The sequence below is a fragment of the Streptomyces sp. NEAU-YJ-81 genome, from assembly GCF_017592595.1.
GTDB lineage: Bacteria > Actinomycetota > Actinomycetes > Streptomycetales > Streptomycetaceae > Streptomyces > Streptomyces hygroscopicus_B.
This window is the reverse complement of record NZ_JAGFNO010000010.1, coordinates 1-55,528: the sequence shown is the minus strand read 5'-3', so window position 1 is coordinate 55,528 and position 55,528 is coordinate 1. Positions and strand designations below refer to the sequence as shown.

The window sequence follows — 55,528 nt, the reverse complement described above, 5'->3', positions numbered from 1 at the left end:
TTCCGTACCGCGCTGTTCGGCGGCGCGCCGGTGGCCGGGGTCGGAGCACTCGCGAGCAGCCTCCGGAGCGCGGCCGTCTGGACGCCGTTCTTCGCCGTGGCGGACGCGGACGCCACCGCGGCACGGATCCATGAGCGGGGCGGCACCGTCGGCGTCGGCCCGCTCCCCTTCGGCCCGGGCCGCCGCGCCGCGCTGGCCGCCGACCGCGACGGCGCCGTCTTCGGCTTCTGGGCGGGGGAGGCGCTGCCCGGCTGGCCGTCGGGTCCGGACGGCGCCCCGGCCTGGCTGGAGCTGCGGACCCGTGACGCGTTCGCGGCCGCACTCTTCTATGGCGAGGTCTTCGGCTGGGCGTCCCCGGCGGGCAACTGCTCGATCGAGTACGAGAACGACGAGGTGATTGTGCGCGAGGCGGGGCGCAAGCTGGCGGTGGTCCACGGCGGCGCCGTCGAGCAGGCCCCCGACCCGGAGGTCCGGCCGCGCTGGTACGTCCACTTCCGCGTCCCCGATGTGACGGCCGCGGTGGCGGCGGCCCGCGCAGCCGGAGGCACCGTCGCCCTCGCGCCGACCGCCTCCCCCACGGGCCGTCAGGCGATCCTGCGCGACCCCGACGGCGGGCTGTTCACCGTCACCGCCGCCTGACGGACGGCCCGCGCCGGTTCGCCCGGCTCGGCTGAGCCCGCCCCGCCCCGCCCCGCCCCGGCTCGGCTCGGCTGAGCCCACGCCACCCCGCCCCGGCTCGGCGTATGGCGGAAAGACGGCGCGGACCGGTGACGAAGCCGGTCCGGCCGGGAAGCCGTGGTGGCGACGGGCGCGCGGGAACACCCTGCCGTCAGGACTGTCGTCAGGACGGAGAGCGGTGATGGCCACCACGACGGAGGAAACCCGAGCCGGTCTGCCCACGCCGCGGACCATCCGGCTGCCGGGGATCGTGCTGGGCGTGGGGCTCGGCGGATTCCTCGACGGGATCCTGCTCCACCAGTTGCTGCAGTGGCACCACATGCTCAGCAGCACCAACCACGACCGCATCGGGGTCAGGTACTACAACCCGCACACCGTCTCCGGGATGGAGATGAACACCGTGTGGGACGGGATCTTCCACGCCGTGTGCTGGATCGCGGTCCTGCTGGGGCTGGCCCTGCTCTACGCCCGGGTCACCCACGACCGCCGCCGGGTGTGGGGCTCGCGCGTCCTGTGGGGCTGGATCCTGGTCGGCTGGGGCCTGTTCAACCTGGTCGAGGGGGTGCTGGACCACCAGATCCTCGGCATCCACCATGTCCACAGCGGCCCGGAACAGCCGTGGTGGGACGCCGGTTTCCTGATCCTGGGCGCCCTTCTGGTGGCAGGCGGCCATCTGCTGCAGCGTGGCGGCGCGCCCTCCGGCCCCGAGGCGCCCCGCGCCACCGGGCACAGGTGATGGATGGCGGCGCGGCGCATCCCTCCCATGGACACGGCGGGGGCGGCGTGGGCGCCGGGGGCGGCGGCCCCTTGGACGTATGGCTTCCGGCCCTCCCCCTGCTGGTGTGTGCCGCCGCCTACGCGCTGGCGGTCCGCCGCGCCCGTCGCCGCAACCCCGCCCAGGGCTGGCCGCCCACGCGGTCGTTGAGCTTCGCGGCCGGGCTCGTCCTCCTCGCCGTGACGCTGCTGCCTCCGCTCGCGCCGTTCGCCCATCAGGACTTCCGCGGCCATATGGCCCAGCATCTGCTGCTCGGGATGTACGCACCCCTCGCGCTGGTGCTCGCGGCCCCGGTCACCCTGCTGCTGCGCGCCCTGCCCCCAGGCCGCGGCCGACGGCTGACCGCCGTGCTGCGCTCCCGCCCCGCGCGGCTGCTCGCCCACCCCGTCACCGCTCTGCTGCTGACCACCGGCGGGCTGGTGCTGCTGTACTTCACCCCCCTCTACGACACCGTCATGGGCCGGCCCGGGTGGCACTGGCTGACGCACGCCCATTTCCTGCTCTCGGGCTGGCTGTTCGCGTATGTCATCGCCGGTCCCGACCCGGCTCCGGCCCGGCCCGGTGTGCCGGCCCGGCTGGTGGTCCTCGGCGTCGCCATCGCGGCCCACGCCGCCATCGCCCAGTTGATGTACGGGGGCTTCTGGGTCGAGGTCCACGCCCCGATCGCCGAGGTCCAGGGCGGCGCGGAGATCATGTACTACGGCGGCGACGTCGCCGAGCTCCTGCTGGCCGCGGCCCTCGTCGCCACCTGGCGCCCGGTACGGACCCCTCGGAGTGCGTACGGGACACGGCTACGCTCGGTGCGGCGCCCGACCGGGCGGCGCGAGGAGGGGATGCGTGATGGCGGGCCGTGAGGACCAAGACGGAGTGGTGGTGTACTGGCGGCCGCTGTGCCCGTTCTGCATGCACCTGCGTACGCGGCTGCGCCTCGCCCGGCTGCGGCACACCGAGGTGAACATCTGGCGGGATCCGGAGGCGGCCGCGTTCGTCCGGTTGGTCGCGGACGGGAACGAGACCGTGCCGACCGTGACGGTGGCCGGCCGGCCCATGGTGAACCCGTCAATGGGCGAGCTGATGGAGGCGGTCCGGACCCACGCCCCGCACGTCCTGTCCAAGGACGGATGAGGGTGTCGTACCGGGCGGGCCGGGGTACCCGCCCCGCAAGCCGTCGGCGTACCCCCGGGGGAATTCGGTGGCCAGGCCCTTCCGGTCCAGACCACGGGCCGGAAGAGCCGTTCGGCTGACGCGTCGGCTCCGGCCGATGCGTCAGCCGTCGATGCCGCCGCTCTCGCAGATCTGCCGGGCGAGGTCGCGCAGCTTGACGTTCCGCTCCTGGGACACCCGCCGCATCAGCGCGAAGGCGTCATCCTCGGTGATCTTCAGGCGTTCGATGAGGATGCCCATGGCCTCCCCGATGGTGTGCCGGGTCTCGATCGCCTGCTGGAGCTGGTCGGCGGTGCGGGCGCTGGAGAAGGCGACCGCGGCGTGCGAGGCGAGCAGCCAGCCGGCCGTCTCGCTGGCCTTGGTGAAGGCGGCGGGGCGCGCCGAGTAGAGGTTCAGGGCGCCGAGGTTCTCCTGCTCGGTGTAGAGCAGGAATCCCATCATGCTGCCGATGCCGAGGTCGCGGGCCTGGCTGACGAACGCCGGCCAGCGCTCCTCGGGCTGGGTGAAGTCCCTGATCCGGAACACCCGCTCACCGCCCAGCCGACGGGCGGCGTCGAAGCAGGGCCCCTCGCCGAGCCGCTCCTGCAACCGGTCGGAGCGGACCACCAGGCTGTCGGTGGGGGCGAGGGACTCCACCCGCTTGCCGTGGAGCATCAGGATGCCGGCCGCCTCGCAGCCGTCCACGATGTCCACCGCGCACTCGGAGATCCGCTCGAGAGTGGCCTCCACGGATGCCTGCGCCAGCAGGTCCCGCGCCAGGGTGGCCATGCGCTCGGCGAAAGCTTCCCAGTCCATGACCACCATCCGATCACATCGAGCTACTCGCCGCCTCTGAGCGCTTCCCGGTACTGCTTGGCCCGGTCCGCGTACACCTGGGCGTTCAGCTTGATGCCTTCCCGTTCCTCGTCGGTGAGGGGGCGCTTCACCTTCGCCGGTACCCCGGCCACCAGTGAGCCGGGCGGTATCTCCATCCCCTGCGGCACCAGCGCCTGGGCGGCGACCAGCGATCCGGCACCGACCCGGGCGCCGTTGAGGACCGTGGCCCCCATGCCGATCAGCACATCGTCCTCGACCGTGCAGCCGTGCACGACCGCGTTGTGCCCGACGGAGACCCGCTCGCCGATCGAGACCGGGAATCCGGGGTCGACGTGCACCGTGCAATTGTCCTGGATGTTGCTGTCCGCGCCGAGGACGATGGGGCCGCCGTCGCCTCGTAGCACCGCCTGGAACCAGATGCTCGATCCGGCGGCCAGCACGACCTCGCCGATCACCACCGACGTGGGGGCCACGAACGCCTCGGGGGCGATCTGTGGCTCCTTACCGCCGATTCCGAAGATCAAGGCGTCGTGCACCGTTACTCCCACCTGGTCGTCCCCTTCACGTTCCTCGCCCTGGCCGGTCCCATCGCTTCGACCGGCGGGGCCGTCCTAGTCGCCGGCCGGGACCGGCTGCGGCTCGGCCGTCTCGGAATCGGCCGCCGTGACCGCGGCGGGCTTGGCCTTCTTGGAGCGCCACTTCATGACGAGCATCGAGCCGAGGCCGAAGAGCAGGGCCAGCACGAGGCCGAGCCAGGAGAAGCGCTTGAGCCAGTCCTCGGCGACCTTGCCCAGGGAGTAGATGACCGCGGTGGTGCCACCGGCCCAGACGATGCCGCCGAGCACATTGGCGATGAGGAACTTCCAGTACGGCATCTGCAGCACACCGGCGAGCGGACCCGCGAAGATACGCAGCAGCGCGATGAAACGGCCGACGAAGACCGCCCACATGCCCCACTTCTGGAAGGAGCGCTCGGCGGTCGCCACATGTTCGGCGCTGAAATGCTTGGGGAATTTACGGCCCAGCCAGGTGAGGAGTGGCTGTCCGCCCTTGCGGCCGATGAGATAGCCGATGGAGTCGCCGATCACCGCGCCCGCGATGGCGCTGCCCCCGAGGATGTAGGGGTTGATGTGGTCCTGCGAGGCCGCCAGCAGCGTCGCGCTGACGAGGACGATCTCACCGGGAAGCGGGATTCCCAGGCTCTCCAGGCCGATGACGAGACCCACCAGCAGATATACGCTGACCGCGGGTACGGTCTCGAGCCATTCCTCGATATGCAACGCCGGTTCCTCCCCATGTGGCGATCGCTTCCCGGCGTACGCCGGACGGGAGCGCGGCGCACCCCGGGAAGACTACTCAATCGGCGCGCGGTCGCCATCATCCCCAGGTCGTGGTCCCGCGCGCGTCGACTCCGGCGAAGGGATGACCGCTCAGGACTGGGGACGCAGGGTCCATACGATGGACATCTCGCCCGTGACCGCGCCGTCCTCCCGGGTGATCGCGATGTTCACCGGGAATTCGGGACGCTCCCCCGCGTCCAGCTCGGCGACCACCTCGGCGGCGGTCCGGCCGAGGGTGGCGGTCGCGGTGACGGGCCCCTTGGCGAGCTTCTTGTAGCCGATCTCGGCGCGCACGGCCAGCGGTACGGCACGGCCGAGCTGATCGCCGAACGCCGCCAGCACGACCGCGCCGCTCGCGGACTCGGCCAGGGTGAACATCGCGCCCGCGTGGGGGCCGCCGACGTGGTTGTGGAAGTCGGGCTGGTCGGGCAGGCGCAGCACCGCGCGCTCGGGCGACGCCTCGATGAACTCCAGGTTCAGGGTGCGCACCATGGGCACGGTGGCGGCGAGCATCTCACCGACGGAGGGCAGGGTTTCTGACATGCCCCGGAAGTTACCATCCAGTAGCAAACGGGGGAAGGGGCGGTTCGCGGGGCAGGCGTAGCAGCCGTCGTCGGCCCCCTCTATCGTTACTCGCCATGTGGCCAGGACAGCAGCCGCCCGGGGGCGAGCAGAACAACCCGCAAGGTCAGAACCCCTACCAGCAGCCGGGGTACCAGCAGCCGGGATACGACCAGTCCAACCCGTATCAGCAGCCGGGATACCAGCAGCCGAATCCCTATCAGCAGCCTCCCCAGCAGCAGCCGGGACAGCCCGGCCAGCCGGGGCAGCCGGGACAGCCGGAGTACGGCCAGCAGCCGGGTTACGGCCAGCCGCAGCAGCCCGATTACGGCCCGCCACAGGGTCCGCCGCAGCCGACCGGCCAGCAGTGGGGCGCTCCATCCGGCCCGCCCGGCCCGCCGCAGCCGCCGCGCGACAACAAGAAGCGGACGACGACCATCGCCATCGTCGCGGCGATCGCGGTCGTCGCGGCCGCCGCCATCACCGGTGTGCTGGTCCTGGGCAAGGACGACAGCGACGGCGGTGACCAGTCCAAGGGGAAGGACAAGACGCCCACCGCCCCCTCGTCCGCTCCGGCCTCCGACAAGCCGACCGAGGACCCGGCCGGCGGCGGTGCGGACAACCCGCGCGCCGGCGGTGACGCCACCGACGTCAAGGCGGTCATACCCGGCTGGACGCCGGTGGTCAGCCCCAAGCGGCACAACGCCTTCGACGTCCCCCCGGAGTGGACGGTCGAATCGCCGGGGCTGAGCACCGGTTTCGAGGACGACAAGGGCAAGCCGCTCGTTGTCATGTCCGCTCCGGCCAGGTACAAGAAGGACTACTGCTCGGTCAAGGACAAGGACGGCTACGTCAACAAGAGTCACGCCGCCGGAGCGGGCTCGAAGGGTGCGCAGGGCGCCAAGAACGAGGCGTCGGCCGCCGAGGTCGAGGCCGAGAACTGGGTCTTCGCCGCCTTCGACCAGGACCAGACCGGGACCCGCAAGGTCACCGAAGCCAAGAAGTTCACCAGCGCCCACGGCCTCAAGGGCTACACCGCGTCGGCCACCGTCACCGGGGTGAAGAAGACCGACAAGTGCTCCACCGACGGCAAGTCCGTCACGGTGACCTACACGGACACCAACGGTGACTTCGCGACGTGGGTCCTGTACTCCGTCAAGGGCACCAAGGAAGAGGTCCCGGACTCCACCATCAAGAAGATCATGAGCTCGCTGCGGCCGGTGAAGTCGGAGGTCTCCTGACCACCAACTGACCGCCCGCTGACGGCGGCCGGAATCCGGTTGGACGCCGGGGCCCGCCCCCAGGGATAGTCCCGATGTGACGACTCCTCCGGCCCCGCGCCTCCGACCGCGCCGCCCCGCGTGGGCCGGCCGCAACTACACACTGCTGACCACCGCCGCCGTGGTGACGGGCCTCGGGAACGCCGGAGCCCTCATCGCGGCGGCGTTCGCGGTGCTGGAGGCCGGCGGGGACGGCGGCGACGTCGGGCTCGTGGCGGCGGCCCGCACGCTTCCGCTGGTCGTCTTCCTGCTGATCGGCGGCGCGCTGGCGGACCGGCTGCCCCGCCACCGGGTGATGGTCGCCGCCAACAGCCTCAACTGCGCCTCGCAGGCGGTCTTCGCCGTGCTCGTCCTGTCCGGCGAGGCGCGGCTGTGGCAGATGGCCGTGCTCTCCGCGCTCGGCGGCACCGGGCAGGCGTTCTTCTCCCCCGCCGCCGAGGGCATGCTGCTCTCCAGCGTCACCGGCGAACAGGCCGCCCGCGCCTTCGCGCTGTTCCGGATGGGCATGAACGGTGCGCAGATCGGCGGGGCGGCGGTCGGCGGCGCGCTGATCGCGGTGGTCGGCCCCGGCTGGATGCTGGCCGTCGACGCCGCCGCGTTCGCGATCGCGGGTGCCCTGCGCGCCCTGCTCGACGTCAGCGCCGTGGCCCGGCGGAAACCCGGGGGCGGCATGCTGCGGGATCTGCGCGAAGGCTGGCACGAAGTCATCTCCCGGCCCTGGCTGTGGTCCATCATCGTGCAGTTCGCCGTCGTCAACGCGGTGGTGGGAGCGGCCGAGTCGGTGTTCGGCCCGCTGGTCGCCGAGGACCATCTGGGCGGCGCGCGCCCCTGGGGGTTCGCGCTCGCGGCGTTCGGTGCGGGCACCGTCCTGGGCGGTCTGCTGATGATGCGCTGGCGGCCACGGCGGCTGCTGCTCGCGGGCTCCTTGAGCATCCTGCCGCTCGCCCTGCCGGCTGCCGCGCTGGCCGTCCCGGTGGCGATTCCGGCGCTGGTGGTGGTGATGTTCCTGGTCGGGGTCTCGGTCGAGGTGTTCGGGGTGTCCTGGATGACCGCGCTGCACCAGGAGATCCCCGAGGACAAGCTGTCGCGGGTCTCGGCGTACGACTGGTTCGGCTCCGTCGCCATGGTGCCGGTCGCCACGGCGCTCGCGGGCCCGGCCGAGGAGGCGTTCGGCCGGTCGGCCTCGCTGTGGGGCTGTTCGGCGCTGATCCTGGCGCTGACGCTGGCGGTGCTGACGGTTCCGGACGTACGGCGGCTGCGCCGGCGCGAGACCACGCCCGTCATCGAGGGCGGACCGGCCGCCGCGGACGCCGCTCCGGAGCCGGTCAGCCCACGCTGAACGCCCCGTCCGGCGGCTCGGGCGACGGTGTGGCGTCCGCGTCCCGTACCGGCGCCGCGCCGCCCATGAAGCGCTCCAGCGCCGCCCCGTACTCGACCCTGGCCGGGAAGGCGTCGGCCGCCGTGCGGCGGGCCAGCACGGCGACCGGCGGTTCGGACTGGGAGGCCACCAGCACGGCGTTGCCGAACCGGCGGCCACGCAGCACGGACGGCTCCGCGATCAGGGCGAGATGCGCGAACGCCGTGCGGTAGGTGGCCAGTTGGGAGCGGAGGAAGGCGAACGGCGCCCCGTCGGCCAGATTCGCGACGTACCACCCGCCCGGCCGCAGCGCCCGGGCCGCGGCGCGGGCGTACTCGACGGAGGTCAGATGCGCGGGCACCCGCGAACCGCCGAAGACATCGGCCACGATGACATCGGCGGACGCCTCGGGCGCGGTCTCCAGCGCCGTCCGGGCGTCCCGCGGCCGCACCGTGATGCCCGCCCCGGGCGGCAGCGGAAGATGCTCGGCGACCAGCTCCAGCAGCCCCCGGTCGGCCTCGATCACCACCTGGTGCGAGCCGGGGCGGGTGGCGGTCAGATAGCGGGGCAGCATCAGCGCGCCGCCGCCCAGGTGCAGAGCGTCGAGCGGGGCGCCGGGGTCGGCGGCGGCGTCCAGGACATGGGCGATCCGCCGCGCGTACTCGAATTCGAGATGGACCGGATCGTCCAGGTCGACATACGACTGCGGGGCGCCGTTCACCGTGAGCAGCCAGGCGTGCGGGCGGTCCAGGTCCGGCATCAGCTTGGCGGTGCCGCCGTCCACGGCGCGGCTTACGGGTATCGGCTCGTTCACCGTCTCATTGTGCCGTCACGGGGCTCGCGCCTCGTGCCGCCAGGGGGCTTCGCGGCCTCGCTCGCCCACCTCCTGCCGGGGAGGCGGGCGAGCGGTGCCGGTCGTCGTTACGGCTGGTCGAGCACGGTGGTCACGGTGCCCGCGCCCACCGTGCGGCCGCCCTCCCGGATCGCGAAGCCGAGGCCCGGCTCCAGCGGTACGGCGCGGCCGAGCTCGACCGTCATGGTGACGGTGTCCCCGGGGCGCGCCACCGCGACGGGCCCGAGGTCCACGGCGCCGACCACATCGGCCGTGCGGAGATAGAACTGCGGGCGGTAGCCGGTGGTCACCGGTGTCCGCCGGCCGCCCTCGGCCGCCGACAGGACGTACACCCGCGCGGTGAAGCGCCGCCCCGGCACGAGGCTGCCGGGCGCGGCCACCACATCGCCGCGGCGCACCGTGTCCCGCGCCACCCCGCGCAGCAGCAGCGCGACATTGTCGCCCGCCTCGGCCGCCACCATGGACTTGCCGAAGGTCTCCACACCGGTGACCACCGTGGCCACCTCGGTGCCGGGCATCTCGACACGGTCGCCGACCCGTACCGTGCCGCGCTCGATGGCGCCGGTGACGACCGTGCCGCGGCCGGTGATGGTCAGCACGTTCTCCACCGGTAGCAGGAACGGGGCCTGGGTGTGGCGCACGGGCGTCGGCACATAGATGTCCACGGCGTCCAGCAGCGCCTCGATCGCCCCGGTCCACCGCGGGTCGCCGTCCAGCGCCCGCAGCCCGGAGACCCGTACGACGGGCGTGGTGTCGCCGGGATAGCCGTGCGCGGAGAGCAGTTCGCGCACCTCGAGCTCGACGAGGTCGGTGAGCTCGGGGTCGCCCGCGTCGGCCTTGTTGAGGGCCACCACGATGTGGTCGACCCCGACCTGACGGGCCAGCAGCACATGCTCGGCGGTCTGCGGCATCACGCCGTCGAGTGCGGAGACGACGAGGATCGCCCCGTCGATCTGGGCGGCGCCGGTCACCATGTTCTTGATGAAGTCGGCGTGGCCGGGCATGTCGACATGCGCGTAGTGGCGGGTGTCGGTCTCGTACTCGACATGCGCGATGTTGATGGTGATGCCGCGCGCGGCCTCCTCCGGCGCCCGGTCGATGCGGTCCGCCGGTACGTAGGTGCCGCCGGTGCCGCGCTCGCTCAGCACCTTGGTGATGGCGGCGGTCAGCGTGGTCTTGCCGTGGTCGACATGGCCCATGGTGCCGATGTTCAGATGCGGCTTGGTGCGCACATAGGTCTGCTTGGACATGCGACGGTCTCTCCTCGTCAGCGGGGGTGGGAAGCGCGGACCCCAGAACCTCGCCGACCCTCCCCCTGGGGGATCCGTCGGAGTTGTCCGAGGAGGGTCAGCTTCGGGCGCCGTGGAGGCAGACGGCGGGAACGGCGGCGGGCGGGTCCGTGGTGAGGGCGGCGACCGCGGCCGGAGCGAGAGAGGGGACGGCAGCCTTCGGCGCGTCCGCGACCGCGGACGTCGGCGTGAGGAAGGCGAGCCGGAACATGCTGTGATCTTCGCGCATTGTACGGTCCGCGTCGAATGGTTTTCGGTGCGTGCGGGGCCGGTGGGACCGGTGGTCCGGGAGCGAACGCCCGGTGGCACAGGGGTGGTTGGCCAGCCGCCCGGCCTGCTCGTTTCCGGTGTCCGGCCCGGGCCCGGCGACTGGTTTTCAACCGCCTGCCGACTGGTTTCGGACCGTCCGCCGACTGGATTGAGACGGTCCGCCGACCCCCTGTCGACGGTCTGCCGACAATCGGACGACAACGCGACGACATCACGGCGTCCGCCCGGCTTGGTCGGTTACGCTCCACCGATGCTCGATGTCGCCGCACCGCCCGCGAAACCGGCCACGCGCCGCGCCCGCGCCGTGCTCCTCTCGCCGTGGTCGCGGCTGGGGCTGCTCGCCGCGCTGCTCACGGGTTCCGCGATCGCGGTCTTGCTGTGGCAGCCGCAGCGGCTGCTGACCCACGGCTGGCCGGAGCTGTCGGGCGCGACGGCCGTGGTGCTGTTCACGGCCGCGTACGGGGTGGGGACCGCCGCGCTGGTGCCCCGGCCGCTGCTGAACCTGGCGGCCGGTGCGCTCTTCGGCATCCAGGCCGGGCTGGTCACGGCCGTCGGCGGCACGGTGATCGGCGCCGGGATCGCCTTCGGTCTTGGCCGGCTGCTGGGGCAGGACGCGCTGCGTCCGCTGCTGCGGGGCCGCTGGCTCACGGCGGCGGACCGGCAGCTTAGCCACCACGGGTTCCGGTCCATGCTGGCGATCCGGCTGTTCCCCGGCGTACCGTTCGCCGCCGCCAACTACTGCGCTGCCGTCTCACGGATGGGCTGGCCGTCGTTCCTGCTGGCCACGGGGCTGGGCAGTGTGCCGAACACCGCCGCGTACGTGGTCGCGGGCAGCCGCGCCACCACCCCCACCTCGCCCGTCTTCCTCCTCGCGATGGCCTTCATCACGGTGCCCGCCGTCGCGGGGGCGCTGGTGGCCTGGCGCAAGCGTGGCCGACTGCGGCCCGCGGGCCCCGGGGAGCGCCTCGGCCAGGACGCGACTGCGAGCGAGACCCCGCCGTCGGCGTGACGGGCGGGCCCGCGGCGGCCGCTGGGGTCCGTCAGCCGCCGGCCGGTCCGTGGGCGGAGGCGGAAGCAGCCGCCGCGCGGGCGGACAGCGGCTCGGCGATGTCCTCGAGCGGGCGCTGTTCCGCCGGGATGGCGAGGAAGGCGGCGACGAGCCCGGCGGCGACCATGAGCGCCGCCCCGATGGAGAAGGCCAGCGCGGTGTCGGCGAGGACTCCGCTCTGCGTCAGATCCGAGAAGATCAGCGGACCGGTGATGCCTCCGGCCGCCGTGCCGATGGCGTAGAAGAAGGCTATGGCCAGGGCGCGCGTCTCCATCGGGAAGACCTCGCTGACCGTCAGATACGCGGAGCTCGCACCGGCCGAGGCGAAGAAGAGGACCACGCACCAGCAGGCCGTCATCGTGGTCGCGCTGAGCCAGCCGTTGCCGAACATCCAGGCGGTGATGAAGAGCAGCACACCGGAGAGGATGTACGTCCCCGAGATCATCAGACGGCGGCCGACCGTGTCGAAGAACCTGCTCAGCAGGGCCGGCCCGAGGAAGTTGCCGAAGGCGATGACCGCGAAGTAGTAGCCGGTGTCGCCGGTGGGCACATCGAAGAACCGCACCAGGATCGAGCCGAAGCCGAAGGTGATGGCGTTGTAGAGGAACGCCTGCCCGATGAAGAGGGCCAGCCCCAGGACCGCGCGCCGGGGATACGCCCGGAAGAGCGTCCGGGCGATCTCGATGAAGCCGGTGCTCTTCCGCGTCTTGATGGTGATGGCCTTGTCCGGCTCGGGGAGGCGCCGCCCGGTCTCGTCCTCGATCCGCCGTTCGGCCGCCGCGACCAGCTCCCCGGCGCCCTCCACCCGGCCGTGGATGAACATCCAGCGCGGGCTCTCCGGGACGTTCCGGCGCACCAGCAGGATGACCAGGCCGAGGACGACACCGAGGGCGAAGGTGAGCCGCCAGCCGACGTTGAGCGGGAAGAAGTCCGTGTTGAGCATGAGCACGGAGAGCAGCGAGCCGCCCATCGCGCCGAGCCAGAAGCTCCCGTTGATGACCAGATCGACGCGGCCCCGGTACCTGCTGGGGATCAGCTCGTCGATCGCGGAGTTGATGGCCGCGTACTCCCCGCCGATGCCGAAGCCGGTGAGGAAGCGGAAGAGGAAGAACCACCAGGCGGAGAAGGCGATGGCGGTGAGCGCGGTGGCGGCCAGATAGACCCCGAGCGTGATGAGGAAGAGCTTCTTGCGGCCGTAGCGATCGGTGAGCCAGCCGAAGACCAGCGCCCCGGTGCAGGCCCCGGCCACATAGAGGGCCGCCGCGACCCCGGTGACCTGCGCGTCGGTGATGGGCAGCCCGCTGCCGGGCTCGGAGAGGCGGCTGGCGATATTGCCGACGACGGTCACTTCGAGACCGTCCAGGATCCATACGGTGCCGAGGCCGATCGCGATCATCCAGTGCCAGCGCGACCAGGGCAGCCGGTCCAGCCGTGCCGGGACCTTGGTGGTGATCGTCCCGCCGGGCCCGTCCCCTCGGCCTCCCTGTCCTCCGTCGCGCCCGATCGCGGTCATACGGTTCGGCTCCTCGGCTGTCCAGGCCGTCCACGGCCGTCCACGGCCGTCCACGGCTGTCCGCGGCTGATCCTCACCAGGGCGCCCGCGGCCGGGCGGCCGAGCGCCGAGTACCCGAGGTCAAAGCGATGAACCGATGGTCCGACCAGGCCCTTGATGGGCCGCGCACCCGGGGACGCTACGCTGCCCACACCCGGCAGTTGATCCTCGACCGCCGGCTTCCCACCGACCACCCCGCCTGAATCGGTCACGCCTGGCCATCTCTGGCCAGAAATCGATCAGCGCACGATCAGCCTCTGGATAGCGAAGACTCAATGTCGTGGTTTGAATCATTCATCCTCGGGCTGGTCCAGGGGTTGACTGAGTTTCTTCCGATCTCCTCCAGCGCCCATCTGCGGCTCACGGCCGCGTTCGCCGGCTGGAGCGACCCTGGGCCCGCGTTCACCGCGATCACCCAGATCGGCACGGAGCTCGCGGTGCTCATCTACTTCCGCAAGGACATCGTCAACATCGTGTCGGCCTGGTTCCGCTCGCTCTTCAGCAAGGAGTGGCGGGGCAACCACGACGCCCAGATGGGCTGGCTGGTGATCGTCGGCTCGCTGCCCATCGGTGTACTCGGGCTCACCCTGCAGGACGCGATCGAGGGTCCGTTCCGCGATCTGCGCCTCATAGCCACGACCCTCGTGGTCATGGGCCTCGTCCTGGGCTTCGCGGACCGGCGTGCGTCGCGCGATGAGTCGGGCGGCCGGCATCGCGTCGCCAACCAGCGCAAGACGCTGAAGGAGCTGAGCATCCGGGACGGCCTCATATTCGGCGTCTGCCAGGCGATGGCGCTGGTGCCGGGCGTCTCCCGGTCCGGCGCGACGATCAGCGGCGGACTGCTCATGGGCTACACCCGCGAGGCGGCGGCCCGCTACTCCTTCCTTCTCGCGGTCCCGGCGGTGCTGGCCTCGGGTGCCTTCGAGCTGAAGGACGCGTCCGAAGGGCATACGGAGTGGGGCCCGACGATCTTCGCGACCGTCATCGCCTTCTTTGTCGGCTATGTCGTCATCGCGTGGTTCATGAAGTTCATTTCCAGCAAGAGCTTCATGCCGTTTGTGATCTACCGGATTCTGCTGGGCATCGTGCTCTTCGCGCTGGTGGGCTTCGGTGTGCTGAGCGCCCACGCGGCCGAGTCGGCGGGCTGACGCTTCTCCGCACAGGACAGGGAGATGGGCCGCCGGCCGAGGAGGGAGGAGTCCGGCGGCCCCTTCGCTCAGGTCTGGCGCCCCCTGAGCGGCATGGGACGAGTCAATCGCCATGCGGGGCGCCCGGGAAGGGTGTGCGGTAGATATATGCAAGCACTCGCGTCACACCGGGTGTGAATTCCTCACCCAGCGCACGCCCCTGCCCTGAGTCGGCAGGGCACGGGGACGATCACACCGACGGTTGGGCGACGATCTCCACCAGCTCACTCAACGAGTCGATCCGCCAGTCCGCCATCGCCGCGTCGGCCGTATCGGCCGTATCGGCCCTATCGGCCCACAGATACGCCCACGGCCCCCGGCGGATATGCGCGGCCCGCAGCCCGGCGGCCTTCGCCGGCCGGATGTCGAAGGCCGGATAGTCACCCACGTACAGCGTGTCCCCCGGCGCGGCGCCGCCGAGCTCCAGCACCCGCCGGAAGAACTCCGGATCGGGCTTGGCGACCCCCCACTCACTGGACGTCGCCACGGCGTCGACCGGCAGCCCCAACTCCCGCAGCAGCTCACCCGCCCGCAGCGACTGATTCCCGGCCAGGACCACCCGCAGCCCCGACTCCCGCAGCCCGCCGAGCGCGGACCGTACATCGGGGTACACGTCCGGCTCGTCCAGCCACTCCCCCCGCCCCGCCGCCTCCCGCGCCCGCCACTCGGCGTCGATGTCCACGCCCGGCCGCACCAGACGGATCGCGTCCTTGTCGTCCCGCCCCTGCGCGACGACGGCCCCCACCAGCGCGGACAGGGTGTGCCGCGGCACCCCGAGCCAGTCGGCCCAATCGCCCCAGTAGCGGTCCTCACGGACGAGGGTCGAGCCGATGTCGAACACGACGCTCTCGATCACCGCGGCCCCTTCCTCCGGCCTCTGGCCCTCACACCTTCTCGGGCCCCTGACCCTCCCAGTCCGCGTAACGGATCCGGGCCAGATCCAGCACCTCACCGACCGTGCCCCACTCGTTCTTCCCCAGCCGGGACAGCGGCCGCAGCCGGGTGATCTCCGCATGCCCGTCGACCATCACCGCATCGTCGATCGCGGCATGCACCACCCGCCCGAAGACCACCGTCGAATTCCCGAGCCCCATCGTGCTGTGCACCACGCACTCCAACGCCACCGGCGACCCCGCCACCCGAGGCGGCTTCACCCGCGCACTCGCCTCCTGCGCCACCCCCACCGCCTCGAACTCGCTCACCCCGTGCGGAAAGTCCGTCGCGGTCGCGTTGACCTGCTCGAACAGCCCCTCCGGCGCGAGGTTCACCACGAACTCCCCGGTGTCCTCGACGTTCCGCAGCGAGTCCTTACGCCCCACGGAGGTGAACTGCACGATCGGCGGAGCCACGGCCGCGACGGTGAAGAACGAGTGCGGGGCGAGATTCGCGGAGCCATCCCGGCCCACCGTCGACACCCAGGCAATCGGCCGAGGCACGATCACCGAGGTCAGCAGCTTGTAGAAGGGAGTCGGACCCATGGCCTCGGGCTCGAAGTCAATACGCATACGGCCCAGTATCCGCTGGCGCGGCGGCGCACCCTAACGACGTTCCGCCGAGGCCATTCTCGCCCTGCCGGTTCGGCCTTGCCTCATACACCGTCTTGAACGAGCGGGGGTGTGCTCTCGGGAAGGCGGCGGTGCTGGGTGGCCTGCTCCAGGGCATAGCCCAGGCGGAACAGCGACGCTTCGTCGTAAGGCAGTGTCACAAGCTCCAGTCCGACCGGAACACCTTCGTCGCTGAATCCAGCAGGGATGCTGATGGCGGGCATCCACGTCTGAGAAGCGATCAGGGTGTTGGTCGGGAAGGTGAGTGTCGTCCACTTGCCGGTCTGCAGCTCCTTTCGGGTAGGCGGCAGGAGTTGTACATCCGGGAAGCAGAGCCCGTCCAGGCTGTGGCCGGCCATCACATTCACCACTTCGCGCTGGAACGCCTCGCGTGCGATGTACTTCCGGAAGTACTCGGTGTCGTCCTCAGGGTTGTCCGGGCCACCCGCGATCGCGATGAACAGGTCGAGTTCCTCGTGGAACCTTTTGTCCTGGTGGATGGCCTGTACTGACAGGTGACTCAGCTCCGGGCGCTGGGCGAGGAAGGTGTTGAGGTCGTGCTTGGAATGCGTGATGTATAGCGAGGTGTACTCGATGTAGTGCGCGAGATCGGGGATGACGACCGGGTCCACCACCTCGGCGCCGGCGGACCGGAGCGCTTCGAGGGCCGTGTCGAAGACCGTGTTGACGGCCGCCGCCGAGGGATCGTCGGCGGAGCCCATGGCCTCGCGCACCACGCCGATCCGCTTGCCTTGTAGCCCATCGGCGCTGAGTCCGTCCGCGTAGCTGTCCTGGTGGCGGGCCACCGTATGAGCCGCGGTCCAGGGGTCCTTCGGATCGTGCCCCACAAGGCTGTCCAGCAGCAGCGCGGCATCGGTAACCGTGCGGGCCATGGGACCTGCGGTGTCCTGGAAGGAGACCAGGGGCGAGAGGCCGGCTCGGCTGATCAGGCCGGGGGTGACCCGTACACCGACCAGATTGTTGAAGGAACTGGGCACGCGGATCGATCCGCCGGTGTCCTCGCCGACGCCGACCGTCGCGAAGTTCGCGGCGACACCCGCGCCGGTGCCGCTGCTGGAGCCTCCGGCATCACGGCTCAGGTCGTACGGATTCTTCGTCTCGCCGCTCAGGGAGGAGGTGGAGAACCATGAGGTGGCGAAGTCGGGCATGGTCGTCTTGGCCAGGATGACGGCCCCAGCGGTCTTGAGGCGCGTCACGATGGTCGCGTCGGCTGCCGGCTTGTAGCGTCCCGCGACCCATCACCGTGCGCAGCGCCGCCGTACAGATCGCCGATCAGCTTCGGGCCGCCATCGCTGACGGCACATGGCGTCCGGGGGGACCGTCTGCCGTCGGAACACCAGCTCGCCGAGACCTACGGTGTCTCCCGCGGAACGATCCGCGAGGCGTCCCGGATTCTCGCCGCGACCAACCTGGTCGAGTCCACCCGAGGCGCGTCGGGCGGCACATTCGTCACCCTCCCCCGGGCGGATGTGGTCGCCCACCAGATCGGGGAACTGATCGCCCTGTGGTTCCGCGCCGGAAACGTCTCGGTCGCGGAGGTGAACCACGCCCGCGACGTCCTCGAGCGTGAATGCGTGCGGTTGGCCGCCCTCAACAGGACCGAGGACGACCTGGCGGCCATTCGCCGACCCGTCGAGGACTCCAGGAACGCCGATCTCACATCTGACGAGTGGCTCGCCAACGACCTGGAGTTCCACACCGCCATCAGCAAGGCCGCCAAGAACCACGTGCTGGAACTGGCCATGACCTCCGTCCACCTCGTACGGCCCAGGACGAACGCGCTGCTGCACCGGGTACTGGAACGCGAGCCCGTGCTCGAGCAGCACTGGAAGATCTACGAGGCCATCCGGGACCGCGATCCCGAGGGAGCTGTCTCCGCGTTCACCGCACACTTCGATCACCTCAGCGAAGTCCAGCGCCGCGCCCTGGCCGACCGCGACTCCAGCAAGGTGTCCGTCGCCGACATCACCGAGGAGGAACGCCCCGCACCCGATGTGCTGCGCCGCCGACGTACACAGCAGCCGGACGCGCCGAGCCGTGAGGACAGTCCCGACCGGTGAACGGACGGGCCCCGTAAGCCGAGAGTCGTCGGGCTGCGCCATGCGCCGTCCGCCGTCGCCTGAACGGTCGTGCGAGGCCGCGGCGGCTCGGCTCGCCCGGCCCGCATGCGCCTTTCCGCAATCGGCGCCGTGATGGCCAAGGCCCGCAGGTCGAATGGGCGAGAGGTCCTCAATTGTCAGTAGGCCGCCCTTCCAGCGCCGGAGACGGCTCCGGTGGAGAAGCTGACCCCATCGGAGGGCACAGACCTCTCCGAGCCACCCATGCGCTGCTCGGAGAGGCCGTCGTCGGGGCGTGCCCGAACACCACTTCCTGTGACCCGCAGGTCAGGGGAGCCGTATCGGCCTGAGCTCCTCGAAACGGTCACCGGCCCGGGGGCCGGCGGAGGCCTTGCCACCAAGCTGGCTCATCACACCCCATACAGCCTCGGGCTCGAAGTCAATTCGCATGCCGCCCGGTATCCGCGCATGCGACAGCACATCCCAACGACGGATCGATCCCATCCCAGGCCCGCAGCGGCCGCGTCTCCTGGCCGATCTGGTCAGCGGGGTCATCGACGGAGTGATCTTCTACGACCTGGACCGGCTGGTCCGCCGGCCCAGGGACCTCGAAGAATCGTCGTCGCACGCGGCCGTTGATCAGCGTCGCGTCCCGCTTGCGGCCAGGACCTTTCCAGGGTTGAGGATGTGCCGTGGGTCCAGGGCCGCCTTGACCTCGCGGTGGACGCGCAGTCCAGCCGGTCCGAGTTCCTTGGCGAGCCAGTCCCGCTTGAGCAGGCCCACTCCGTGCTCGCCAGTGATCGTGCCACCCAGGGCCAGGCCAAGGTCCATGATTGCTCCGAACGCCTCGTGGGCACGTTGCACCTCGCCCTCGTCGGTCCGGTCGAACAGAACATGGGGATGCACGTTGCCGTCACCGGCGTGCGCAACGGTGGTGACACGGACACGGTGCCGCTCGGCGATCGCGGGGAGCCCCTCGACCATCTCGGCGAGTCTGCGGCGCGGTACGCACACGTCATCGGCGAGGTAGCTGCCAAGTCGCTCCGTGGCGATGCCCACGAGGCGCCGTGCCTGGAGCAGGAGTTCGGCCTCGGCCGGGTCGGTGGCGACCAGCGCTTCGCCGCCGTGGGACTCCGCGATCCGCGCAAAACGTTCCAGGTCCCCGCGCGCCAACTCTCCTCGATCGGACTGGGCGATCAGCATCGCCCCGGCGTCGGAGGGAAAACCGAGGTCCTGGTAGTCCGAAACCACGTCCATCGTGGGACGGTCCATGAACTCGAGGAGGCTGGGGCGCGCCCCGTCCGCCATGAAGTCGGGCACGACGGCGCATGCCGCACCAGCGGTGGGGAAGAACGCGACAGCGGTCAGCGGGCGTTCAGCCGCGGGGCGCAACGCCACCGTCACCTCGGTGATCACGCCGAGGGTGCCTTCGGAACCGACGAAAAGGTGGGTCAGGTCGTATCCGGCTACCCCCTTCGCTGTACGTCGGCCGGTACGCAGGACCGTCCCATCGGCCAGTACGACCGTGAGTCCGCGCACGAAGTCGCCAGTCACACCGTATTTCACACAGCACAAACCCCCGGCGTTGGTTGCCGCGTTCCCTCCCAGGGTGGATGTCTCCCAGGACGAAGGGTCCGGTGGGTAGAACAGTCCGTGCTCGGCTACAGCCCGTGAGAACACCGCATTGACGACACCCGCTTCGACACGCCCCGTCTGGTCGACGGTGTCTATTTCCAGGATGCGGTCCAGGCGTTCCACCGACAGGAGCAGGCAGCCGTCCACGGCGTTGGCGCCGCCTGCGAGCCCGGTGCGGGCCGCCTGCGGGACGACGGGGACGCTGTGCTCGTGCGCTATCCGCATGACCTCGGCCACCTGCTGGGTCGACCGGGGCCGCACGAGCGCGGCGGGGATGCCACTGGGGCAGAACGGGGCGTGGTCGGTGCGATACGAGGCGAGGATGTCGGGGTCCGTGGTGAAGGCCTCGGCGGGCAGCTCACCCGCTATTGAGCGCAGTGCGGAGTCGAGCGAAGTCGGAAGAGACGCGGACGCGGACATGGTCGTACTCCTTGTTCCTGGCGGGACGTCTGAGATCGCGCTGCCCGCCGCCCGATGTGCTGCGAGACCGTGACCGGCAAGGGACAGGGTCACCCTCCATTGCCTTCCGGCCAGCGCTCCGTGAACGATCGCTCGCCATGCGCGGCGAACGCGTCCAGTACGGCCCGCAGGTCACCATCGCTGATCACATCGAGCAGCTCACGGTGGCGCTCCACATGAAGGGTCAGGTCTTCATGGTGGTGCTCGCGCTCGTAAAGGTTCATGGCCATGCACAGGACCAGCTGCCGGTACAGCGAGTCGTAGATCTCGACCAGCCTGCGGTGTCCGGCGAGCATCACGAGGGAGCGGTGGAACTCGTAACCGAGCTGGACGAGTTCGGCGCGATCCTCCTTTTCCGCGCTGCGTCGCATGGCTTCGAGGGCGGCACGCGGCCCGTCCAGGAGAGACGGGTCGCTCACCGGAACAGCGAGTTCGACGGCGAGCCGCTCCAGAGAGGAGCGCAGGGTCAGGATCTCGTGCACGTCCTGGGCCGAGAGTTCCATGACCGTGGCGCCGCGGCGGGGCGCGATGGAGACGAGGCCCTCCTGTTGAAGCAGGCGCAGCGCTTCGCGCAGCGGCGGCCTGCTGACGCCGAGGTCGGCGGTGAGGCGCTCCTCGATGAGACGGTCGCCCGGGCGCAGGGCACCGGCGAGGATGCGGCGACGCAGTTCCTCTGCGATCAGCTCGACCATGCTGGGGGGGTCGATCCGGCCGGCGGGGGTGTTGACCATCGCACCTGCTCGTTGAACGGTCGGGCGGCTGGTGCTCAGTGCTGGTTTCATCGGCGCTCCTCATTCTCCTCGATGGGGCGCGACTCCCTGTGTGGATGGGGTGTTGCAAGACTCTTGTCTATCCCTAACCAATCGATGTAGACAATAGACGGAGCGCGATTGAAGACAATAGACGGAGCGCTTCGTGTGGGATCAACTGCATGACGTGACATGTCAAGGTTCGATGCGCCGTTCGCGCTCCGATCCCACCGCGCCTCACCGCCCCCACCCTCACGGGCTTCACACTTCTGTACCCGCTCCGGGATCGGCCCTGGAGTGCCACTTGCCCCTGGAAGGTATGGCCATGAACAACGCGACACTTCTCACGAGGTACGACGGACACGGGAGGTCCCGCACCAGGCGGCAGGACGGGTCCACCAGCCCTTCGTGCGCCGGCACGGCCCGCTGAGGTGCCGGACATGTTGCAGGGAGATCAACCGGTCGATCCCCGACCACATGCCGTATCCGTCGGCTTCGTCGGGCTTGGCAATCTCGGCCTGCCCATGGCCCGCGCGCTCACCAGAGCGGGACACGCCCTCCACGTACACGACTTGGACCCGCAGCGGATGCAAGCCGCCGAGGATACGGGCATGACCGCGGCGACAGGCGGTGTGAAGGATCTCGCCGGATGCGCGGTCGTCGCCCTCGCCGTCTCCGACGACGCTGCCACGTGCCAGATCCTGACGGGCGACTCAGGACTCCTCGCCGCGCTGGCACCTGGCTCTCTTGTGCTGCTTCACTCGACGCTGCTGCCCGCCACGGTTCATCAGATAGGGCTGGAGGCACAGGCACACGGTGTGGAACTGGTCGAGGCGCCTGTCAGTGGGGGCGCGGAGCGGGCGCTGCGCGGAGAACTGACGGTCATGGCCGGTGGGAGTGAGGCGGCCTTGACCCTGGCCCGCCCCTACCTGGAGGCGATCGCCACCGAGACCGTTCACATCGGTCCGTTGGGCGCCGGGGCAGTGGCCAAACTCGCCAACCAGCTGATGATGTTCTCCGCGCTGGCAGGTGCCTACGAGGCATTGGACCTGGCGAAGGCGTATGGCATCGATGCCGAGGCCGTTTTGAGGGCCGTGGGCTCCAGCACCGGCGACTCCTGGGTCACCCGGGAGTGGGGCTTTTTCGAAGATGTCGCTGCCGCGTACGAGCGCGGCGGCGTCCCGCGCCATCAGCGCTCCTGGTCCAAGGACCTGTGGGACGTGATCTCCATCGCCCGCGATGTCCAGCTGCCCGTGCCGTATGCGGCACTACTGGCCCAGACACTGGCGCATCGCATCGAACGCCGGAACACCGAGCAGAACTGACACCCGCACAGCGGCCGCCTTGCGAACAGCTACGTCGCCGAATCCGAGAGGGACTCCGGCAATGACACCCACCGACACCACTGCCCCTACCGACGCTCATACTGCCCCGCGGCCCGGTGCCCTGGATGGTGTGCGCGTCGTCGACCTCACCCAGGTGATGGCGGGCCCCTTCGCCACGATGCTCCTCGCCGACCTCGGCGCGGACGTCATCAAGGTCGAACAGCCAGGGTCCGGAGACCAGACGCGCGTCTCCTGGGGCTACCCGCCGCCCGGCCGTGACAGTCCCGCCTTCCACGCGCTCAACCGCAACAAGCGCAGCGTCACCCTGGACCTCGGCTCACAGCAAGGCAAGTCGGGCTTCCGCCGGCTCCTGGCGGACGCCGACATCGTCATCGAGAATTTCCGTCCCGGTGTCGCGGCCCGTCTCGGTGTCGACTACGACTCCGTACGCGCGATCAAGCCCGACATCGTCTATGCCTCCGTCTCCGGCTTCGGCCAATACGGCCCCTACGCGGAGCGCCCCGGCTACGACCTCATCGCCCAGGGCATGGCGGGTGCCATCAGCATCACCGGCGACCCCGATGGCGCCCCGGTCAAATGCGGACTGCCTGTCGGGGACCTCGGTGCGGGCCTGTTCTGCCTCTACGGCATCCTCGGCGCCCACATCCACCGGCTGCGCACCGGAGAGGGCCAGTACCTGGAGACCTCCCTGTACGAGGCCGTGCTCGCCCTGTCCGTATGGGAATCCACGGAGTTCTTCAGCACCGCGAAGGCACCCGAGCGCCTCGGTTCGGCCAACCGCATGTCCGCGCCCTACCAGGTGGTGCGCGCCGCCGACGGGCACCTCACCATCGCCGCCAACAACCAGCGCCTATGGCAGCGACTATGCCAGGCGCTCGGCTTGGCACACCTGGCCGAGGACGAGCGGTTCGCCACCAACATGGCCCGCATGGAACACCGACCCGAACTGATCGCCCTCATCGAGGGCAGGCTTGCCGCCACCACCGTCGAGGAGGCGGTAAATCTCCTCCTCGACGCGGGTGTCCCCGCCGGCCCCATCCTCGACTACGCCCACATCCTCGCGCACGACCCGCACGCGAAGGCCCGGGCGATGGTCGAGGAGTACGAGCACCCCGTCGAAGGACCCACTCGCGTCCTCGGCTTCCCCGTCAAACTCGGGCGCACCCCGGCCCGCATCCGTCGCCACCCGCCGCTGCTCGGCGAGCACAACGCCGAACTGCTCACGCCCGCACCGTCGGAGCCCCGATGACCAGCCACTCCGAACCACACGTCCGCTGGGAACGCGACGGAACGCATACCGCCTGCCTCACGTTTTCCCACCCCCGCCTGCGCAACGCTCTGACCCTCTCCATGTACGACGAACTGGAGAAGGCATGCGACGAGATCGATGCCGCCGACGCCGTGCGCGTCACGGTGGTACGCGGCGCAGGTGAGGCGGCCTTCGCCGCCGGCACCGACATCCGCGAGTTCACCAGCTTCACTTCGGGCGCCGACGGCATCGCCTACGAACACCGCGTGGGCCGCGCCGTGGACCGTCTCGCCGCCCTCCGCATGCCCACGATAGCCATCGTGCGGGGACCGGCCGTCGGAGCCGGCACGATCCTTGCCGCGAGCTGCGACATCGTCCTGGCCACCCCGGATGCCACCTTCGGCGCTCCCATCGGCCGCACTCTGGGCAACTGTCTCGCCCCCGCGGCACTCGCCCGCCTCTACACGGGCTTCGGCCGCTCTCGCACCCTCCAAGCGCTCTACACCGCCCAACTGATCACCGCAGCGCAGGCCCACGAAACGGGCTTCGTCAGCGAGATCATCCCGCCCGAGGCTCTGGAGGAGCGCACCGCCGCGCTCTCCTCCCAGATCGCCGGTTGCGCCCCCCTCACCCTTGCCGCCCTGAAGGAGGCCGATCGCAGAGTCCTGGCCACGACGGTCCCCGCGCACGCCGACGACCTGTACGCCACGTGCTACGGCAGCCGCGACTTCGCCGAGGGAGTCACCGCGTTTCTCACCAAGCGCGCCCCCGTCTGGGAAGGTCGATGATGGCCCGGACTTTCACGGTCGACGCACACCACCACTTCTGGCGAACTGCCCGCCAGCCGCAGCCCTGGCGTACCTCCCACCACGCCGCCCTCGCCCGTGACTTCGAGCCGGCCGACCTGGAACCGGCGCTGAAGGACAGCGGTATCGACGGGACGGTCCTCATCCAGTCCGCCGACCTGCCCGAAGAGAACGAGCGCATGCTCGAGTACGCGGCCCAGGCGCGCTGGGTGCGCGGTGTCGTCGCCTGGCTTCCCCTCCACGATCCGCCCACGGCCCGAGCCCTCCTCGCAGACCTGCGCGCCCACCCCCTGATCCGCGGAGTACGGTGCCTCATCGGCCGCGACGACGCCGAATGGCTCACTGCCCCCGCCACACTCGCCCTCTTCCGTGCACTCGCCGATGCCGACCTGACCTGGGACGTCGTCCCCGTCACCGAAGCCCAGGCCCGACAAGTCGCCGGCGTCGCCGAAGCTGTCCCGCAACTCCGCGTCATCATCGACCATCTGGGCCGTCCCCCGCTGGACGCCATGGCCACCGGCGGCGACCGCGAGGTCTGGGGACCGTGGCAGGACCGCATCGCCTCCTTCGGCCGGCTACCCAACCTGGCGCTGAAACTCTCCGTGGGCATCGACGTCCTTACCGCCTGGCGCACCTGGTCATCCGCCGCCCTCCACCACCCGGCGGCCCACGCACTGCATCACTTCGGAGCCCACCGCGTGATGCTGGCGAGCAACTGGCCCGTCATCACACTCCATCGCAGCCACGGCAGCGCCTGGAACGATCTCTCCGAGGCGGCCCGCCACGCCCTCCCCACCGACGAGCGGGCGCTGGCCGCCCTCCGCGGAGGCACCGCGATGCGCTGGTACGGCCTGAAGCCCTGAGACGCGGCCGAAGCCTCCACGGTCCAAGCCCACTGGCCAGGGCCTGGTTCCACCTGCCCACACCACCCGTTGCACCCCCGCTCACCAGAAGGGAAACCCATGCGTATCGCCCTGGGCAACGACCACGCGGGCCTTGCTCTCAAGGACCACGTACGCAAGGTCCTCGAAGAACTCGGCCACGAAGTCACCGACTTCGGAACCCACGACGACCAGCCCGTCGACTTTCCCGATATCACCCGCGCCACTTGTGAGCCCGTCCGCACCGGAAGGGCCGACCGGGCAGTCCTCGTCTGCGGAACCGGCGTGGGCGCCGTGATCGCCGCGAACAAGATCCCAGGAATCCGCTGCTGCCTGGGCCACGACACCTACTCCGCCCACCAGGGCGTGGAACACGACGACACGAATGCGATCGCCATGGGCGCGTGGCTCATCGGCCCGGCGCTGGCACGGGAGGCCCTGGTGGCATTCCTGGGAGCCCGCTTCGACAACGACGAGGCAACCGCACGCCGCGTCGCCAAGCTGCACGAGATGGAACGCGACGCCGCAGCGGAACTCACCCGCTCCGCCTGAACACCGCTCCCCGGCTCGGGGGCGACTCCGCACTGCCCCACGCATTGTCCGCTCAGACCGGCCCGCCGCCCGGGCACGGCCCGTCGGTGGCCCCGCACTGTCATCCCCGGACACGCAAAAGGACACCCATGCCTGACTCGTTCGTTCTACGCCATCCCCAAGATGTCGCCTCACTGGTGAACAGCGGCCGCATCCGCGGCGGCAACGCCAAGTTCGTCGTCGTCATCGCGCTTGCCGGCATCTTCATGGATGCCTACGACTTCACGTCGATCGCCTTCGGCCTCAGCTACGTCCAGGAAGCCTTCAACCTGTCCTCGCTCATGCTGGGCATCACCGCAGGCGCCATCCTGGTCGGCGCGCTGATCGGCTCTCTGCTGGGCGGAACACTCATGGACCGCATCGGCCGCGAGAAGGTGTTCACCGCCGACCTCGTCGTGCTGATCATCGCCACGCTCCTGTGTGCGATCGCGCCCAACGCCTGGTTCTTCCTCGCCTCCCGCTTCCTGATGGGCATCTCGGTGGGCATCGACTACCCGGTCGCCTTCAGCTTCATCGCCGAGTACTCCTCGCACCGGAACAAAGGCAGGGCACTCAACCTGTACGCCCCCGTCTGGTACGTGGCGGTGGGATCCACCTTCGTCCTTCTTCTCATCGGCTACTACGTCTTTCAGGCACTGTCCTGGGACATCAGCGAACTTTGGCGCGTGGTCGTCGGGTTCGGAGTGGTGCCCACCGCGGCAGTCCTCTACCTCCGGCGCAAGTACCTGACAGAGTCCCCGACCTGGGTGGCCATGAACGGAGACCTGCACGAGGCGGCAGCCGTCCTGCGCAAGGCCTACGGCGTGGACGTCACCGTCGCCGACGACGCCGTGCTGCGCATGCCGAAGCGCACCCGCACCGAACCGGTTCTGCAGAGCTTCGGCCGGCTGTGGAACCGCACCTATCGTCCGCGCACGCTCCTCGCCCTTGTGGTCAACTTCTGCCAGGGCGCCGAGTACTACGCGGTCGGCTTCTCCATCGGGGTGGTGACTCAACAGGTATTCGGCCAGACCATCCTGACCGGCATTGTCGGGCCTCTCGCCTTCAACCTGCTGTTCGGAGTCGGCGGCGGACTGCTCTCCACCTGGCTCGCACCCCGGGTACGCATCAGCAGACTCGCCCTCTGGGGCTTCTGTGGAACCACGGCCTCCTTGCTGCTGGTCAATCTCTTTGGCAAGGAGCCGTTCGACGGCGCCATCTGGATCGCCGCCCTGTTCCTCGGCGTGTTCATCTTCTCCCACGCCGCCGGCCCAGGAACCCAGGGAGTGGTTATCGCCACCTTGTCCTACCCCACCTCGATCAGAGGAGTGGGCGTCGGCTTCGCCCAGTTCGGCAACCGCATCGGCGGCACCATCGGCTTGGTGGCGTGGCCTGCGCTGACCGCGGCATACGGCCTCGACGCGTTGCTGTGGCTCGCCCTGATGCCGTTCGCGGGACTGCTCTGTCTGCTGGTCATCCGCTGGGACCCGACAGACGAGGACGTGGACGCGGAGGACTACGCCACCGCGCCCAGTGTTGTTCCCGCCGCAGGACCTACCACGCCCCAGATCCCCGCCTCTCCTGGAGGAACGCTGTGACCGAGACACCAGCCACCACACACCCGGCCGGACCCTCCCGGCTCCCCGCTCCCACCCCTGGGCCCGTGGCCTTTGTGGGCCTCGGCGTCATGGGCCTGCCCATGGCACGCAATATCGCGGCCGCTGGTATCGAACTGTGCGTCTACGACGCGTCGTCGCGGGCCTGCGACAGGGCCCGCGACCAAGGGCTCGAGGTCGCAGCCACCCTTGCGCAGGCGCTCGAGGGAGCATCCACGGTGGTCACCATGCTGCCGGACACCCCTCAGGTACGGGAGGTACTGCTCGGTCCTGGCGGAGTCCTCGCGTGCTGCGCCGAAGGGACGGTGGTCGTGGATATGAGTACGATCTCGCCCCTTGCCACCCAAGCACTCGCGGCCGAACTTGCCGACCGACGGCTCGCCTTGGTCGACGCGCCCGTCAGCGGCGGGGTGCGCGGAGCGGTATCGGGGGCACTGTCCATCATGGCGGGAGGCACGGCCGAGGCACTGGCCCGCGTCCGTCCCGTACTGGAGACCATGGGCTCGACCACCGATGTGGGCCCGGTCGGTTCAGGGCAAGTGGTCAAGGCCTGCAATCAGGTCGCGGTGGCGCTCGCCATCCAGGCGGCGTGCGAGGCGTTCACCCTGGGTTCCCGCTTCGGCGTGCAACCCCAAGTACTGCGTCAAGCGCTCCTGGGCGGCGCCGCATCCTCCTGGGTACTCGAACATCTCGCCCCGCAGATGATCGACGGGGACGACAGTGCGGGATTCCGTGTCGCCCTGCAGGTCAAGGATCTGCGCATCGCGGTGGACACGGCGGCCGCCCAGGGTATGCCGCTGCCCGGGGCGTCCGGGGTGCTGCAGCTGTACCTGGAGGCCATGTCACACGGGCAGGAGGCCGACGGTAACCAGGCCCTCGCACGTGTCTACGAACGCATGGCGCACGTCCGTATCGCCTCACCAATGAACACATCGACCGAGCAGGTCAACGACCGGATCACGAACGGAGGGGACAACTGATGGAGGACCTCTCGACGGCCCTGACGCCCTGTCTGCCGGAGGACGAAGCGGACGCGGTTCTGGTCGGACGGGTCTGGGACCCGCGGTGCCAAGGCCCGCGGGTGGTGACCGTCCGCGGCGGCCAAGTCGTGGACCTCACAGACGAGTTCCCCACGGTGGCCGACCTCATGGAGGAGCACGACCCAGGCCAGGCCGTCGGGGCGGCATCCGGGCCGACCCGCTGGTCATTGCGGGACCTGCCTGGCGCTCAGGACGGCGATCGGCACCTACCGCATCTGCTCGCGCCGATCGACCTTCAGGTGGTCAAGGCATGCGGAGTCACGTTCGTGGACAGCATGATCGAGCGCGTCATCGAGGAACGCTGCGGAGGGGACTTCACTCGGGCCGCCGCGGTTCGTCGCCTGGTCCTGGACACACTCGGCGGCAGCATCACCGCAGTGACCCCGGGCAGTGAGGAAGCAAACCGGGTCAAGGAGGTACTCACGGCACAGGGAATGTGGTCGCAGTACCTCGAGGTGGGCCTCGGGCCCCATCCCGAGGTGTTCACGAAGGCTCCAGTCCTGTCGTCGGTGGGCCATGGCTCCGCGATCGGCATTCCGTCCTTCTCCGTATGGAACAACCCGGAACCGGAGCTCGTCCTCGTCGTCGACTCCGCAGGGCGCGTCAAGGGCGCGACACTCGGCAACGACGTGAACCTGCGCGATATCGAAGGACGCAGTGCCCTGCTCCTCGGAATGGCCAAGGACAACAACGGCTCGTGCGCCATCGGCCCGTTCATCCGGCTCTTCCACCAAGGCTTCACCCTCGACGATCTGCGCAGTGAGGAGATCACCCTGCGCGTCGACGGACCGGACGGCTTTCTCCTGAAGGGCCGCAACAGCCTCGCCAGGATCAGCCGGAGCTTCGAGGAGCTGGTCGCCGCGACCCATGGCAGCCATCACCAGTATCCGGACGGGTTTGCCCTGTTCACCGGAACACTCTTCGCCCCATCACAGGATCGTGGAGAACCGGGCATGGGCTTCACCCACCGATACGGCGACACGGTCACGATCAGCAGCCCCCGGCTCGGGACACTCGGGAACGTGACCCGCCCGACCAGTGAGCTGCCACCGTGGGAATTCGGCATACGGGCGATGACGGCCTACCTGGCCCGGCTCCGATCGCCTGGCGGCGCGACGGTGGCTGCACAGTGACCCCCAGCGGCCCCGGGGTCACTCCTCCAGCAGCGACATTTCGGTGATCTTCTAATCCAGGACGCGGCCCTTGGTTTCTGGCAGTAGCCAGATGAACAGGAGGGTCAGGACGGTACAGACCATCACCACGGTGACGATTGCCCTGCCCAGCCCGCTACCCGCCGCTGCCCAGCCGATGAACGCCGGACTGAACGCCGCGACACCGCGCCCGACGTTGTAGGTGACGCCCGCGCCGGTGCCGCGGACGCGCGCCGGGAACAGCTCGGTGAACAGGGCGCCCTTGCCTGACGCCTGGGCCGAGATGAAGAAGCCGACCACAAACGCGAGCAGCAGGTTGTACCAGAGGGCATCGAGCGGAACTGCCATGAACAGGAATCCGAACACTGTCGTTCCCAGGTAGAAAACCGTGAACGCCCAGCGTCGTCCGATGCGGTCGTGCAGGTGGCCGCCGAGCACATAGCCGAGCCAGTTCCCGGCGATCATGAACCAGATGTACATTGCGGTGTCGCTGACACTGAGCCCGCGTTCTTCCTTCAGGTACAGCGGAATCCAGGTCTGCATCGCGTAGGTGCTTGCCAGACCGCTCGCACCGAACAGCGTGCCCAACACGGTGTGTTTGCGTAGTCCTGGGGCGAAAAGCTCGGCGAATGCGCCCCTTTCGCGCGGCTTCCGTTGCACCTGGGTCATCGGCACGTCGCGTAGCTTCCGCCGGATCAGCAAAGCCGCCAGCGCGGGCAGGACACCGGTCAGGAACATCACCCGCCACGCGACCGTCTCCGGCAACCAGGCGTTACTGAGCAGGTAGGCGAGGTTCGCGCCGGCCCAGCCCACGGACCATGCGGACTGGATCCATGCCAGCACCCTCCCCCGGCGCTCCGGAGCCGCGTATTCCGCCATGAGCGCGGCACCCACCGGCCATTCGGCACCGAAGAAGAAGCCTTCGAGCGTGCGCCACAACAGCAGCTGCCCGAAGTTCTGCGAGGTGGCGGTCAGGCCCGTGAACAGGGCGTATGCGCCGATTACCAGGACCAGGATCTGGACCCGGCCGAAGCGGTCCGCCAGTCTGCCGCCGACCACGCCGCCCACCGCGGAGCTGATGAGCGCGCAGGAGGTGGCCAACCCGCCCTGCGCCGTGGTGAGGCCGAATGTGGCGATGATCCCGCCGAGGGCGAGCGGGAACATCTGGTTGGTGAATCCGTCCAGGCCCCAGCCGGTCCAGGTTGCCCAGGTCACCCGTCGAACGAGGGATCTGTCGAGGCCGGCGGAAGAGGGAGCAGTCGATGTGGTGGTCATGCCTGCACTCCGATCGGTCAATACCAGGGTTCGATCAGCGCCGTGGGACCGCGGTTGCTCAGTCGGCCGACCGGAATCCGTAGAGGTCGCGTGCCGCTTGCTCGGTGATTCGCCCATTGCGCAGGTCCTCGCACACCCGTTCGGGACTACGTGAGGCCGGGTCGCCGAAGCCACCACTGCCGGGGCTTTCCACCCGGAGTACATCGCCCCGGCGCAGCTGTACCCCCGACACCCGCCCGCCCGGTAGCCGGTGCTCGTCGTCCCGGCCGGGGTTGACGATGAAGCGTCCGGGACTCCCGTCGTGACCGCCGCTCAGGCCCCATGGCCGGGTTGCCTGCCGGTCGGCATGCGCGGAGAATTCCGCACTGTCACCGAGGATCCGCAGGTCCCGGCGCACACCGAGGCCGCCGCGGTGGGTGCCCGCGCCTCCGGAGTCGGGGATCAGCTCGTAGGTGTCGACCAGCAGCGGGTATTCCTGTTCCAGCGCCTCGATCGGGAGGTTCGAGGAGTTGGTGATGTGCACCTGGACTGCGTCCAGACCGTCCTTCGTGGTCCGGGCACCGCCGCCCCCGGCGACCACCTCCGGGTAGACGAAGAAGTCGCCGTCGCACTCCCCGGAGAACGTCACATAGGTGACGGTGCTGTGGCTGGCGGCCGGGACCCGCTCCGGCACCGCGGCAGCCAGCGCGCCCAGCACCACGTCGGCCACCCGCTGGCAGGTGTCGGTGCGGGCGGTCACCGGCGCGGGCTCGACCGGGTTGACGATGCTGCCGTGCGGCGCGTCGATCTCCACCGCGTCGAAAAACCCGCCGTTGGGCGGAATTCCCGGATCCAGCACGGCCTTCAGCGCATAGTAAACGGTCGCTTCCAGCGCCGGGCGCACCACGTTGATGCCCACCGGCGACTGCGGACCGGTACCCGCGAAGTCCAGCGAAACGCGTTCGCCGTCAACGGTGATCGCCACCGCGATCTCGGTGGCCGGGCCGTCGCTGGGGTCCATCAGGTCGTGGAATCGGTAAGTACCGTCCGGGACCTCGCGCAACGCCGCCGCCAGCCTCTTGCGGGAGTGGTCGAGCAGGTATGCGGTGGCCGCGCGGACCGTCTCCCGGCCATAGCGCCGGTGCACCTCGCGCAGCTGCCGTTCCCCGATTTCCACCGAGGCCAGCTGGGCGAGCATGTCACCGCGCCGCTCCTGCGGCAGCCGCGAGTTCAGCTCGATGAATGCCAACGGCGCCTGCTCGACACCGTCCACCGTGGCGAACTTGACCAGCGGAATGCGCAGACCCTCCTGGAAAAGCGAGTTCGAGTCACCAGCGTTACTGCCGGGCACCCGGCCGCCGATGTCGGAGTGGTGCGCGATGTTCGCGCTGTAGCCGATCAACTCACCGTCGACGAACACCGGCTTGACCATGGTGATGTCCGGCAGATGGGTGCCGCCGCCGTGGTAGGGATCGTTGGTGATGAACACATCCCCCGGTCGCACCGTCAGCTCGGCGGCCACCAGCGAGTCGATCAGGCCGGTCATCGATCCCATGTGGATCGGCATGTTCTCGGCCTGCGCGACCAACTTGCCGTGCTCATCGAACAGCGCGGTCGAACAGTCCGAGCGTTCCTTGATGTTCGTCGAGTAGCTCGCCCGGCGCAGCACCGCGCCCATCTCCTCGGCTATGGTCACCAGGGATGCGCCGATCACCTGCACGGTGATGGGGTCCAGAGTCTTCATCGCTGCTCCACTTCGATGATGAGGTTGCCGTAGCGGTCGACGCGCGCGGTGGCGTCCGGAGTGATGACCGTGGTGGTGTCGAGCTGTTCGACGATCGCCGGGCCCGGCAACACGGTGCCCGCCCGCAGGCCCGCGCGGTCGTAGACCGGGGTGTCGACCGGGCCGGTCTCGTCGAAGTCGACCCGGCGGCGGCCGATCAGCGCCTCGCCTGACTCGGAGCCTTCCGCGATGGCCGGCAACTCCGGCTTGTCGACCGCCGCGGCCGCGGTCAGCTGCACTTCCACGATCTGCACCCGGGCGTCGCGGTGCGCGAAGCCGTAGCTTTTGGCGTGCTGCTCGTGGAACGCCGCCATGATCTCGGCCACCGCGTCGGAGTCGAACCGCGCCGCGTCGATCACCCGCTGCGGCAAGGGAACCGACAGCTCGAAATTCTGCCGGGCGTAGCGCATCTTGGCTTCTCCGGTGATTTTCGTGTCCGCACCGGGCGGCGCTTCGGATGTCAGCCAGCCACGTGCCGATTCGTGCACCTCGTGCAGCACCTCGTTGAGCTTGTCGGGGTTGCGCTCGTCGGCCTCCTCCAGCACAGCCTTGGCGAACTCGGTGCGGATATCGGTGACGAGCAATCCCAGCGCGCACAGCGTGCCCGGATTCGGCGGCACCAGCACGGTGCTCATGCCGACCTCGCGAGCGACCTCGACCGCGTGCAGCGGGCCGGCCCCACCGAAGGCGACCAGGACATAGCCGCGCGGGTCTTCGCCTGCCTCCACCGAAACCTTGCGCACCGCTCCGGCCATGTTGACCGCCGCGATCCGCCCGATGCCACGTGCGGCCACCGACCGGTCGGCCCCCATCGCCCGCACGACGCTGTCCACGGCACGCTCGGCTGCCGCGTAGTCCACCGCGAGGGCACCGCCCAGGACGTACTCCGGGTTCAACCGTCCACGGAGGACGTTCGCGTCGGTGACGGTCGGTTTGACACCGCCCCGCCCGTACGCGGCCGGACCGGGCTGCGAACCGGCGCTGCTCGGGCCGACCTCCAGCGCCCCGCCGGGGTCCACCCGGGCGATGCTGCCGCCGCCGGCACCGACAGTGTGGATGTCCAGCGAAGGCGTGCGGACCGGGCGCTGGTTGATCCGGCGCTGCGAGGACACCAGTGCCCGCCCGTCGCGCACGAGGCAGACATCGGTGCTGGTACCGCCCATATCGAAAGTGATCAGGTTGCCGAAACCGGCCTGCCCGGCCACCTGCGAAGCCGCGACGACGCCCGCCGAAGGCCCGGACAACAACGTGGTCACCGGGTACCGGCTCACCGAATCCAGCGACATCATGCCGCCGCTGGAGCCGATCACCCTGGGCTCGACCAGCACCCCGGTCGCCCGGATCCGCTCGGCCAGCCGCGACATGTAGCGGTTGATCTTCGGGCCGACATAGGCGTTGACCACAGTGGTCGAGAACCGCTCGAACTCCCGGAACACCGGCGCCACCTCGGCGGAGGCACACACGTAGACCTCCGGCAGAGCGGCCCGCAACCGGTCGGCGACCTCCAGTTCGTGGTCACCGTTGCGGTAACTGTGCAGGAAACAGACGGCAACCGCCTCGGGCTCCGCCGCGCGGACCCGATCCACCGCGGCGGCGATATCGTCCTCGTCCAGCGGGGTGAGCACCTTGCCCTCCGCGGACATCCGCTCGACGACCGCGTGCACCAGCGACCTCGGGACCAGCGAAGGCGCCTTGTCGGCGTCCATGTCGTAGAGGTCGGGGCGTTGCTGGCGGCCGATCTCCAGGATGTCCCGCAGTCCCGCGGTGGTCACCAAAGCGGTGAGTGCACCGTTGGACTCCAGCACAGTGTTGGTCGCGACGGTGGTGCCGTGCCCGAGGTATCCGACCTCCCCGGGGTCCGCGTCGGCCTGTCGCAGTACCGCACGGACGCCTTCGGCGACCGCCACGGACTGGTCGTCGGTGGTCGAAGGCAGCTTGTGGATGTAAAACCGGCCTGTAGCCGCGTCCAGGGCGGTCACGTCGGTGAACGTGCCGCCGACGTCGATTCCGATGCGGAGCATGGAAATCCCTTCGGGATGGAGATCAGGCCAGCCGCGACAGCGACAGGTGGTCAATGGGGACATCCGTACGGCCGGTCAGCAACAGGTCCACCGCGGACCTGGCGAACACCGGCGCCAGCTTGAAGCCGTGCCCGGAGAACCCACCCATGATCAGGACATTGGGCCGCTCCGGGTCGCGGCCGATGATGCCGTGGTTGTCCGCGGTGTAGCCCTCCATGAACGTACGCACCACGGCGGGCCGCGCCGGCAGGCCGTTCAGGCACCGCGACACCGCGGCCGACACACGCGGGACATATTCCGGCTCCACCACCGGGTCGAGCCGGTCCGGATCGTCCACAACGGACTTCGGCACGTGCAGGTTGATCTTCAGACCACCGCCGACGTCCGGGAAGAAGGAGAAGGTGTTCTCCCCGCCGCTGCGGCGGATTCCCACCGGGAAGTGCTCGGGAGCCCACCCCGGTCCGGCATCGAACCAGCACAGCACGGCGCGGCGGATCTCGACCTCGCGCGCAAGCCTCGGCACGCTGCGGGTGATCCAAGGGCCGGTGCACACGACTGCCTGGTCGAACTTCTCGACCTTGACTTCGTCGCCCCGGCGGTGGTGGACGGCCACACCGGTGTCGGTGTCGACGACATCGACGACGGTATGGCCGGTATGGATCAACGCACCTGCTTTCTGCGCGAGCAGGGCGGTTTCGGCCACCGCGCGGTGCGGATGCAGCAGCCCACCCTGCCGGTCGAGTAGCACCACGTCGTCGTCGAAGAGCTGGTGCTGCGGAAACCGCTGCGCCGCCTGACGGTGGTCGAGTCGCTCGACGTCGAGTCCCCATTCCTCGGACACATCGACGACGGTGCGCACATCGGGATCCTGCGCCGACCCAATGGTCAGCGCCCCGCACGGATCGAGCAGCCTGACGCCTGCCTGCGCGCCGAGCCGATCCCACGCGCGCCGCGCCTCGCGCAGCAAGGGCACGTAGCTGCCGCCCTCCTTGTAGGCGACGCGGAAGATGCGGGTTTCCCCGCCCGCGGCGCCCCGCTCGTGGCCGACGTCGAACTGCTCGAACCCGGTCGCAGACACGCCGCTGGTCGCGAGCCTGTGCAAGACCTGGCTGCCCATCGTGCCCACGCCGATGACGGCGACTCTCGGCTGCTGGCGTGGTTTCATCGCTGTCTCCGCAGGTGTCGGGAGCCGTTTGCGCGAGGAACGTAGCATTCACATCACATGCAGACAATGGATGAAGCAAACACTTCATCTCTGGATGGACAATGGACGACGTGAACACTTCAGCCAGCGAGACCTTGGGGCACCGCATCCGCAACCGCTCCGCGACGCTCTCCAACGGGGAACGGGCGGTGGCCGACTACCTGCAACGACACCCCGAGCAGACGGCGATCTCCTCGGCCGCGAAGCTCGGCGAGATCACCGGGACCAGCGACGCCACAGTGATCCGCACGGCCCGCAAGCTCGGCTTCGACGGACTCAACGACCTCAAGCGCAGCCTGGTCGAGCACCTGACCCGCCGCCGCAATCCCGCGCAGGTCCTCGATGACCGGGTGCAGCGGCTGAGCCCGGCGGAGCACGGCGTGCTGCAACCAGTGATCGACGCCGGGCTCGCACTGCTCGGTGAGGTGCCCGCCCTCGTCGAGAGTGACGAGTGGTCCCGCTCGGTGGCGGCGATCAACGAGGCCGAGCATGTCTGGGCGTACGGCATCGGACCCGGCGCCTCCGTCGCCGAACACCTCGCCTTGAGCCTCAGGCGCGTGGGCAAGGCGGCCGATGCCTGGACGGCGACCGGGTTCCGCCTCGCCGACGACCTCCTGCGACTGCACCCCTCCCACGCGGTGGTCGCCGTCGCCCCACTGCGGGTGTTTCGCGAGATCGGCATCCTTCTCGATCACACCCATCGCGTCGGCGCGAGCAGCATTCTGCTGACCGAAGCCACCGACGAAGGCAGGGGAACCCGGGCGGACATCTTGCTGCCGTTGCCCGACTCGACCGACGGGGCGGCGAACGAACTCATCGCGCCGCTGACGATCCTGCACGCCCTCGTGCTGGAGCTGGTCGCGGCGCAGCGTTCCTCTGCCGTCGACCACTACCAGCAGCTCAATGCCCTCCGTACCGAGATCGCGGGCACCGAACTCGACATCAGCCAGCTGCCGGAGCTATGAGCTATCTCATGAGTTCCGGTCAGCTCGTCGACCAGAAGGACCAGGTCACGGCATACCGGGCGAGCCGGATGCGGTCCAGCGCTCAGCATGGTCGAGGTGGTGTTGTCCCCGGCCATCAGACGGCCTGGGCCTCCACGGCCGAGGACGCCAGTCGGCGCTCGGCAATCTGCTGGGCCGCCCGCAGCGGGGTGGTGCCGGTCGAGAGCGCCAGGTCAAGGATGCGGGTCACGGTGTCGCCGATGTCCTCCACCCGCTTCTGCGCGGCCTCGTGGCTGTAGCCTTCCGACTCCCGGCTCAGGGCGTAGGCGATACCGCCGGCACTGGCGACATAGTCGGGCACCCAGACAATGCCCCGCTCCGCGAGGACATCGGCCACACGCTCCTCGGTGAGCTGGTTGTTCGCCGGGCCGACGACCAGGCGCGCGGTGATCTGCCGGACGGTCACGTCATTGAGTACACCGCCGACGGCAGCCGGGACCAGCATGTCGGCCGGCGCGGACAGAGCCTGACCGGGCTCGACCCATCCGTAACCGCTCGCCAGGGCCGCCTCCTTACGGGATGCTTCCAGGTCCGACACGACGACATGTGCGCCCTCAGCGGCCAGGCCGGCGGCAATACCGCTGCCCACCGACCCGAAGCCGCTGATCACCACGGTCCGTCCGGTGCAGGAGGCATCGCCGAATACCTGCCGCGCACCGGCGCGCAGGGCCGCCAGGACGCCGGTGGCGGTCGGGACTCCGGAATTGCCGGTACCGCCGTGCTCCTCGGGCGCGCAGTACGCGTACGGCGAGAAACGCCGCAGGACCACCATGTCCTCGGGGCCGGTGCCGACGTCGGGGCCGGTGCGGTAGGAACCCTGGAAGGAGGCGATCAGCTCGCCCAGATCCTCCAGTGCGGCCTCACGCAACTGTGGGGTGAGTGCGGTGTCGTTGTCGAGGGCGACCACGCTCTTGCCGCCGCCGAAGTCCAGACCGGCCACCGCGGCCTTGTAGGTCATCGCCTCCGACAGGCGCAGCGCGTCGGCCAGTCCATGCTGCCAGGTGTCGTAGCGGCGCAGTCGGCAGCCGCCGACCGCCGGGCCCAGGGCCCGGGAGTGGACTGCCACGATCAGCGGCAGCCCAGAACGGCGTCCACGTCGAATGATCACGTCTTCATGTGCAAGTGCTTGGCTCATGCCCCCGAAGCTAGGCTGATGCACGGAGCGGTTGACGTGACGCCGAAGTACATTCGGTATCGCGATCCAGGAGGCAGTCATGGATGAACTTGATTCGGCGATCGTGCACCATCTGCAGGCCGATGGTCGGCAGTCCAACCGGGCCCTCGCCGAGAAGCTCGGTATCGCCCCCTCTACCTGCCTCGAACGCACCAGGTTGCTGCACAAGCGCGGCATCATCCAGGGCTACCGGGCCCAAGTCTCCCTGCGGGCACTCAACCGCGCCGTGCAAGCGATGGTCTTCACCCAGGTCCGGCCTCTGCGCCGGGATGTCGTAGCCGCCTTCGAGCGGTCGGTGACCCAGCTACCAGAGGTGGTCTCCGTCTACACGATGGCCGGCAGCGACGACTTCCTCGTCCACGTCACGGCGCCGGACATCGACCACCTGCACGCTTTCCTCCTGGACCAGTTCACCAACCGCCGGGAGATCGTCAGCTTCCGCACCTCGATCATCTACCAGCACCTCACCAACCCAGTGCTCGACCCACTACCCACAGAGACAGAGCACCTGTGACGCCACGCGGTCACCGGACAGGCCGCTGTTCCGGCGCCCGCCTACGCCTCAACACGTAGCCTTGACAGGGAATCCGCCGCAATGGGCGCCCGCGAGACAGCGACCCTGTCTCCGCAAGACTTCAGCGTCGTGGTGGCCATTTTCAGTCCGAGCGCAGGCCCGCTGGTGAACCGGCCGGACTGTGCGACGTCGAGCGCCCGAAGGTGCGGCGGTAGGCGGTGGGGGTGGTGCCCAGTGCGCGCCGGAAGTGCAGCCGCAGATTGGCTGCCGTGCCCAGTCCGCAGTCCCGCGCCACCCGATCCATCGGGTGGTCCGTGGTTTCCAGCAGTTCCCGCGCCCTGCTGAGGCGGGCGTTGAGCAACCACTGCAACGGGGTCGTGCCCGTCTCCTCGGTGAACCGGCGCATGAAGGTGCGCTGCGAGAGACCCGCGTGCCGGGCGAGCACGCGCAGCGTGAGCGGCTCGCCGAGCCGGTGCAGGGCCCATCCCCGGGTACCGGACAGCGACGCCTCACCGGCCACCGCGACGGGAGCCGGCACGTACTGGGCCTGCCCACCGTCCCGGTGGGGGGCGGCCACCAGACCGCGGGCGATCTGGTTGGCCACCACCGCCCCCAGGTCACGGCGCACGAGGTGCAGGCACAGGTCGATGCCGCAGCACACCCCGGCCGACGTGAGCACGTCGCCCTCGTCGACGTAGAGCACGTCGCGGTCCACCTTGACGGCCGGGAAGCCCCGCTCGAACTCGTCGAGGTGCTTCCAGTGGGTCGTGGCGTGCAGCCCGTCCAGCACGCCCGCCGCGGCCAGTGCGAAGGCGCCCGTGCAGATCGACACCACACGCGTGCCTCGGTCGCGGGCCTCGGCCAGCGTGCCGAGCACGGCGTCCGGCGGCCGGAGGATCGGTTCGAATCCCGGCACGACCACGGTGTCGGCGGTGCGCACCTGCTCCAGCTCCCCGTCGGCGACCAGGGCGAAACCCGCGCTGGTGACCACCTTCGCGTCCAGCGCGCACAGGGTCATCTCGTAAGGGGTTTCCGGCCGGGTGGCGAAGATCTGCGTCGGGATCGCCAGGTCGAGCGGGGTGACCCCGTCCAGCGCCAGGACCGCGACTCGATGCACTGTCATGGCAAGATTCTATCGAAGCAAGGAAATTTTGCCTCTCGCCAGGTCAGGGTGGTCGCGGCCAGGCTGAGGACATGACCAGACCTACCCGCGAGGCGACCGCCGACCTGATCACGCTGCCCGGCACACCGCTCGCCGACGCCGTCGTCGATCTCATCCAGCCGGTGGAAACGCCGTCCGTGTTCAACCACAGCCTCCGCAGCTATCTGTTCGCCCGGCTGGTGGCCGGCCGCCTCGGCCTGGCCGTCGGCCACGACTACCACGACGACCTGTTGTTCGCCGCGTGCGCGATGCACGACCTCGGCGTGGCGTCGGACGGCCCGCACAGCCGGCGGTTCGAGGTCGAGGGCGCCGACCGGGCCGCCGCGTTCCTCATCGAACGCGGAGTGCCCGCGGTCGACGCCGACCAGGTCTGGCAGGCCATCGCCCTGCACACCTCCCCGGGTATCGCGGAACGCCGCGGCACGCTGTGCGTGCTCGTCCGCGAAGGCGTCGCGCTCGACTTCGGCGGCCCCCTGGGTGCCGGCCACGTCGACGCCGTCACCGATGAGCAGGCCGATGCCGTGCACGCCGCCTATCCACGGCTGGACATGATCCGCTCACTCACCGACGCGATCGTCGCGCAGGCCGCGAAGAACCCGACGAACGCACCCCGGTACTCGATCCCCGGCGAATTCCTCCGCGAACGCGAGACCTTCGGCCGGACCCGGCTGGAGCACGCCTGCCGTGCGTCCCGCTGGGGCAACTGACTCCACTGCCCCCACGCCTGACGTCGACAAAGAAAAGGAAGCACCGCCATGACCATCCACACCGTCGAGGTCCCTGAGGACAACGCCGTCTTCGGGCAGACCACCAGCGCCTTCGCGGGCTTCGGCTATTCCGCCGCGGTCCGCGCGCACGGCCTCCTGTTCATCGCGGGAACGATCGGTCGCCGAGCCGACGGAACCATCCCGGACACCATCGAGGAGCAGACCGAGATCGCAATCCGGAAGATCGAAGAGATCCTTCGACTGGAGAACCTCGACCTGTCCGCCCTCGTCGACGTCACCAGCTACCACGTCGACATCCGCCAGCACCTGTCCGGCTTCGTCGAGGCCAAACAGCGCCTCGTCAAAGCGCCCTACCCGACCTGGACGATCATCGGGGTCAGCGGCCTCGCCAGCCCGGGACTCCTCGTCGAAATCCGCGCGACCGCCGCGTACCCCGACTCATCCCGGTAGCCGCCGCTCCTCGGCCCGCTCCCGGGCCCACGAGCCCGTCGGCGACTGACGTGAGGTCGTCATGAAGACCACTCGGCATCCCGGCTTGCCCGGCCTCGTGTTGCTGACCTCGATGGTCGTGTCGTTCCTGACCCCCTCGGTCGCAAACCGGCGCTGCTGACCGCGCGGGCGCTGCAGCTCCTCGCCATGGTCGTCCGTGACCCCGGTGGGCTCAGCCCTATAGGACTGGGCCCACCGGGTCAGCGAACATCAGCATCCTTTTCCATTGCCTCAGCCGCATCGACCAGCCGGGCAATTAGCCCCACAGCAGCCGAAGCCACCACGGACGCCGATCGCCAAACCCTCAGCCGTCTCGTCGGCCGTCGCATCGTCCGCACAGGATTCACCCTGGTCATGCCCCGATGGGGCGGCTGGACCAGCGACCTCGACCAGTCCGCCGGGCTCTTCGCCGCTACTACCCCGAGCGCGTCGAGCAGATGCGCCTCGCTGCGTCCATCGGCCGTGCGCCCTCACCCTCTTGGGGAGCGGTCGCGGAGGGTTACTGAAGCAGGATCATGTTGCGGAGTAGTTCGAATCCGGCGCGCCCGTAGGGCTCTTGACCCTCACGTCACGTCAGGCTGCATAGTCAGTGCCGTGGAGGATCACTGGACCCTGGGACGCGTGGCCGAGCTGGCCGGCGTGAGCGTCCGCACGCTGCATCACTATGACGAGATCAGGCTCGTTCGGCCGTCGGCGCGGACCGCGGCCGGATACCGGGCCTATTCGGCGGGCGACGTGGAGCGGCTGCGGGAGGTGCTGGCCTATCGGCGGTTGGGCTTCGGGCTGCGGGAGGTTGCGGAGCTGGTCGGCGACCCGTCCACCGACGCGGTCGCGCACCTGCGCCGACTGCGCGGCCTGCTGCTGGAGCGGCGTGATCGCGCTGACGCCATGGTGGCGGCCATTGACAGAGAACTGGAGGCACGGGCGAAGGGACTGATGGTGACACCGGAGGAGCAACTGGAGATGCTCGGTGCACGGCTGTACGACGCGATCGGCGACGCTTACACCGCGACACGGCGTACCGAGCCGCGGATCGCCGCGCAGATCTGGGACGCGCTCGGCGACGCGCGGACGGTGCTGAACGTCGGGGCCGGCACCGGCTCCTACGAGCCTGCTGATCGCGACGTGACCGCGGTGGAGCCATCGGCGGTCATGCGGGGGCAGCGGCCTGCTGATTCGGCGCCGTGTGTGGCCGCCGCCGCGGAGAGTCTGCCGTTCGAGGACCAGTCCTTCGACGTCGCGATGGCCGTCTCCACCGTTCACCACTGGGGGGACCCGATAGCGGGGCTGCGCGAGATGCGGCGCGTGGCCCTACGTGTGGTGGTGCTCACGTTCGACACCGACGAGCACGGATGGCAGGACCGGTTCTGGCTTACCCGCGACTACCTGCCCGCGTTCGCCGCCGTCCTCGCAGAGTTTCCCTCGCTTGCTGGGATGGCCGACACGATCGGCGCCCGCGCTGAGCCGGTGCCCATCCCGTGGGACTGCGCTGACGGCCTGTTCGAGGCGTATTGGCGCCGACCGGGGGCGTATCTGGAGGATCACGTGCGCCGTGCGATGTCGGTGTGGACGAGGGTCGGGCCCAAGGCCGAGCAGCGGGCGGTGCGAAGCCTCAGCGACGACCTCGACTCCGGCCGGTGGGCCAGGCGCAACAGCGACCTCGCCGACCTCGACGCCGCAGATCTCGGCCTCCGCCTGCTCATAGCTTGACCCGCGTCGCAGGTTCAGCGTCATGGCGGCTTCTGGACGGCCCGCTGGTTCGGCTGGTTGTCAGGCGACTCTTCCCGTCTGGCGCCCGGTCAGCCGGCCTGGGCTTGTTCGGCGTGGGCTTGTGTCGCACGGCTTTGCCACTGCCCGGTGAACATCTCCTCCGCAGTAGCGGCACGGGAGAAACGCAAGATCGTGTTGAGGGTCATCCCGAGCTGCCGGGCGACGGACCGCTTGCTGTGCCCGGCGGCGAGGAGAGCGTGGATGGTGGCGTGCTTGGCGCGGATGCGTTCGGCGAACCGGTGGCCCTGTCGGCCAGGGCGACGCGGCTGGCTCCGCCTCTTCCTGCGGCTCCTCAGGCTGGGCCGGCGTGGGACGCAAGCAGCCACGGTGCCGGTAGACACACTTCTCGGCGGCTTCGCCCAGGTTGTGCCAGAGAAGCCATCGGTCGGCGACCTGGAGGGCCTGCGGGGCGCCACGGGCGGCACCTTCGGCGAAGAAGGGCGCCCGGTCACGGCAGACGATCTCGATGCCGGGCCGCTCGGCGAGCCAGGCCGCGAGCGTGTCCGCCTCCCGATCGGGAAGGAGGTCGACCGGGCGACGTGTCTCGACGTTGACGAGCACGGTTCCGTAGATGCGGCCCTTGCGCTGGGCGTACTCGTCCACGCCGACCACGCGGGGTACTGCGGTGGCGGGGTCCGGCAGCGAGGCGATCAGCTCAACAGGGTGTTCCGGCTGACCGGAACCTTGAAGGCGTCCGTCATCCGGGCGCCTGCCCGGCCCCGCGAGCGCAAGACCGACCGACACCAGCGTCGACCGCAGCCGCTCGGTCCGTCGCCCGAACCTGCGGGTGAGACCGGGTACTTGCTCGGCGAAGGTCATGCGCTCGCAGGATTCCTCCTCGCAGACGAACCTCCGCACCCGCAATGACACCACGACGGACTTGCCCGCCGTCGGCAGATCACGAGGAAATCGCAGGTAGGAGCCGCGTACACCACCATCCAGCCAGGCGATTTTCGGGCGAACTTCAGTGGTCGTAGGCGGTCAGTGCGCCCATGACCGGCTGGCCGCGCATGAACCTGGCTCCACTCATCAGGCCCCCTTGGAATCGATCATCCAGGGAACCGGGAGGCGCTCTACCGGCGGACCGCCGAGATCAGTCCGCCGGGCCGCTCCTCGCGCTGCGGCGGGGTGCTGATCGGGCGGCCGTAGGCGGCAGCGCGCTCGCGCAGGGTGTGGCTGTCGGCCTCCCAGCCGTGCCCGACCAGCCAGCCCACCGGGTCGTCGGGCATCTCCGAGACCCACATGGACGCCGCCGATCCCGGCGCGGCGTCCGCGCCGAAGCGCTCGATCACGCCGCGCGAGCCCAATGTCAGCCCCATCCGACTGCCTGCCGCCGACTGCGTGCTGATCCGGGCCAGCAGTAGCTCCACCGCGTCCTCGGGCAGATAGATCAGTAGTCCTTCGGCGATCCACGCGGTCGGCACGGCCGGGTCGTGCCCTGCGGCGGCCAGCGCGCCTGGCCAGTCCTCATGCAGATCCACCGCGACGGTGATCCGCTCGCAGCGTGCGACGGCCCGCTCCTGGCGCAGCACCGAAGCCTTGAAGTCGAGTGGCGCGGCGGTGTCGACCTCGAACAGCCGGGTGCCCTCGGGCCAGTCCATCCGGAAGGCCCGGCTGTCCATGCCGGCGCCGAGCAGCACGACCTGCCGGACCCCGGACGCGGAGGCCTGCTGCAACAGGTCGTCGAGGAATTTCGTCCTGATGACGATGGAGAACGACACGGCCAGCCGGCGGCGTCGCGCGGCCTCGTCACCGGGCGGCGCCGGCGAGGAGGGCCACAGTCCGCCGGCGGTGGCGAAGGCTCGTGCCAGTGGGTCGCGGAACAGCGCGTTCTCCCGCTCGGTCTCCAGCGCCCGCACCCTGGCCACCCCCACCGCCGTGGCCCACACTCCCGACGGCTGCACCCGCTCCTGCTCATCAGTCACCGCGCCAGCCTAGGTGATCGATTCCAAGGGGCCTGATGAGGGGAGCCAGGTTCATGCGTGGCCAGCCAGTCATGCGCGCGCTGACCGCCTAAGAGGGGGATCCTGTGGTTCGGAGGGGGCGAGGAGGTAGGAGTGGAGCTGCCCGAGCAGTTCGGCGATGCCTTCCCGGTCGGCGCGGTAGCGGACCAGTTTGCCGCTGCGCGTCGACTGGAGCAGGCCACCGCGCCGGAGGACCGCGAGGTGCTCGGAGGTGGTCGACGGGCCGAGTCCGGCACGCTCGGCGACCTCGCCGACGGTCAGCTCCTCGCCATCGAGGAAGTGCGCGAAGAGCCTCTGCCGGGTTCCGCTGGTCAGCGCCTTGAGGAAGACCTGGAGGTCGTCGCCGGGTACGGCGGCCCCGGGGCGTGTCCCCTGTGCCTCACTGGAGCCCGCCCGCTCGGACACCTGGTCGCCGGCCGCCGGTGGGAGCTCGTCCGGGCCCCGGTACGGGCGGGGGACGCGGAGGGGGCGGTGGAGGTCGAACTCGGTCGGAGGGATGTCCAGGGCTGAGCAAGCCTCGCGGACGACGTCCCGCTCGCTGTCGTCGAAGTAACCGTCGGCGCAGCCGATGACGATGCCGATCTGGATGACGGCCCGGGCCTCGGCGGGCCTCCTCTTCGCCTTGCCGATCTCCCGCATGGCGCTCGCCATCCCGAGGGCGAAGTCCGTGGTGAGCTCGTCGAGGTGGTCCTCGAAGCGGTGGTGCAGCTCGTCCGGGGGGAAGTTCTGGAGCACGTCGTTGGTGGCGATGAGCTGGGCGACGCGCTGCCGCTCGGACAGATCGATCGTGCCGTCCGCCGCGGCCACCAAGGCGCACATCGCCATGCTCGCGTCCCGGAAGGCCCCGCTCCGCAAGTCGTTCTTCTTCGCCGTGAGCTGAGCCTGCATCGTCTGGACCGAGTCCTTGAGGCGGTCCCACAGCGTCATCTGCATCTCCTTCTCAGTAATACCTCCATTGTGAGGAGAAAACAGAATCTACAGGTTTGTAGAGACCCCTCGCGCGCAGCCGCGGCACCCTCGCCTCCCCTGGCTTTAAATGATCGGTTGCGGCACACCAGGCGGAGTCGGTGCGGTCACCGACCGCGGAATAATCTGACGGGGCGAACACGGTTCACGGGGCCAGTAGGGACGATGGCCCGGCTGTCGCTGCCGGATGCGGACAGCCGGACAAGCACGGTGGCGCGGGAGCCCTGCTCCATGGGACTGCCGGAACGAAGGTCGAGTACTGGGCCGCGCCCGCGCCCGCTTGCTCGCCATCGGGTCGCTTGTGTACCGAACGCGGCTCAGAAGCCGATGTCGGCCTGTCGGTAGGTGGGCGGTCGGCGGACGCGGCCGGCCTGCTCGTAGGCGTAGGCGAGGCGGAGCAGGTTCGGCTCGCTCCACGCCGTACCCATGAATGTCAGGCCGACCGGCAGGCCGAACGCGAAGCCGGCCGGGACGCTGATCGCGGGGTATCCGGCGAGTGCGGCGGGCGTCGACGCACCGCCGCCGTAGCTGTCCCCGCGGATCAGGTCGATTTTGGCCGGCGGTCCGGTGGTCGGCATCACGAGTGCGTCCAGGCGGAATCGGCGCAGCACCGCATCGATGCCTTCGGCGCGCGAGAGCCGGTGGTTGGTGGCCAGCGCCTGACGGTACTCGCGTTCGGTGAAGTCCATTTCGTGCACCGCCTCCAGCCCGTCCTGCCGCACATAGCGAAGCTCGCGGTCGGCGTGCGCACGGTTGAACGCGATCAGCTCCGCCAGGCTGCGCGGGTGGTCGCCGGGGGCACCGGCCAGGTAGGCGTTCAGCGCACGCTTGATCTCATATGCCTGGACGACCATCGAACTGGGCAGGTCTTCAAGCTGCTCGGCCGTCGGGATGTCGGCCGGGTCGACCACCGTCGCCCCGGCCTCGCGCAACGTGGCGATCGCCCGCTCCGCGATCTCGTCGGCGTGGTGGCTGTAGCCGAAGTACACCGCTCGCGGTACGCCGATGCGCGCCCCACGCAGCCCGTCGGCGTCCAGGAAACGGGTGTAGTCGCGATGGAAGCGGCCGCGACTCGCCTCGGTCGCCGGATCGCGGTCGTCGATCCCGACCAGGGCGCCGAGCAGGATCGCCGCGTCGCGGACCGTGCGCGCGATCGGGCCGACGCTGTCCTGGCTCGGCACACCGGGGATCACGCCGCCGCGCCCGACCAGTCCGACGGTCGGTTTCACCCCGACGACGCAGTTCGCCGAGGCCGGGTCGATGATCGAACCGTTGGTCTCCGTTCCGATTCCGGCGACGCACAGGCTTGCCGCGGTGGCAACCGCGGTACCGGAGCTGGACTCACTCGGTGACCGGTCCAGCTTGTACGGGTTCCGGGTCTGCCCACCGCGGGCGCTCCAGCCGGCGTGGTGGGTGAGCGACATCCCGCCGGCCCACTCGCTCAGGTTGGTCTTGCCGAGGATGACGGCACCGGCCGCGCGCAGCCTGGCGGCGACCGTGGCGTCCTTTGCCGGCCGCAGGCCCCGCAGGGCGAGTGATCCTGCCGTCGTGTGCATCCGGTCCGCGGTCTCCACCAAGTCCTTGAGCAGGATGGGCATGCCGTGCAACGGCCTGCCGAGATCACCCTCCGCGTCCACGCGCCGGGCCTCGCGCAGCGCGTCGGGATTGACCTCGATCACCGCGTGCAGGAGCGGGTCGATGCGTTCGATGCGGTCCAGGTAGTAGCGGGTGAGCCGTTCGGCGTCGAGCTGTCCGTCGTTCATCCGCCGGCGAAGCTCGGTGATGCCCAGCTCTTCCAGCCCTGTGGTCGCGGCGTCCCCTGTTGATGTGGCGCTTCCTGGGGTGGCGGCGTGGGCTTGGACGGAGGCTCCGCCAAGCCATGGTGTGGCCGCTGCGGCGGTACCGAGCGCAAGCGCTGTGCGGCGTGAGGTGTTCATCCGGTCCATTCGGTGCGGCTCCCGCGGCGAGGCGATGGATTCACAGGCACGCTAGAGGCGTAGCCGACGTTTCTCCCTCCGGCTGTCCCCCGGCTCTGCTGTGGAAGCAGCCCCCCGCCGCACCGGGGGTCAGCCGGAACGTCCAGTGCCGCAACGCCCAGCAGTACTCGCGTCAGTCAGGACGGTTTCGCATCTCACGGACGTCTGGGCGGCAGCAATGCGCAAGTACTCCAGTTTTCCCTCGTCCGAAGTGCCCGGCTCTGCCGTGTAGGTGACGACCCTCACATCGTGGTCAGGTACCTTCAGTACATCGTTGTCGAGACTTATCTCCCCCACCAGAGGATGCCGCAGGCGTTTGTGGCCGCCCAGGCGGGAGCCGAGCGCTGGGGTGCTCCAAAGGGCCCGGAACTCTTCGCTGTTACTCATGACCTCATCAATCAGACCTCTGAAGTCCTCATCATGAGGATATGCTCCGTGCGTTATCCGAAGGTCTACGACGAGAGCAGCTTTGAATTCTGCGGTGCCCTGCTCAACGGGAAAGAGCGGATGGTCCGTGTCCGACGGCTCGTTGAACACCGCGCGTACCAGGTTTCGTTCTTCTGACGAGCGACGGGACGGGTCACCCAGCAAGGCCGCCCACATGGATGTCCATGTCAGCAGGGTCCATGAGGCGGAGAACACTCCCACCGGAATGTTCCCCCAGCGGCTGACGAGCCGTTGTACACCAGGCGGCATCAGATGCGGGATTTTGGGGGGCGTCGGCGGAAGAAGCCCGGCCACCAGGTGCAGATGGCAGGTTTCATCCGTACTCAGTCGCAGCGCGCGGGCGAGTGAGGCCACGACATCGCGCGATGGGCGCTGAGACCGGCCCTGTTCAAGACGGAGAAGGTAATCCGTGGATATTCCCGCCAGATGGGCAAGCTCTTCGCGGCGCAAGCCGGCGGTGCGTCGCCGGCGGGTGGCCGGTAGTCCAACGTCTTCAGTCGTAATTCGGGCACGCCATGCACGCAGCGCGTTCCCCAGCGAGTTCTCTGGACGACTCATGTTCCCATTGTTACCGACCCCGCGGTCGGTAACATGGTACTGCCGTTCCTGGGATAAGTTGGGCGGGCGCCTTAGTCGTGGTGACCGAGATGGGCCGTCAGAAGATTCGCATCCCCGCCTGTGGTGAGCGCACCGCTGGCGACGTAGACCGTGTCGCCGTCGACCGCCACGGATGTGGTGTTCTGCAGACCATCGCTCTCATCGAGGACGGTACGGTCAGCCTCGCCCGGAGTGATGAGGACCAGCTTGCTCGGGACGTTGAGTGCGGCCAGCAGCTGATCGCCGCGGCCGGTAAAGGCGAAATCATCGACGCTGTCGAGTCCGGATGCCGTGACCTGATGCGGACCAGCGGTTCCCTTGTCTGTCAGCGGTATCCGAAGGATTGTTCCTCGATCGATGTTGGAGACCCATACAGCTCCGTTGTGCACCTTCACGCCGTTGGCGCCGAAGAAGTGAGTCGGGGCGAGATCCTCTCCCGCGGCCCAGAGCTTGGCAGTTCCGCCGTGCGATCCGACCTGCCAGACTCTGCCCTGTGTGGAGTCGGTGATGTAGAAGTTCCCCGTACGGTCGTCCCTGGCAAGTCCATTGAGGAAGCTCGCCGCCGGTAGAGCGGCGACGCGCTCCGGCTTGCCTCCCGGGCGCAGTTTCCATAGACCGGTGAGGTTTTCGTCCCCTGCCGAATACAGGAAGTAGAGGGTTCCATCTCCCGTTCGTTCGATCCCCGTCACCGCGGCGAACCCGGTGCCGGGGGTGTTCACGCCCCCATCCGCGGGGAGAGGCATGGTCGCCAATACCTCGACACGTCCGCCAAGCGTGACGTGAGCCACCTGCCGCGACAGGATGAGGCCGATATCGGCTGACCCGTTCGGCCGCACGATGACGCTCTCCGCCACCTGCCCGGCTGGACGGTCGAAGTGAGCGACGATCCGCGGGTGCGAGAGGGGCGGCGCGGCCGCTTCAGCTGTTGACGAGACCGCGGTCAGTCCGATCACGGCGCCGGCAGTGGTCACCGCCAGGCGGAAGACAAGGTGTTTCGGCATGATCGCCTCCGAAGGTGATGCGCTTCATAACAGGCGGGCCGATGCGGCAGGCAGGAGGGAAGGGGAACAACGGATGTTCCGCCAGATCTCCCGGCAACCGCGAACTGGCCTGCGGGAAGAAGCATCAGCGCACCCGCGTAGCTCAACCAGTACCCGGCTTATCCCTGGAACCGCAGGACCATGCTGTCCGCCAGGACCGTTCCCACCTTCCAATTCGGGCTGCCGGTCCTCTGGACGGCCACCCGCTACTCGCTGCCCGTCGTATTCGTCGTGGTCAACAACCAGTCGTATGCCGCCGTTGGCGCCGCGATCCGCCGCTACGCCGGCGGACTGACCGCCCGCGAGCGCGACATGACGTGCGTACTCCACTGCCGGACGATCGGTGGCCAGTGCTCGGCCATCACGACGTGAGTGTGGCGAAGAGGTCGGGAATCAACCCCGCGTTGGGGTGGCTCAGAGGCACGGTCAGCACCGGCTTCTCGACACCCGCCTGATAGATCCAGATCATGCCGTTGTTCCCTGCTCCTGTCGCTACCGATGGTGGGAGCGCGAAGTCGCCCGCCACACCAGTTGGCTGACGATGTCAGTTGCCGGTAGTGGGAAGTGCCACTACGCCAGCGCAAATCCTTGCCCCAGTACATGAGTTGGCCGCAATGACCGAGGTCGCATGCCCCGACATTCCCCGACTGACTCGCCACCTCTCCGAACAGCGCAGCTAGGCCCGCTCGAAGGTGCCGTACATGGTCGCCCTCGCGATCGCGTGGCTGAACAGGAGGAAGTCGAGGTAGGCAGGGGTCGATCTCTCGGACACCGCCAGTTCTTCCACGCCGACGGCATGCACTACGAGGAAGTAGCGGTCCGGCCCGTTTCCCGGAGGCGTCGCCGGACCGAGGTACCTGCTGTAGCCGGCGTCGTTGGGCAGCGTCACCGCGCCGCCAGGCAGATCACTGCCGTCTCCCGCCCCGGCCGGCAGGTCGGTCACAGAGGCGGGCAGGTTTGCCACGGCCCAATGCCAGAAGCCCGACGCGGTGGGTACATCGGGGTCGCACATCGCCACCGTGAAACTCCGCGTCTCCTCGGGAAAGCCGCACCAGCTCAGCTGCGGTGAGATGTCCAGTCCGCCTGCTCCCAGAATGCCGCTCACCTGATCGGCGGCCAGTTGCCCGCCGTCGGCCACGGACTCGGAGGCCAACGAGAAGGTCCTGATCGGCGGCATGAAATCGTAAGGGCCGTAGGGTTTGATCATGGCAATCCCTCGGGGTCAGGAGCTCAGGCGCAGCCGAATCTGTGCGGGGTGATCGGCGACGAGGGGGTGGTATCCACCCCGCACCCCACCTGAGGCAAATGGGGGAATTTGCGAGCTCTATCCCACCGTCATACCGTCGAATTATGGCTATCGCAACGACGAGTCCTGTGACAGGTGAGGTCCTCAGGAGGTTCGAGGAGCTGACTCCGGAGGAACTGGAGGACAAGCTCGCCCGGGCGGCGGCCGCGGCCGCCTCGTACCGTTTGACGAGCGTCGAGGAACGGGCGGCCTGGCTGCAGCATGCGGCCGAGCGCCTGGAGAAGGAGATCGAGAGCGTCAGCCGGATGATCACCACAGAGATGGGCAAGACCTTCCGGGCGGCGGAGGAGGAAGTGGCCAAGTGCATACACGGGCTCCGCTTCTACGCCGCCGAGGGCCCCGCGTTTCTGCGGGACCTGGACGCTGACGCCGGGCGCGTGGGCGCGAAGCAGACGTTCGTTTCGCACCAGCCCATCGGTGTGGTGCTCGCGGTGATGCCGTGGAACCTGCCGTTGTGGCAGGCCATGCGGTTCGCCGCGCCCGCGCTGATGGCGGGGAACGTGGGCCTGCTCAAGCACGCCTCGAACGTGCCGCAGTGCGCCTTGTACCTGGAAGAGCTCTTCCGTGACGCCGGCTTCCCCCAGGACGTGTTCCAGACTCTGCTGATCTCCGCGAAGCGGGTGGAGCAGGTGCTGCGCGACCCGCGGGTGGCGGCCGCGACGCTGACCGGCAGTGAACCGGCAGGGCGGTCGGTGGCGACCATCGCCGGTAATGAGATCAAGAAGGTGGTCCTCGAACTCGGCGGATCCGACCCGTTCATCGTCATGCCCTCCACGGACCTGGAGCGGGCCACCGATGTCGCGGTGAAGGCGCGGTGTCTGAACAACGGGCAGTCGTGCATCAACGCCAAGCGGTTCTTCGTGCATCAGGACATCGCCGGCTCCTTCATCGACATGTTCGTGGCGAAGATGGGGGCGCTGGTGGTGGGTGACCCGATGGACGAGGGCACCGATGTCGGGCCGCTGGCCACCGAGTCCGGCCGGCAGGATGTGATGGCCTACGTGGACGATGCCGTCGGCAAGGGCGCGACGGTGCTGCTGGGCGGCGAACTCCCGGACGGGCCCGGCTGGTTCTACCCGCCCACCGTGCTGACCGGCGTCACACCGGAGATGCGGATGTACCACGAGGAGGTCTTCGGCCCCGTGGCGCAGGTGTGGGCGGTCCCCTCGCTGGAGGAGGCCCTGCGTGAGGCCAATGGGCACCCCTACGGCCTCGGATCGAACCTGTGGACCGAGGACGAGGCCGAACGCGAACTGTTCGTCCGCGACGTGCAGTCGGGCATGGCCTTCGTCAACGGCAACACGACCAGCTACCCCGAGATCCCCTTCGGCGGCGTCAAACGCAGCGGCTACGGACGCGAGCTGTCGGACCTCGGCATGCGGGAGTTCATGAACGCCAAGACCGTCTGGATCGGCCAGGACGCCTGAACCCCTGGTACCGGGCGGCGCTCGACGCCGTCGGCATGCGCGTCGGCCGTCGCGGCGCGCGGCCCGCCGAGCGCGCGTATGGAGGCGCGACACGCCCGCCCACACTTGCAGAACCCCGCTTCCTCGAGCCCTCTCGCACAAGGGCTCATCACGGCCCTGGCCCGACCTCGCGGTCAGGCCGGAACCCCGCGGATCACCAGCGCGCGGCCTGCCAAGCGGCCCCCGGCCGCCGCCTGCCGGCGAAAGCGAGGCACCCCATGCAGATGCGAGCTGCCCGGATGCACGGTTACCGGGAACCCCTTCGAATCGACGAGGTTCCTGTGCCCGAGCCCGGGCCGGACGAGATTCTCCTCAAAGTGGCCGCGACGGGCATGTGCCGCAGCGACTACCAGCTCCTCGACGGCTACTTCAAGGGCCCGTTCCCCGTGGATCTGCCCTACATCCCCGGTCATGAGGTCACGGGCCGGGTGGCGGGACTGGGCAGCGGCGTACCGAAAACGGTGGGCTACTCAGAGGGTGACATGGTCGTGGTCAATCCCAGCTGGGGAGACGGTACGTGCCGGCAGTGCCGCGAGGGCAACGAGCAGCTGTGCAGCGGCAACGGCAGGTGGGTGGGGTTCGGGCCGCCGGGCGGCTTCGCCGAGTACATGGCCGTGGAGTGTCGCCATGCGATCCCGGTCTCGGAGGACGCCGCGAAGGCGCCTGAGCTGCTGGCCCCGATGACCGACGCGGGCATGACCCCGTACCGGGCGATGAGGAAGCTCCGGGACGCGCGCAAGCTCGGAGCCGACCGTACCCTCGCGGTCACGGGCATCGGCGGGCTGGGAAGCTACGCGGTCCAATACGCCAAGTTGCTCGGGGGCGGCGCGACCGTGGTGGCGCTCGCGCGCACGGACAGCAAGCTGGACGTGGCGAAGGAGAACGGTGCGGACCACGGGATCAACGTCAGGGACAAGTCCATCGAGGCCATCCAGGACGAACTGGAAAGACTGACCGGCCGGAGAACCATCGGCGCCATCCTGGACTGCGTCGGCAGCGAGGCGTCGATCTCCATGGGGTTCGACCTGCTGGGCCCCGAAGGCGCACTGGCAGCCGTCGGCCTCATGAGCGACCGCGTCGAGCACCGCCAATTCCCCTTCGTCGGCACGGAGTTGTCCTACCTCGGTTCCTTCTGGGGCAACCACCTGGACCTCGTCGAGGTGCTCTCCCTCGCCGAGGCCGGCCTCGTCAAACACAACGTCACCAAAGTCAGGCTCGAAGACATCAACGAGAACCTGGAAGCCTTGGGGCGCGGCGACATCGTCGGACGCCAGGTCATCGTCTTCGAAGGAACGGCGTGACGTTGTCCGCAACGGCTCCGACGATCATGGCGCGTACGCTCGTGCACATGGTTGAGCATCGAATGGTCGAGACGAACGGGATTCGGCTGCACATCGCCGAGGAGGGCGAAGGCCCCCTGGTCGTGCTCCTGCACGGCTTCCCCGAATCATGGCACTCCTGGCACCACCAGTTCGGTCCCCTGGTCGAGGCGGGCTTCCGAGTGGTCGCCCCGGACCAGCGTGGATACGGGCGCAGCGACCATCCCGACGACGTCGACGCGTACAGCATCCTCCACCTGGTCGGCGACGTCGTCGGCCTGATCCGGGCACTGGGCGAGGACAAGGCGTACGTCGTCGGGCACGACTGGGGCGCGCTAGTCGCCTGGAACACCGCGCTGCTACGGCCGGACATGGTGCTCGGGGTGGCCGGTCTGAGCGTGCCACCGCCGTTCCGCGGCGCGCAGCCTCCGCTGGCCACCATGGAGAAAAGGTTCGGTGGCCGCTTCTACTGGAACTACTTCAACCGCCCCGGTGTCGCCGACGCCGAGCTCGCGAGGGACACCCGCACCGCGTTGCGGAAAATCTTCTACTCGATTTCCGGCGACGCTCCCGACACGGGCCAGCAGCCTCTCGTCGCCCCGGAGCAGGGCTGGCTCGCCACCATGCAGAACCCCGAAGTACTGCCGGAGTGGTTCACCGAGGAGGACCTCGACGCGCTCACCGAGAGCTTCTCCAAGGGCTTCACCGGAGCCCTCAACTGGTACCGCAACCTCGACCGCAACTGGGAACTGACCGCGCCGTGGCACGGCGCCGTCGTCACCCCGCCCGCCCTGTACATCTACGGCGACCGCGACCCGGTTCCCGCTTTCCCCGGCGCGCCCGAACTGATCGCGAGCCTGCCCGACCTGATGCCCAACCTGCGACGCGAGCCCCTCGAACTGGCGGGCTGCGGACACTGGACACAGCAGGAACGCCCGGCAGAGGTGAACGCCGCGCTCATCGAATTCCTCACGGCCCGCTCCTGAGCCCGGCCCGCCGAGTCACCGAACCTGATATCCGGGCGCGTCCGGTCCTCAGGCGGGGCGCTTGGCCATGACGACCACGCTCGGCCCGGTGTGCTCAGCCGCGGGGAGCCGAAGTTCGGCGACCGGGTGCAGGCCGGCCTGCTCGATCAGGTCCACGAGTTGTTCCGGCCGCCATTTGTGTGTCGTCCAGCGAACGGGCACACCTCCGTAAGCCTCCGTGCGCACCGCGTCCTCGTCGCCGACGTGTGTCCCGGTGATGAAGTGTCCGCCTGGCTTCAGGGCGTGCGCGAACAGGGCGAGGACCTGAGGAAGGACGTCGCGAGGGAGGGTGAACAGCGACCACCACCCGAGTACGCCGCCGAGGGACGCTTCCACAAGGTCGAGGTCGGTGGCAGAGGCGACGCTGAAGCGGCATTGCGGATGAAGACGGCGCGCGTTTTCGATCATGCGGGGTGAGAGATCGACTCCAGACACGTCGAGTCCGCGTTCGGCGAGGTAGGCGGTCACCATTCCGGGTCCGCAGCCGACGTCGAGGACAGGCCCGAGCTCGCCCACGGTGTCGGCGAAGGCATCGATTGACGCCTTGAGCCATGGAAAGCGCCGGATGTCGCCGACTCCCGTCGTCATCACCATATGGGCGTAGTTGTCGGCCACCCGGTCATAGGACTCACGGACCACGTCGAGATCGGCCGGGCGGTCTATACGGTGTGCGCGCATCGGCCAACAATAGGACGACGGTCACCTCAAGGGCGGAGGAACGACTCGATGATCATGGCGGCGTCCTCCGTCGTGACCGCCTCCGCGATCACCTGGGCTTCTTCTCGGCCTCGCTGCTCGCGCGAGGTGTCCCAACAGGTGCGCATCAGGTGTCTGGTCCGCCCGAGGGCGGACGTCGGCCCCGCGCTCGCGGGAGGCGCACGGGGCCGCGGGTCCGACGTCAGCCCTTGCGGGTCTTGACCTCTTCGGTCAGCTGCGGGACGACCTCGAAGAGGTCACCGACCACGCCGTAATCGACCAGATCGAAGATCGGAGCCTCGGAGTCCTTGTTGACCGCCACGATCGTC

The 55,528-nt window shown here is 69.3% G+C and carries 52 protein-coding genes and 4 pseudogenes (1 of these 56 cut by a window edge); 27 read left to right on the top strand and 29 right to left on the bottom strand.

Going from position 1 to position 55,528, the window contains the following annotated elements; genetic code table 11:
* The 4 genes from J5X86_RS22700 to J5X86_RS22685 all read left to right on the top strand — a co-directional run.
* Positions 1 to 639, top strand: partial view of a VOC family protein gene (locus J5X86_RS22700; RefSeq protein WP_208518591.1) — the 3' portion only. 135 nt of this gene lie to the left of the window's left edge; 639 of the gene's 774 nt are visible here — the last part of the coding sequence; the start codon falls outside the window, past its left edge; its stop codon occupies positions 637 to 639.
* A 220-nt stretch (positions 640 to 859) separates the two neighbouring features.
* Positions 860 to 1,414, top strand: coding sequence for a DUF2243 domain-containing protein (locus tag J5X86_RS22695; RefSeq protein ID WP_208518590.1), 555 nt, complete (start codon positions 860 to 862; stop codon positions 1,412 to 1,414).
* Complete coding sequence (locus tag J5X86_RS22690) at positions 1,414 to 2,307, top strand: cytochrome c oxidase assembly protein (protein WP_208518589.1); 894 nt, start codon at positions 1,414 to 1,416, stop codon at positions 2,305 to 2,307. Before J5X86_RS22695 ends, J5X86_RS22690 begins: the two co-directional genes overlap by 1 nt.
* Complete coding sequence (locus tag J5X86_RS22685; RefSeq protein WP_208518588.1) at positions 2,294 to 2,578, top strand: glutaredoxin domain-containing protein; 285 nt, start codon at positions 2,294 to 2,296, stop codon at positions 2,576 to 2,578. Before J5X86_RS22690 ends, J5X86_RS22685 begins: the two co-directional genes overlap by 14 nt.
* Before the next feature lie 141 nt (positions 2,579 to 2,719).
* On the opposite strand, the gene J5X86_RS22680 is transcribed toward J5X86_RS22685, so the two are convergent.
* From J5X86_RS22680 to J5X86_RS22665, 4 genes are all read right to left on the bottom strand, one after another.
* Positions 2,720 to 3,412, bottom strand: coding sequence for a GAF and ANTAR domain-containing protein (locus J5X86_RS22680; protein WP_208518587.1), 693 nt, complete (start codon positions 3,410 to 3,412; stop codon positions 2,720 to 2,722).
* 23 nt (positions 3,413 to 3,435) lie between these two features.
* Positions 3,436 to 3,981 carry a gamma carbonic anhydrase family protein gene (locus J5X86_RS22675; RefSeq protein WP_374229283.1) on the bottom strand — a complete coding sequence of 182 codons (546 nt, stop codon included), beginning with the start codon at positions 3,979 to 3,981 and terminating at the stop codon, positions 3,436 to 3,438.
* Between the two features lie 63 nt (positions 3,982 to 4,044).
* Complete coding sequence (locus tag J5X86_RS22670; RefSeq protein WP_208518586.1) at positions 4,045 to 4,713, bottom strand: DedA family protein; 669 nt, start codon at positions 4,711 to 4,713, stop codon at positions 4,045 to 4,047.
* Positions 4,714 to 4,863: 150 nt separating this feature from the next.
* A complete protein-coding gene (locus J5X86_RS22665; RefSeq protein WP_208518585.1) occupies positions 4,864 to 5,316 on the bottom strand; it encodes a DUF4442 domain-containing protein in 453 nt (150 codons plus the stop codon).
* Between the two features lie 95 nt (positions 5,317 to 5,411).
* On the opposite strand from J5X86_RS22665, the gene J5X86_RS22660 reads away from it, so the two are divergent.
* Positions 5,412 to 6,575, top strand: coding sequence for a hypothetical protein (locus J5X86_RS22660; RefSeq protein WP_208518584.1), 1,164 nt, complete (start codon positions 5,412 to 5,414; stop codon positions 6,573 to 6,575).
* A gap of 76 nt (positions 6,576 to 6,651) precedes the next feature.
* Positions 6,652 to 7,953, top strand: a complete 1,302-nt coding sequence (locus J5X86_RS22655) for an MFS transporter (RefSeq protein ID WP_208518583.1) — start codon at positions 6,652 to 6,654, stop codon at positions 7,951 to 7,953.
* On the opposite strand, the gene J5X86_RS22650 is transcribed toward J5X86_RS22655, so the two are convergent.
* The 3 genes from J5X86_RS22650 to J5X86_RS22640 all read right to left on the bottom strand — a co-directional run bounded on the left by J5X86_RS22650 (position 7,940) and on the right by J5X86_RS22640 (position 10,324).
* A complete protein-coding gene (locus J5X86_RS22650; protein WP_208518582.1) occupies positions 7,940 to 8,785 on the bottom strand; it encodes a spermidine synthase in 846 nt (281 codons plus the stop codon). The two genes, J5X86_RS22655 and J5X86_RS22650, sit on opposite strands and share 14 nt — an antisense overlap.
* A gap of 107 nt (positions 8,786 to 8,892) precedes the next feature.
* Positions 8,893 to 10,074 carry an elongation factor Tu gene (tuf, locus tag J5X86_RS22645; protein WP_208518581.1) on the bottom strand — a complete coding sequence of 394 codons (1,182 nt, stop codon included), beginning with the start codon at positions 10,072 to 10,074 and terminating at the stop codon, positions 8,893 to 8,895.
* A 97-nt stretch (positions 10,075 to 10,171) separates the two neighbouring features.
* On the bottom strand, positions 10,172 to 10,324 hold the full coding sequence (locus tag J5X86_RS22640; protein ID WP_165449209.1) for a hypothetical protein: 153 nt from the start codon (positions 10,322 to 10,324) through the stop codon (positions 10,172 to 10,174).
* 309 nt (positions 10,325 to 10,633) lie between these two features.
* Between J5X86_RS22640 and J5X86_RS22635 the strand changes: the two genes are divergently transcribed.
* On the top strand, positions 10,634 to 11,392 hold the full coding sequence (locus J5X86_RS22635) for a TVP38/TMEM64 family protein (protein WP_208518580.1): 759 nt from the start codon (positions 10,634 to 10,636) through the stop codon (positions 11,390 to 11,392).
* A gap of 31 nt (positions 11,393 to 11,423) precedes the next feature.
* On the opposite strand, the gene J5X86_RS22630 is transcribed toward J5X86_RS22635, so the two are convergent.
* Complete coding sequence (locus J5X86_RS22630; RefSeq protein ID WP_208518579.1) at positions 11,424 to 12,944, bottom strand: MFS transporter; 1,521 nt, start codon at positions 12,942 to 12,944, stop codon at positions 11,424 to 11,426.
* Between the two features lie 314 nt (positions 12,945 to 13,258).
* Here J5X86_RS22630 and J5X86_RS22625 point away from each other — a divergent pair, with 314 nt between their 5' ends.
* Entirely contained in the window at positions 13,259 to 14,131 is an 873-nt protein-coding gene (locus tag J5X86_RS22625) for an undecaprenyl-diphosphate phosphatase (RefSeq protein WP_208518578.1), read from the top strand.
* A gap of 229 nt (positions 14,132 to 14,360) precedes the next feature.
* On the opposite strand, the gene J5X86_RS22620 is transcribed toward J5X86_RS22625, so the two are convergent.
* The 3 genes and pseudogenes from J5X86_RS22620 to J5X86_RS22610 form a co-directional block, all read right to left on the bottom strand.
* Complete coding sequence (locus tag J5X86_RS22620; protein ID WP_208518577.1) at positions 14,361 to 15,026, bottom strand: HAD family hydrolase; 666 nt, start codon at positions 15,024 to 15,026, stop codon at positions 14,361 to 14,363.
* A gap of 28 nt (positions 15,027 to 15,054) precedes the next feature.
* Positions 15,055 to 15,675: a flavin reductase family protein gene (locus tag J5X86_RS22615; protein WP_208518576.1), complete on the bottom strand. Its 621-nt coding sequence runs from the start codon at positions 15,673 to 15,675 to the stop codon at positions 15,055 to 15,057.
* Positions 15,676 to 15,758: 83 nt separating this feature from the next.
* Positions 15,759 to 16,946, bottom strand: a pseudogene (locus J5X86_RS22610) (amidase); the annotation flags it as partial.
* A gap of 60 nt (positions 16,947 to 17,006) precedes the next feature.
* Between J5X86_RS22610 and J5X86_RS52935 the strand changes: the two are divergent.
* A pseudogene (locus J5X86_RS52935) lies at positions 17,007 to 17,171 on the top strand (GntR family transcriptional regulator); the annotation flags it as partial.
* Between the two features lie 33 nt (positions 17,172 to 17,204).
* Positions 17,205 to 17,795: a FadR/GntR family transcriptional regulator gene (locus J5X86_RS22600; RefSeq protein ID WP_208518574.1), complete on the top strand. Its 591-nt coding sequence runs from the start codon at positions 17,205 to 17,207 to the stop codon at positions 17,793 to 17,795.
* Between the two features lie 636 nt (positions 17,796 to 18,431).
* Here J5X86_RS22600 and J5X86_RS22595 read toward each other — a convergent pair.
* Positions 18,432 to 19,847, bottom strand: a complete 1,416-nt coding sequence (locus tag J5X86_RS22595; RefSeq protein WP_208518573.1) for an FAD-binding oxidoreductase — start codon at positions 19,845 to 19,847, stop codon at positions 18,432 to 18,434.
* 89 nt (positions 19,848 to 19,936) lie between these two features.
* The gene (locus J5X86_RS22590) at positions 19,937 to 20,668 is read right to left on the bottom strand and encodes a GntR family transcriptional regulator (protein ID WP_208518572.1); all 732 of its coding nucleotides are present in this window, start codon (positions 20,666 to 20,668) and stop codon (positions 19,937 to 19,939) included.
* A 407-nt stretch (positions 20,669 to 21,075) separates the two neighbouring features.
* Between J5X86_RS22590 and J5X86_RS22585 the strand changes: the two genes are divergently transcribed.
* From J5X86_RS22585 to J5X86_RS22550, 8 genes are all read left to right on the top strand, one after another.
* The gene (locus J5X86_RS22585; protein WP_208518571.1) at positions 21,076 to 21,960 is read left to right on the top strand and encodes an NAD(P)-dependent oxidoreductase; all 885 of its coding nucleotides are present in this window, start codon (positions 21,076 to 21,078) and stop codon (positions 21,958 to 21,960) included.
* A 61-nt stretch (positions 21,961 to 22,021) separates the two neighbouring features.
* Positions 22,022 to 23,230, top strand: a complete 1,209-nt coding sequence (locus J5X86_RS22580; RefSeq protein ID WP_208518570.1) for a CaiB/BaiF CoA-transferase family protein — start codon at positions 22,022 to 22,024, stop codon at positions 23,228 to 23,230.
* The gene (locus J5X86_RS22575) at positions 23,227 to 24,018 is read left to right on the top strand and encodes an enoyl-CoA hydratase (protein ID WP_208518569.1); all 792 of its coding nucleotides are present in this window, start codon (positions 23,227 to 23,229) and stop codon (positions 24,016 to 24,018) included. The genes J5X86_RS22580 and J5X86_RS22575 overlap by 4 nt, the downstream gene beginning before the upstream one ends.
* Entirely contained in the window at positions 24,015 to 24,899 is an 885-nt protein-coding gene (locus tag J5X86_RS22570; RefSeq protein ID WP_208518568.1) for an amidohydrolase, read from the top strand. The genes J5X86_RS22575 and J5X86_RS22570 overlap by 4 nt, the downstream gene beginning before the upstream one ends.
* A 99-nt stretch (positions 24,900 to 24,998) precedes the next feature.
* Positions 24,999 to 25,469: an RpiB/LacA/LacB family sugar-phosphate isomerase gene (locus J5X86_RS22565; protein WP_208518567.1), complete on the top strand. Its 471-nt coding sequence runs from the start codon at positions 24,999 to 25,001 to the stop codon at positions 25,467 to 25,469.
* A gap of 128 nt (positions 25,470 to 25,597) precedes the next feature.
* Entirely contained in the window at positions 25,598 to 27,085 is a 1,488-nt protein-coding gene (locus J5X86_RS22560) for an MFS transporter (protein ID WP_208518566.1), read from the top strand.
* Entirely contained in the window at positions 27,082 to 28,083 is a 1,002-nt protein-coding gene (locus J5X86_RS22555) for an NAD(P)-dependent oxidoreductase (protein ID WP_208518565.1), read from the top strand. Before J5X86_RS22560 ends, J5X86_RS22555 begins: the two co-directional genes overlap by 4 nt.
* Positions 28,083 to 29,276 carry a fumarylacetoacetate hydrolase family protein gene (locus tag J5X86_RS22550; protein ID WP_208518564.1) on the top strand — a complete coding sequence of 398 codons (1,194 nt, stop codon included), beginning with the start codon at positions 28,083 to 28,085 and terminating at the stop codon, positions 29,274 to 29,276. The genes J5X86_RS22555 and J5X86_RS22550 overlap by 1 nt, the downstream gene beginning before the upstream one ends.
* Before the next feature lie 51 nt (positions 29,277 to 29,327).
* Here the strand turns inward: J5X86_RS22550 and J5X86_RS22545 are convergent, their stop codons facing one another.
* The 4 genes from J5X86_RS22545 to solA are packed head-to-tail and all read right to left on the bottom strand — an operon-like array spanning position 29,328 to position 35,517.
* The gene (locus J5X86_RS22545; RefSeq protein ID WP_243981112.1) at positions 29,328 to 30,569 is read right to left on the bottom strand and encodes an MFS transporter; all 1,242 of its coding nucleotides are present in this window, start codon (positions 30,567 to 30,569) and stop codon (positions 29,328 to 29,330) included.
* A gap of 58 nt (positions 30,570 to 30,627) precedes the next feature.
* Positions 30,628 to 32,292, bottom strand: coding sequence for a hydantoinase B/oxoprolinase family protein (locus J5X86_RS22540; protein WP_208518563.1), 1,665 nt, complete (start codon positions 32,290 to 32,292; stop codon positions 30,628 to 30,630).
* The gene (locus J5X86_RS22535) at positions 32,289 to 34,352 is read right to left on the bottom strand and encodes a hydantoinase/oxoprolinase family protein (protein WP_208518562.1); all 2,064 of its coding nucleotides are present in this window, start codon (positions 34,350 to 34,352) and stop codon (positions 32,289 to 32,291) included. The genes J5X86_RS22540 and J5X86_RS22535 overlap by 4 nt, the downstream gene beginning before the upstream one ends.
* Positions 34,353 to 34,374: 22 nt before the next feature.
* Positions 34,375 to 35,517: an N-methyl-L-tryptophan oxidase gene (gene solA, locus J5X86_RS22530; protein WP_208518561.1), complete on the bottom strand. Its 1,143-nt coding sequence runs from the start codon at positions 35,515 to 35,517 to the stop codon at positions 34,375 to 34,377.
* A 101-nt stretch (positions 35,518 to 35,618) separates the two neighbouring features.
* Between solA and J5X86_RS22525 the strand changes: the two genes are divergently transcribed.
* Positions 35,619 to 36,521 carry a MurR/RpiR family transcriptional regulator gene (locus tag J5X86_RS22525; RefSeq protein WP_208518560.1) on the top strand — a complete coding sequence of 301 codons (903 nt, stop codon included), beginning with the start codon at positions 35,619 to 35,621 and terminating at the stop codon, positions 36,519 to 36,521.
* A 115-nt stretch (positions 36,522 to 36,636) separates the two neighbouring features.
* Here J5X86_RS22525 and J5X86_RS22520 read toward each other — a convergent pair whose 3' ends face one another.
* Positions 36,637 to 37,695: a Glu/Leu/Phe/Val dehydrogenase gene (locus tag J5X86_RS22520; RefSeq protein WP_208518559.1), complete on the bottom strand. Its 1,059-nt coding sequence runs from the start codon at positions 37,693 to 37,695 to the stop codon at positions 36,637 to 36,639.
* A 79-nt stretch (positions 37,696 to 37,774) separates the two neighbouring features.
* Here J5X86_RS22520 and J5X86_RS22515 point away from each other — a divergent pair, with 79 nt between their 5' ends.
* On the top strand, positions 37,775 to 38,248 hold the full coding sequence (locus J5X86_RS22515) for an Lrp/AsnC family transcriptional regulator (protein WP_208518558.1): 474 nt from the start codon (positions 37,775 to 37,777) through the stop codon (positions 38,246 to 38,248).
* A gap of 142 nt (positions 38,249 to 38,390) precedes the next feature.
* On the opposite strand, the gene J5X86_RS22510 is transcribed toward J5X86_RS22515, so the two are convergent.
* Positions 38,391 to 39,371: a GlxA family transcriptional regulator gene (locus J5X86_RS22510; protein ID WP_208518557.1), complete on the bottom strand. Its 981-nt coding sequence runs from the start codon at positions 39,369 to 39,371 to the stop codon at positions 38,391 to 38,393.
* Between the two features lie 71 nt (positions 39,372 to 39,442).
* Between J5X86_RS22510 and J5X86_RS22505 the strand changes: the two genes are divergently transcribed.
* The 3 genes from J5X86_RS22505 (at position 39,443) to J5X86_RS22495 (ending at position 42,337) form a co-directional block, all read left to right on the top strand.
* Complete coding sequence (locus J5X86_RS22505) at positions 39,443 to 40,117, top strand: HD domain-containing protein (protein WP_208518556.1); 675 nt, start codon at positions 39,443 to 39,445, stop codon at positions 40,115 to 40,117.
* A 48-nt stretch (positions 40,118 to 40,165) separates the two neighbouring features.
* Positions 40,166 to 40,588, top strand: a complete 423-nt coding sequence (locus J5X86_RS22500) for a RidA family protein (RefSeq protein ID WP_208518555.1) — start codon at positions 40,166 to 40,168, stop codon at positions 40,586 to 40,588.
* Between the two features lie 651 nt (positions 40,589 to 41,239).
* On the top strand, positions 41,240 to 42,337 hold the full coding sequence (locus J5X86_RS22495; RefSeq protein ID WP_208518763.1) for a MerR family transcriptional regulator: 1,098 nt from the start codon (positions 41,240 to 41,242) through the stop codon (positions 42,335 to 42,337).
* Positions 42,338 to 42,397: 60 nt separating this feature from the next.
* Here the strand turns inward: J5X86_RS22495 and J5X86_RS22490 are convergent, their stop codons facing one another.
* The 7 genes and pseudogenes from J5X86_RS22490 to J5X86_RS22465 form a co-directional block, all read right to left on the bottom strand.
* A complete protein-coding gene (locus tag J5X86_RS22490) occupies positions 42,398 to 43,216 on the bottom strand; it encodes a transposase (RefSeq protein ID WP_208518554.1) in 819 nt (272 codons plus the stop codon).
* A gap of 254 nt (positions 43,217 to 43,470) precedes the next feature.
* Positions 43,471 to 44,286, bottom strand: a complete 816-nt coding sequence (locus J5X86_RS22485; protein ID WP_208518762.1) for a class I SAM-dependent methyltransferase — start codon at positions 44,284 to 44,286, stop codon at positions 43,471 to 43,473.
* A 105-nt stretch (positions 44,287 to 44,391) separates the two neighbouring features.
* Positions 44,392 to 44,766 carry a metalloregulator ArsR/SmtB family transcription factor gene (locus J5X86_RS50875; protein WP_308124700.1) on the bottom strand — a complete coding sequence of 125 codons (375 nt, stop codon included), beginning with the start codon at positions 44,764 to 44,766 and terminating at the stop codon, positions 44,392 to 44,394.
* 69 nt (positions 44,767 to 44,835) lie between these two features.
* Positions 44,836 to 45,288: pseudogene (locus J5X86_RS50870) on the bottom strand (tellurite resistance TerB family protein); the annotation flags it as partial.
* Positions 45,289 to 45,644: 356 nt separating this feature from the next.
* Positions 45,645 to 47,273 carry an amidase gene (locus J5X86_RS22475; protein WP_208518552.1) on the bottom strand — a complete coding sequence of 543 codons (1,629 nt, stop codon included), beginning with the start codon at positions 47,271 to 47,273 and terminating at the stop codon, positions 45,645 to 45,647.
* A gap of 120 nt (positions 47,274 to 47,393) precedes the next feature.
* The gene (locus tag J5X86_RS22470; protein WP_208518551.1) at positions 47,394 to 48,308 is read right to left on the bottom strand and encodes a helix-turn-helix domain-containing protein; all 915 of its coding nucleotides are present in this window, start codon (positions 48,306 to 48,308) and stop codon (positions 47,394 to 47,396) included.
* Between the two features lie 71 nt (positions 48,309 to 48,379).
* Positions 48,380 to 49,348, bottom strand: a complete 969-nt coding sequence (locus J5X86_RS22465; protein ID WP_208518550.1) for a hypothetical protein — start codon at positions 49,346 to 49,348, stop codon at positions 48,380 to 48,382.
* 180 nt (positions 49,349 to 49,528) lie between these two features.
* Here J5X86_RS22465 and J5X86_RS22460 point away from each other — a divergent pair, with 180 nt between their 5' ends.
* On the top strand, positions 49,529 to 49,759 hold the full coding sequence (locus J5X86_RS22460) for a thiamine pyrophosphate-dependent enzyme (RefSeq protein ID WP_208518549.1): 231 nt from the start codon (positions 49,529 to 49,531) through the stop codon (positions 49,757 to 49,759).
* Between the two features lie 304 nt (positions 49,760 to 50,063).
* Here the strand turns inward: J5X86_RS22460 and J5X86_RS22455 are convergent, their stop codons facing one another.
* Positions 50,064 to 50,594, bottom strand: a complete 531-nt coding sequence (locus J5X86_RS22455) for a YbhB/YbcL family Raf kinase inhibitor-like protein (RefSeq protein ID WP_208518548.1) — start codon at positions 50,592 to 50,594, stop codon at positions 50,064 to 50,066.
* 143 nt (positions 50,595 to 50,737) lie between these two features.
* Here J5X86_RS22455 and J5X86_RS22450 point away from each other — a divergent pair, with 143 nt between their 5' ends.
* The 3 genes from J5X86_RS22450 (at position 50,738) to J5X86_RS22440 (ending at position 54,464) form a co-directional block, all read left to right on the top strand.
* Positions 50,738 to 52,120 carry an NADP-dependent succinic semialdehyde dehydrogenase gene (locus J5X86_RS22450; RefSeq protein WP_208518547.1) on the top strand — a complete coding sequence of 461 codons (1,383 nt, stop codon included), beginning with the start codon at positions 50,738 to 50,740 and terminating at the stop codon, positions 52,118 to 52,120.
* Between the two features lie 320 nt (positions 52,121 to 52,440).
* Positions 52,441 to 53,460: an NAD(P)-dependent alcohol dehydrogenase gene (locus J5X86_RS22445; protein ID WP_208518546.1), complete on the top strand. Its 1,020-nt coding sequence runs from the start codon at positions 52,441 to 52,443 to the stop codon at positions 53,458 to 53,460.
* Positions 53,461 to 53,507: 47 nt separating this feature from the next.
* Positions 53,508 to 54,464, top strand: coding sequence for an alpha/beta fold hydrolase (locus J5X86_RS22440; RefSeq protein WP_243981110.1), 957 nt, complete (start codon positions 53,508 to 53,510; stop codon positions 54,462 to 54,464).
* Between the two features lie 48 nt (positions 54,465 to 54,512).
* On the opposite strand, the gene J5X86_RS22435 is transcribed toward J5X86_RS22440, so the two are convergent.
* Together J5X86_RS22435 and J5X86_RS22430 are read right to left on the bottom strand one after the other, a co-directional pair.
* On the bottom strand, positions 54,513 to 55,181 hold the full coding sequence (locus J5X86_RS22435) for a class I SAM-dependent methyltransferase (RefSeq protein WP_208518545.1): 669 nt from the start codon (positions 55,179 to 55,181) through the stop codon (positions 54,513 to 54,515).
* Between the two features lie 220 nt (positions 55,182 to 55,401).
* A pseudogene (locus tag J5X86_RS22430) lies at positions 55,402 to 55,528 on the bottom strand (electron transfer flavoprotein subunit alpha/FixB family protein); the annotation flags it as partial.

What these genes read in the sequence shown, in the direction of transcription:
- J5X86_RS22695 (WP_208518590.1), top strand. Translation starts at nt 860, where the DNA reads ATGGCCACCACGACGGAGGAAACCCGAGCCGGTCTGCCCACGCCGCGG.
- J5X86_RS22690 (WP_208518589.1), top strand. Translation starts at nt 1,414, where the DNA reads ATGGATGGCGGCGCGGCGCATCCCTCCCATGGACACGGCGGGGGCGGC.
- J5X86_RS22685 (WP_208518588.1), top strand. Translation starts at nt 2,294, where the DNA reads ATGGCGGGCCGTGAGGACCAAGACGGAGTGGTGGTGTACTGGCGGCCG.
- J5X86_RS22680 (WP_208518587.1), bottom strand. Translation starts at nt 3,412, where the DNA reads ATGGACTGGGAAGCTTTCGCCGAGCGCATGGCCACCCTGGCGCGGGAC.
- J5X86_RS22665 (WP_208518585.1), bottom strand. Translation starts at nt 5,316, where the DNA reads ATGTCAGAAACCCTGCCCTCCGTCGGTGAGATGCTCGCCGCCACCGTG.
- J5X86_RS22660 (WP_208518584.1), top strand. Translation starts at nt 5,412, where the DNA reads ATGTGGCCAGGACAGCAGCCGCCCGGGGGCGAGCAGAACAACCCGCAA.
- tuf (WP_208518581.1), bottom strand. Translation starts at nt 10,074, where the DNA reads ATGTCCAAGCAGACCTATGTGCGCACCAAGCCGCATCTGAACATCGGC.
- J5X86_RS22640 (WP_165449209.1), bottom strand. Translation starts at nt 10,324, where the DNA reads ATGTTCCGGCTCGCCTTCCTCACGCCGACGTCCGCGGTCGCGGACGCG.
- J5X86_RS22635 (WP_208518580.1), top strand. Translation starts at nt 10,634, where the DNA reads ATGCTCGATGTCGCCGCACCGCCCGCGAAACCGGCCACGCGCCGCGCC.
- J5X86_RS22630 (WP_208518579.1), bottom strand. Translation starts at nt 12,944, where the DNA reads ATGACCGCGATCGGGCGCGACGGAGGACAGGGAGGCCGAGGGGACGGG.
- J5X86_RS22625 (WP_208518578.1), top strand. Translation starts at nt 13,259, where the DNA reads ATGTCGTGGTTTGAATCATTCATCCTCGGGCTGGTCCAGGGGTTGACT.
- J5X86_RS22615 (WP_208518576.1), bottom strand. Translation starts at nt 15,675, where the DNA reads ATGCGTATTGACTTCGAGCCCGAGGCCATGGGTCCGACTCCCTTCTAC.
- J5X86_RS22595 (WP_208518573.1), bottom strand. Translation starts at nt 19,847, where the DNA reads ATGTCCGCGTCCGCGTCTCTTCCGACTTCGCTCGACTCCGCACTGCGC.
- J5X86_RS22590 (WP_208518572.1), bottom strand. Translation starts at nt 20,668, where the DNA reads ATGAAACCAGCACTGAGCACCAGCCGCCCGACCGTTCAACGAGCAGGT.
- J5X86_RS22585 (WP_208518571.1), top strand. Translation starts at nt 21,076, where the DNA reads ATGTTGCAGGGAGATCAACCGGTCGATCCCCGACCACATGCCGTATCC.
- J5X86_RS22580 (WP_208518570.1), top strand. Translation starts at nt 22,022, where the DNA reads ATGACACCCACCGACACCACTGCCCCTACCGACGCTCATACTGCCCCG.
- J5X86_RS22575 (WP_208518569.1), top strand. Translation starts at nt 23,227, where the DNA reads ATGACCAGCCACTCCGAACCACACGTCCGCTGGGAACGCGACGGAACG.
- J5X86_RS22570 (WP_208518568.1), top strand. Translation starts at nt 24,015, where the DNA reads ATGATGGCCCGGACTTTCACGGTCGACGCACACCACCACTTCTGGCGA.
- J5X86_RS22565 (WP_208518567.1), top strand. Translation starts at nt 24,999, where the DNA reads ATGCGTATCGCCCTGGGCAACGACCACGCGGGCCTTGCTCTCAAGGAC.
- J5X86_RS22560 (WP_208518566.1), top strand. Translation starts at nt 25,598, where the DNA reads ATGCCTGACTCGTTCGTTCTACGCCATCCCCAAGATGTCGCCTCACTG.
- J5X86_RS22550 (WP_208518564.1), top strand. Translation starts at nt 28,083, where the DNA reads ATGGAGGACCTCTCGACGGCCCTGACGCCCTGTCTGCCGGAGGACGAA.
- J5X86_RS22545 (WP_243981112.1), bottom strand. Translation starts at nt 30,569, where the DNA reads ATGACCACCACATCGACTGCTCCCTCTTCCGCCGGCCTCGACAGATCC.
- J5X86_RS22540 (WP_208518563.1), bottom strand. Translation starts at nt 32,292, where the DNA reads ATGAAGACTCTGGACCCCATCACCGTGCAGGTGATCGGCGCATCCCTG.
- J5X86_RS22535 (WP_208518562.1), bottom strand. Translation starts at nt 34,352, where the DNA reads ATGCTCCGCATCGGAATCGACGTCGGCGGCACGTTCACCGACGTGACC.
- solA (WP_208518561.1), bottom strand. Translation starts at nt 35,517, where the DNA reads ATGAAACCACGCCAGCAGCCGAGAGTCGCCGTCATCGGCGTGGGCACG.
- J5X86_RS22525 (WP_208518560.1), top strand. Translation starts at nt 35,619, where the DNA reads ATGGACGACGTGAACACTTCAGCCAGCGAGACCTTGGGGCACCGCATC.
- J5X86_RS22520 (WP_208518559.1), bottom strand. Translation starts at nt 37,695, where the DNA reads ATGAGCCAAGCACTTGCACATGAAGACGTGATCATTCGACGTGGACGC.
- J5X86_RS22515 (WP_208518558.1), top strand. Translation starts at nt 37,775, where the DNA reads ATGGATGAACTTGATTCGGCGATCGTGCACCATCTGCAGGCCGATGGT.
- J5X86_RS22510 (WP_208518557.1), bottom strand. Translation starts at nt 39,371, where the DNA reads ATGACAGTGCATCGAGTCGCGGTCCTGGCGCTGGACGGGGTCACCCCG.
- J5X86_RS22505 (WP_208518556.1), top strand. Translation starts at nt 39,443, where the DNA reads ATGACCAGACCTACCCGCGAGGCGACCGCCGACCTGATCACGCTGCCC.
- J5X86_RS22500 (WP_208518555.1), top strand. Translation starts at nt 40,166, where the DNA reads ATGACCATCCACACCGTCGAGGTCCCTGAGGACAACGCCGTCTTCGGG.
- J5X86_RS22490 (WP_208518554.1), bottom strand. Translation starts at nt 43,216, where the DNA reads ATGACCTTCGCCGAGCAAGTACCCGGTCTCACCCGCAGGTTCGGGCGA.
- J5X86_RS22475 (WP_208518552.1), bottom strand. Translation starts at nt 47,273, where the DNA reads ATGGACCGGATGAACACCTCACGCCGCACAGCGCTTGCGCTCGGTACC.
- J5X86_RS22470 (WP_208518551.1), bottom strand. Translation starts at nt 48,308, where the DNA reads ATGAGTCGTCCAGAGAACTCGCTGGGGAACGCGCTGCGTGCATGGCGT.
- J5X86_RS22465 (WP_208518550.1), bottom strand. Translation starts at nt 49,348, where the DNA reads ATGCCGAAACACCTTGTCTTCCGCCTGGCGGTGACCACTGCCGGCGCC.
- J5X86_RS22460 (WP_208518549.1), top strand. Translation starts at nt 49,529, where the DNA reads ATGCTGTCCGCCAGGACCGTTCCCACCTTCCAATTCGGGCTGCCGGTC.
- J5X86_RS22455 (WP_208518548.1), bottom strand. Translation starts at nt 50,594, where the DNA reads ATGATCAAACCCTACGGCCCTTACGATTTCATGCCGCCGATCAGGACC.
- J5X86_RS22450 (WP_208518547.1), top strand. Translation starts at nt 50,738, where the DNA reads ATGGCTATCGCAACGACGAGTCCTGTGACAGGTGAGGTCCTCAGGAGG.
- J5X86_RS22440 (WP_243981110.1), top strand. Translation starts at nt 53,508, where the DNA reads ATGGTTGAGCATCGAATGGTCGAGACGAACGGGATTCGGCTGCACATC.
- J5X86_RS22435 (WP_208518545.1), bottom strand. Translation starts at nt 55,181, where the DNA reads ATGCGCGCACACCGTATAGACCGCCCGGCCGATCTCGACGTGGTCCGT.